This is a genomic window from Pseudoduganella guangdongensis (assembly GCF_009857475.1).
In the GTDB taxonomy this organism is placed as follows: Bacteria; Pseudomonadota; Gammaproteobacteria; order Burkholderiales; family Burkholderiaceae_D; genus Rugamonas; species Rugamonas guangdongensis.
The window spans coordinates 169,101-223,768 of the sequence record NZ_WWCJ01000001.1 but is presented as its reverse complement, the minus strand read 5'-3'; the positions used below and the strand labels follow the sequence as shown (position 1 = coordinate 223,768).

57 protein-coding genes, 1 tRNA gene, 1 pseudogene and 1 riboswitch (2 of these 60 cut by a window edge) are annotated in these 54,668 nt (G+C 63.7%); of the genes and pseudogenes, 31 read left to right on the top strand and 28 right to left on the bottom strand.

Annotated features, from left to right (window positions below; translation table 11 throughout):
- Positions 1-688: the 5' portion of a ferrochelatase gene (gene hemH / locus GTP41_RS01065; RefSeq protein ID WP_161023697.1), read on the bottom strand. The gene continues 365 nt to the left of window position 1, outside the view; the window shows 688 of its 1,053 coding nt (coding positions 1-688); its start codon is at positions 686-688; the stop codon falls past the left edge of the window.
- 40 nt (positions 689-728) lie between these two features.
- Positions 729-1,127 carry a VOC family protein gene (locus GTP41_RS01060; RefSeq protein WP_161023696.1) on the bottom strand — a complete coding sequence of 133 codons (399 nt, stop codon included), beginning with the start codon at positions 1,125-1,127 and terminating at the stop codon, positions 729-731.
- A 129-nt stretch (positions 1,128-1,256) separates the two neighbouring features.
- Here GTP41_RS01060 and GTP41_RS01055 point away from each other — a divergent pair, with 129 nt between their 5' ends.
- Positions 1,257-3,083, top strand: a complete 1,827-nt coding sequence (locus GTP41_RS01055; RefSeq protein WP_161023695.1) for an ABC transporter ATP-binding protein/permease — start codon at positions 1,257-1,259, stop codon at positions 3,081-3,083.
- Here GTP41_RS01055 and recN read toward each other — a convergent pair.
- Positions 3,037-4,683, bottom strand: a complete 1,647-nt coding sequence (gene recN, locus GTP41_RS01050) for a DNA repair protein RecN (RefSeq protein WP_161023694.1) — start codon at positions 4,681-4,683, stop codon at positions 3,037-3,039. The two genes, GTP41_RS01055 and recN, sit on opposite strands and share 47 nt — an antisense overlap.
- Positions 4,683-5,582 carry an NAD kinase gene (locus tag GTP41_RS01045; RefSeq protein WP_161023693.1) on the bottom strand — a complete coding sequence of 300 codons (900 nt, stop codon included), beginning with the start codon at positions 5,580-5,582 and terminating at the stop codon, positions 4,683-4,685. Before GTP41_RS01045 ends, recN begins: the two co-directional genes overlap by 1 nt.
- A gap of 150 nt (positions 5,583-5,732) precedes the next feature.
- Between GTP41_RS01045 and GTP41_RS01040 the strand changes: the two genes are divergently transcribed.
- The 5 genes from GTP41_RS01040 (at position 5,733) to GTP41_RS01020 (ending at position 8,063) form a co-directional block, all read left to right on the top strand.
- Positions 5,733-6,116 (top strand): VOC family protein, encoded by a 384-nt coding sequence (locus GTP41_RS01040; protein WP_161023692.1) that lies wholly within the window; start codon positions 5,733-5,735, stop codon positions 6,114-6,116.
- 255 nt (positions 6,117-6,371) lie between these two features.
- A complete protein-coding gene (locus GTP41_RS01035) occupies positions 6,372-6,812 on the top strand; it encodes a hypothetical protein (protein WP_161023691.1) in 441 nt (146 codons plus the stop codon).
- Positions 6,813-6,892: 80 nt separating this feature from the next.
- The gene (locus GTP41_RS01030; RefSeq protein WP_161023690.1) at positions 6,893-7,378 is read left to right on the top strand and encodes a hypothetical protein; all 486 of its coding nucleotides are present in this window, start codon (positions 6,893-6,895) and stop codon (positions 7,376-7,378) included.
- Positions 7,378-7,794 carry a hypothetical protein gene (locus GTP41_RS01025; protein ID WP_161023689.1) on the top strand — a complete coding sequence of 139 codons (417 nt, stop codon included), beginning with the start codon at positions 7,378-7,380 and terminating at the stop codon, positions 7,792-7,794. The genes GTP41_RS01030 and GTP41_RS01025 overlap by 1 nt, the downstream gene beginning before the upstream one ends.
- Positions 7,795-7,808: 14 nt before the next feature.
- Positions 7,809-8,063 carry a hypothetical protein gene (locus GTP41_RS01020; RefSeq protein WP_161023688.1) on the top strand — a complete coding sequence of 85 codons (255 nt, stop codon included), beginning with the start codon at positions 7,809-7,811 and terminating at the stop codon, positions 8,061-8,063.
- A gap of 157 nt (positions 8,064-8,220) precedes the next feature.
- Here GTP41_RS01020 and GTP41_RS01015 read toward each other — a convergent pair whose 3' ends face one another.
- On the bottom strand, positions 8,221-8,988 hold the full coding sequence (locus GTP41_RS01015; RefSeq protein ID WP_229502690.1) for a DUF3667 domain-containing protein: 768 nt from the start codon (positions 8,986-8,988) through the stop codon (positions 8,221-8,223).
- Positions 8,989-9,200: 212 nt separating this feature from the next.
- On the opposite strand from GTP41_RS01015, the gene GTP41_RS01010 reads away from it, so the two are divergent.
- The 3 genes from GTP41_RS01010 to gloA are packed head-to-tail and all read left to right on the top strand — an operon-like array spanning position 9,201 to position 11,227.
- On the top strand, positions 9,201-9,476 hold the full coding sequence (locus GTP41_RS01010) for a hypothetical protein (RefSeq protein ID WP_202419566.1): 276 nt from the start codon (positions 9,201-9,203) through the stop codon (positions 9,474-9,476).
- Between the two features lie 8 nt (positions 9,477-9,484).
- Positions 9,485-10,804 (top strand): PQQ-dependent sugar dehydrogenase, encoded by a 1,320-nt coding sequence (locus tag GTP41_RS01005; RefSeq protein ID WP_161023686.1) that lies wholly within the window; start codon positions 9,485-9,487, stop codon positions 10,802-10,804.
- A 12-nt stretch (positions 10,805-10,816) separates the two neighbouring features.
- The gene (gene gloA / locus GTP41_RS01000; protein WP_161023685.1) at positions 10,817-11,227 is read left to right on the top strand and encodes a lactoylglutathione lyase; all 411 of its coding nucleotides are present in this window, start codon (positions 10,817-10,819) and stop codon (positions 11,225-11,227) included.
- Positions 11,228-11,293: 66 nt separating this feature from the next.
- On the opposite strand, the gene GTP41_RS00995 is transcribed toward gloA, so the two are convergent.
- The 4 genes from GTP41_RS00995 to GTP41_RS00980 form a co-directional block, all read right to left on the bottom strand.
- Positions 11,294-12,604, bottom strand: coding sequence for a TolC family outer membrane protein (locus GTP41_RS00995; protein ID WP_161023684.1), 1,311 nt, complete (start codon positions 12,602-12,604; stop codon positions 11,294-11,296).
- 44 nt (positions 12,605-12,648) lie between these two features.
- On the bottom strand, positions 12,649-12,972 hold the full coding sequence (locus GTP41_RS00990) for a rhodanese-like domain-containing protein (protein WP_161023683.1): 324 nt from the start codon (positions 12,970-12,972) through the stop codon (positions 12,649-12,651).
- A gap of 10 nt (positions 12,973-12,982) precedes the next feature.
- Positions 12,983-13,636, bottom strand: coding sequence for a protein-L-isoaspartate O-methyltransferase family protein (locus GTP41_RS00985; protein ID WP_161023682.1), 654 nt, complete (start codon positions 13,634-13,636; stop codon positions 12,983-12,985).
- 142 nt (positions 13,637-13,778) lie between these two features.
- Complete coding sequence (locus tag GTP41_RS00980) at positions 13,779-14,429, bottom strand: TetR/AcrR family transcriptional regulator (RefSeq protein ID WP_161023681.1); 651 nt, start codon at positions 14,427-14,429, stop codon at positions 13,779-13,781.
- Between the two features lie 405 nt (positions 14,430-14,834).
- Here GTP41_RS00980 and GTP41_RS00975 point away from each other — a divergent pair.
- Positions 14,835-15,083 (top strand): annotated as a pseudogene (locus GTP41_RS00975) (SDR family oxidoreductase); the annotation flags it as partial.
- 9 nt (positions 15,084-15,092) lie between these two features.
- On the opposite strand, the gene GTP41_RS00970 reads toward GTP41_RS00975, so the two are convergent.
- Positions 15,093-15,989, bottom strand: coding sequence for a LysR family transcriptional regulator (locus GTP41_RS00970; protein ID WP_161023680.1), 897 nt, complete (start codon positions 15,987-15,989; stop codon positions 15,093-15,095).
- A 99-nt stretch (positions 15,990-16,088) separates the two neighbouring features.
- Here GTP41_RS00970 and GTP41_RS00965 point away from each other — a divergent pair, with 99 nt between their 5' ends.
- From GTP41_RS00965 to GTP41_RS00955, 3 genes are read left to right on the top strand one after another with little or no spacing between them, the layout of a single operon-like run.
- Positions 16,089-16,913 (top strand): pirin family protein, encoded by an 825-nt coding sequence (locus GTP41_RS00965; RefSeq protein ID WP_161023679.1) that lies wholly within the window; start codon positions 16,089-16,091, stop codon positions 16,911-16,913.
- Between the two features lie 27 nt (positions 16,914-16,940).
- On the top strand, positions 16,941-17,357 hold the full coding sequence (locus tag GTP41_RS00960) for a DoxX family protein (RefSeq protein ID WP_161023678.1): 417 nt from the start codon (positions 16,941-16,943) through the stop codon (positions 17,355-17,357).
- Positions 17,358-17,384: 27 nt separating this feature from the next.
- Complete coding sequence (locus GTP41_RS00955) at positions 17,385-17,990, top strand: NADPH-dependent F420 reductase (RefSeq protein WP_161023677.1); 606 nt, start codon at positions 17,385-17,387, stop codon at positions 17,988-17,990.
- Between the two features lie 126 nt (positions 17,991-18,116).
- Here GTP41_RS00955 and GTP41_RS00950 read toward each other — a convergent pair whose 3' ends face one another.
- From GTP41_RS00950 to GTP41_RS00920, 7 genes are all read right to left on the bottom strand, one after another.
- Positions 18,117-18,362 (bottom strand): hypothetical protein, encoded by a 246-nt coding sequence (locus GTP41_RS00950; protein WP_161023676.1) that lies wholly within the window; start codon positions 18,360-18,362, stop codon positions 18,117-18,119.
- 140 nt (positions 18,363-18,502) lie between these two features.
- A complete protein-coding gene (locus GTP41_RS00945) occupies positions 18,503-19,504 on the bottom strand; it encodes a 2-hydroxyacid dehydrogenase (RefSeq protein ID WP_161023675.1) in 1,002 nt (333 codons plus the stop codon).
- Between the two features lie 28 nt (positions 19,505-19,532).
- Positions 19,533-20,948, bottom strand: coding sequence for a PepSY domain-containing protein (locus GTP41_RS00940; RefSeq protein ID WP_161023674.1), 1,416 nt, complete (start codon positions 20,946-20,948; stop codon positions 19,533-19,535).
- A complete protein-coding gene (locus GTP41_RS00935; RefSeq protein ID WP_161023673.1) occupies positions 20,945-23,023 on the bottom strand; it encodes a TonB-dependent receptor in 2,079 nt (692 codons plus the stop codon). Before GTP41_RS00935 ends, GTP41_RS00940 begins: the two co-directional genes overlap by 4 nt.
- Positions 23,020-23,358: a hypothetical protein gene (locus tag GTP41_RS00930; RefSeq protein WP_161023672.1), complete on the bottom strand. Its 339-nt coding sequence runs from the start codon at positions 23,356-23,358 to the stop codon at positions 23,020-23,022. Before GTP41_RS00930 ends, GTP41_RS00935 begins: the two co-directional genes overlap by 4 nt.
- Positions 23,355-23,798: a MotA/TolQ/ExbB proton channel family protein gene (locus tag GTP41_RS00925; protein ID WP_161023671.1), complete on the bottom strand. Its 444-nt coding sequence runs from the start codon at positions 23,796-23,798 to the stop codon at positions 23,355-23,357. The genes GTP41_RS00930 and GTP41_RS00925 overlap by 4 nt, the downstream gene beginning before the upstream one ends.
- Complete coding sequence (locus tag GTP41_RS00920; RefSeq protein WP_161023670.1) at positions 23,795-28,204, bottom strand: cobaltochelatase subunit CobN; 4,410 nt, start codon at positions 28,202-28,204, stop codon at positions 23,795-23,797. Before GTP41_RS00920 ends, GTP41_RS00925 begins: the two co-directional genes overlap by 4 nt.
- Positions 28,205-28,242: 38 nt before the next feature.
- Positions 28,243-28,460, bottom strand: a riboswitch (cobalamin riboswitch).
- Between the two features lie 141 nt (positions 28,461-28,601).
- Between GTP41_RS00920 and GTP41_RS00915 the strand changes: the two genes are divergently transcribed.
- Complete coding sequence (locus GTP41_RS00915) at positions 28,602-28,910, top strand: hypothetical protein (protein WP_161023669.1); 309 nt, start codon at positions 28,602-28,604, stop codon at positions 28,908-28,910.
- On the opposite strand, the gene GTP41_RS00910 is transcribed toward GTP41_RS00915, so the two are convergent.
- A complete protein-coding gene (locus tag GTP41_RS00910) occupies positions 28,907-30,358 on the bottom strand; it encodes a S41 family peptidase (RefSeq protein ID WP_161023668.1) in 1,452 nt (483 codons plus the stop codon). The two genes, GTP41_RS00915 and GTP41_RS00910, sit on opposite strands and share 4 nt — an antisense overlap.
- A 72-nt stretch (positions 30,359-30,430) precedes the next feature.
- Here GTP41_RS00910 and GTP41_RS00905 point away from each other — a divergent pair, with 72 nt between their 5' ends.
- The 5 genes from GTP41_RS00905 to recQ all read left to right on the top strand — a co-directional run bounded on the left by GTP41_RS00905 (position 30,431) and on the right by recQ (position 34,942).
- Positions 30,431-30,688, top strand: a complete 258-nt coding sequence (locus tag GTP41_RS00905) for a YkgJ family cysteine cluster protein (RefSeq protein WP_202419565.1) — start codon at positions 30,431-30,433, stop codon at positions 30,686-30,688.
- Between the two features lie 22 nt (positions 30,689-30,710).
- Positions 30,711-30,974, top strand: a complete 264-nt coding sequence (locus GTP41_RS00900) for a YkgJ family cysteine cluster protein (RefSeq protein WP_161023667.1) — start codon at positions 30,711-30,713, stop codon at positions 30,972-30,974.
- 42 nt (positions 30,975-31,016) lie between these two features.
- Positions 31,017-32,159: an MFS transporter gene (locus tag GTP41_RS00895; protein ID WP_161023666.1), complete on the top strand. Its 1,143-nt coding sequence runs from the start codon at positions 31,017-31,019 to the stop codon at positions 32,157-32,159.
- Positions 32,160-32,281: 122 nt separating this feature from the next.
- Positions 32,282-33,115, top strand: coding sequence for an undecaprenyl-diphosphate phosphatase (locus tag GTP41_RS00890; protein WP_161023665.1), 834 nt, complete (start codon positions 32,282-32,284; stop codon positions 33,113-33,115).
- Positions 33,116-33,118: 3 nt separating this feature from the next.
- Positions 33,119-34,942 (top strand): DNA helicase RecQ, encoded by a 1,824-nt coding sequence (recQ, locus tag GTP41_RS00885; RefSeq protein ID WP_161023664.1) that lies wholly within the window; start codon positions 33,119-33,121, stop codon positions 34,940-34,942.
- On the opposite strand, the gene GTP41_RS00880 is transcribed toward recQ, so the two are convergent.
- Positions 34,923-35,948, bottom strand: a complete 1,026-nt coding sequence (locus GTP41_RS00880; RefSeq protein ID WP_161023663.1) for a hypothetical protein — start codon at positions 35,946-35,948, stop codon at positions 34,923-34,925. The genes recQ and GTP41_RS00880 overlap by 20 nt on opposite strands.
- Positions 35,949-36,044: 96 nt before the next feature.
- The gene (locus GTP41_RS00875) at positions 36,045-37,019 is read right to left on the bottom strand and encodes a helix-turn-helix domain-containing protein (RefSeq protein WP_371867234.1); all 975 of its coding nucleotides are present in this window, start codon (positions 37,017-37,019) and stop codon (positions 36,045-36,047) included.
- 227 nt (positions 37,020-37,246) lie between these two features.
- Between GTP41_RS00875 and GTP41_RS00870 the strand changes: the two genes are divergently transcribed.
- Genes GTP41_RS00870 through GTP41_RS00860 form a run of 3 tightly spaced genes read left to right on the top strand, consistent with a single transcriptional unit; the run spans position 37,247 to position 39,066 of the window.
- Positions 37,247-37,813, top strand: coding sequence for a PEP-CTERM sorting domain-containing protein (locus GTP41_RS00870; RefSeq protein WP_161023662.1), 567 nt, complete (start codon positions 37,247-37,249; stop codon positions 37,811-37,813).
- Between the two features lie 27 nt (positions 37,814-37,840).
- Entirely contained in the window at positions 37,841-38,104 is a 264-nt protein-coding gene (locus GTP41_RS00865) for a hypothetical protein (protein ID WP_161023661.1), read from the top strand.
- Positions 38,105-38,157: 53 nt separating this feature from the next.
- Positions 38,158-39,066, top strand: coding sequence for a DMT family transporter (locus GTP41_RS00860; protein ID WP_161023660.1), 909 nt, complete (start codon positions 38,158-38,160; stop codon positions 39,064-39,066).
- Here the strand turns inward: GTP41_RS00860 and trmB are convergent.
- The gene (gene trmB / locus GTP41_RS00855; RefSeq protein WP_161023969.1) at positions 39,056-39,736 is read right to left on the bottom strand and encodes a tRNA (guanosine(46)-N7)-methyltransferase TrmB; all 681 of its coding nucleotides are present in this window, start codon (positions 39,734-39,736) and stop codon (positions 39,056-39,058) included. The genes GTP41_RS00860 and trmB overlap by 11 nt on opposite strands.
- A gap of 136 nt (positions 39,737-39,872) precedes the next feature.
- Between trmB and GTP41_RS00850 the strand changes: the two genes are divergently transcribed.
- From GTP41_RS00850 to GTP41_RS00840, 3 genes are all read left to right on the top strand, one after another.
- Positions 39,873-40,376, top strand: a complete 504-nt coding sequence (locus GTP41_RS00850) for a hypothetical protein (protein ID WP_161023659.1) — start codon at positions 39,873-39,875, stop codon at positions 40,374-40,376.
- Between the two features lie 103 nt (positions 40,377-40,479).
- A complete protein-coding gene (locus GTP41_RS00845) occupies positions 40,480-41,217 on the top strand; it encodes a hypothetical protein (RefSeq protein WP_161023658.1) in 738 nt (245 codons plus the stop codon).
- A gap of 80 nt (positions 41,218-41,297) precedes the next feature.
- The gene (locus tag GTP41_RS00840) at positions 41,298-41,531 is read left to right on the top strand and encodes a hypothetical protein (protein WP_161023657.1); all 234 of its coding nucleotides are present in this window, start codon (positions 41,298-41,300) and stop codon (positions 41,529-41,531) included.
- Here the strand turns inward: GTP41_RS00840 and GTP41_RS00835 are convergent.
- From GTP41_RS00835 to GTP41_RS00820, 4 genes are all read right to left on the bottom strand, one after another.
- Entirely contained in the window at positions 41,524-42,213 is a 690-nt protein-coding gene (locus GTP41_RS00835) for a DUF4197 domain-containing protein (protein WP_161023656.1), read from the bottom strand. The two genes, GTP41_RS00840 and GTP41_RS00835, sit on opposite strands and share 8 nt — an antisense overlap.
- Before the next feature lie 14 nt (positions 42,214-42,227).
- A complete protein-coding gene (locus GTP41_RS00830) occupies positions 42,228-43,154 on the bottom strand; it encodes a DMT family transporter (protein WP_161023655.1) in 927 nt (308 codons plus the stop codon).
- 47 nt (positions 43,155-43,201) lie between these two features.
- Entirely contained in the window at positions 43,202-44,029 is an 828-nt protein-coding gene (locus tag GTP41_RS00825) for an AraC family transcriptional regulator (RefSeq protein ID WP_161023654.1), read from the bottom strand.
- A 20-nt stretch (positions 44,030-44,049) separates the two neighbouring features.
- A tRNA-Gly gene (locus tag GTP41_RS00820) sits at positions 44,050-44,123 on the bottom strand.
- Positions 44,124-44,168: 45 nt separating this feature from the next.
- Here GTP41_RS00820 and GTP41_RS00815 point away from each other — a divergent pair.
- From GTP41_RS00815 to GTP41_RS00790, 6 genes are all read left to right on the top strand, one after another.
- On the top strand, positions 44,169-45,212 hold the full coding sequence (locus GTP41_RS00815) for an AraC family transcriptional regulator (RefSeq protein WP_161023653.1): 1,044 nt from the start codon (positions 44,169-44,171) through the stop codon (positions 45,210-45,212).
- A gap of 102 nt (positions 45,213-45,314) precedes the next feature.
- The gene (locus GTP41_RS00810) at positions 45,315-46,430 is read left to right on the top strand and encodes a nuclear transport factor 2 family protein (protein ID WP_161023652.1); all 1,116 of its coding nucleotides are present in this window, start codon (positions 45,315-45,317) and stop codon (positions 46,428-46,430) included.
- Between the two features lie 9 nt (positions 46,431-46,439).
- Positions 46,440-48,134, top strand: a complete 1,695-nt coding sequence (locus GTP41_RS00805; RefSeq protein ID WP_161023651.1) for a serine hydrolase domain-containing protein — start codon at positions 46,440-46,442, stop codon at positions 48,132-48,134.
- Positions 48,135-48,260: 126 nt separating this feature from the next.
- Complete coding sequence (locus tag GTP41_RS00800; protein WP_161023650.1) at positions 48,261-48,986, top strand: hypothetical protein; 726 nt, start codon at positions 48,261-48,263, stop codon at positions 48,984-48,986.
- A 137-nt stretch (positions 48,987-49,123) separates the two neighbouring features.
- Complete coding sequence (locus GTP41_RS00795) at positions 49,124-50,401, top strand: M28 family peptidase (protein ID WP_161023649.1); 1,278 nt, start codon at positions 49,124-49,126, stop codon at positions 50,399-50,401.
- A gap of 141 nt (positions 50,402-50,542) precedes the next feature.
- Positions 50,543-52,198, top strand: a complete 1,656-nt coding sequence (locus tag GTP41_RS00790; RefSeq protein ID WP_161023648.1) for a methyl-accepting chemotaxis protein — start codon at positions 50,543-50,545, stop codon at positions 52,196-52,198.
- A gap of 39 nt (positions 52,199-52,237) precedes the next feature.
- Here GTP41_RS00790 and GTP41_RS00785 read toward each other — a convergent pair whose 3' ends face one another.
- The 3 genes in view from GTP41_RS00785 to GTP41_RS00775 are tightly spaced (at most 53 nt apart) and all read right to left on the bottom strand, a layout consistent with a single transcriptional unit that may run on beyond the window.
- A complete protein-coding gene (locus GTP41_RS00785; RefSeq protein ID WP_161023647.1) occupies positions 52,238-53,224 on the bottom strand; it encodes a TraB/GumN family protein in 987 nt (328 codons plus the stop codon).
- Positions 53,225-53,230: 6 nt separating this feature from the next.
- Positions 53,231-54,235: a TraB/GumN family protein gene (locus GTP41_RS00780; RefSeq protein ID WP_161023646.1), complete on the bottom strand. Its 1,005-nt coding sequence runs from the start codon at positions 54,233-54,235 to the stop codon at positions 53,231-53,233.
- Between the two features lie 53 nt (positions 54,236-54,288).
- A protein-coding gene (locus GTP41_RS00775; protein WP_161023645.1) for a purple acid phosphatase family protein crosses the window boundary here: on the bottom strand, positions 54,289-54,668 show its 3' end. It continues 796 nt past the right edge of the window; 380 of the gene's 1,176 nt are visible here — the last part of the coding sequence; the start codon falls outside the window, past its right edge; the stop codon is at positions 54,289-54,291.

The following is a 54,668-nucleotide window of genomic DNA, read 5'->3' as shown; positions in this document are numbered from 1 at the left end:
TTTCCAGGCATTCGGCCTGGTAGGTGTCGCCCAGGTCGATGGTGCGCTTGGGTACGCCGTGGAAGCTCATCAGCAGCTTGTCGCCCCGGCCATGGGTTTCCCAATAGGCCAGCACGGTCTTTTTCAGGGCATCCACATACGCGTCGTGGTCGTGGTAGTCGCGCACGAAACGCAGCTCGGGGATGTTGCGCACCTTTTTATAGTGGTCGAACACGGCGTCGCTGACCGAGGCGGTGGTGGTGCCGGAGTATTGCGGATAGGCCGGCAGGACCAGGATGCGGTCGTGGCCGTCGGCTTTCAGCTTGTCCAGCACTTCCGGCAGCGAGGGCGAACCGTAGCGCATGGCCATGGCCACGGTCACGTCGTTGTGGCCGCGCTCGCCAAGCAGGCCGCGCAGCAGTTTGGCTTGCGCCTGGGTGTGGAACTTCAGCGGCGAGCCTTCGCTGGTCCAGATCGAGGCGTATTTTTGCGCCGACTGGCCGGAGCGGAACGGCAGGATGATGCCGTTCAGGATGAACCACCAGACCGCTTTCGGGATTTCCACCACGCGCGGGTCGGACAGGAATTCTTTCAGGTAGCGGCGCACGGCCCCGCGCGTTGGCGCGTCCGGGGTGCCAAGGTTGACCAGGACGACGGCGGTCTGGGTGACGGCGCCCTGGGGGATCGGAGGTTCTTTGGCAAACGGCATTGGTGGCTCTTTTCTGATTTGTTAGCCAACCATTATAAATTCAATCCTGCGGCGCCACCCAGACCAGGTTCCAGAGATGGCCGTCGATATCCTCGAAGCCCTGGTGGTACATAAAACCCTCGTCCTCGGGCGGGTGCGGGGTGGTGGCGCCGGCGGCGAGCGCCCTGGCAATCAGGCTATCCACCTCGGCGCGGCTTTCGCAGCTCAGGCAGATGATGACCTCATTGCCCTCTTGCGCCCGCACCACGGGCTTGTTGGTCAGCGACCGGAAAAAGGGCTCCGTCATCAGCATGGCCTGGACCGTGTCGCCGGCGATGTTCATGAACGCCGCCTCCTCGCTGCAGAACTCCTGCCGGAAGGTGAAGCCCAGCGCGGAAAAGAAGGCGCGCGACTTCTCCATCTCCCTGACCGGCAGGTTGAAAATGACTGATTTGTTCATGTCGTCTCCTCAAAGGTTGGGGGTACTGCCTGTATACGACGAACGGGAAGACGGGAAATCGACAACACCTGGGCATCTTATGTCTGTTTCCGCACTGAACGCTTGCAAGCCGCGACATATCTTAGATGCATGAAAACGCCCGTCAAAGCCCGCCGGCCCTCTCCCTTGTCGCTCGCCGCCTGGAGGCAGTTCCTCAAGGTGGCGAAACCCTATTGGCTGGGCGGGGAGAAGAAGCGCGCCTGGTGCCTGCTGGCGCTCCTGATCGTACTGATGCTGGTTGAGACCAAGCTGGCGGTCATGCTGAACGAGCAAACGGGTGAAATGACCTCGGCGCTGGCGGCTCGCAACGGCGACCGGTTCTGGAACTCGGTGCGCGATTGCCTGCTGGTGCTGGCGTTCGCAGTGCCGGTGTATGCCTTCTATTACTTTATGCGCGACCTGTTCGCCAACCAGTGGCGGCGCTGGCTCACCGGCCGCTTCCTGGACGGCTACCTGGACGCGCGTAAATACTATGAGCTGGGCGCGAACAGCGAGATCGACAACCCCGACCAGCGGATCAGCGAGGATATCAACACCTTCACCGGCCGCTCCACCCACTTCCTGCTGATCTTCCTCGGGTCGATCATGCAGCTGGTGGCATTCAGCGCGGTGCTGTGGTCCATTTCGCACATGCTGGTGGGGGTACTGGTGGTGTACGCGCTGGTCGGCACGGTGGTCGCGCTCTGGGTGTTCGGCAAGCCGCTGATCCACCTGAATTTCTGGCAACTGCGGCGCGAGGCGGACTTCCGTTTCAGCCTGATGCGCCTGCGCGAAAACGCCGAGTCCATCGCCTTCTATCGCGGCGAGGCGCAAGAGCGCGCGCATATCGACACCCGGTTCGAAAAAGTGATCCACAACTTTTCCCGCCTGATCGTCAAACAGCGATCGCTCAACCTGTTCCAGCGCAGCTTCAGCCAACTGACCCTGGTCATCCCCGGCATCATCCTGGCGCAGGACGTCTTGTCCGGCCAACTGGAAGTGGGCCGCGCCACCCAGGTCGTCGGCGCCTTTGCCGCCGTCCTCGCCGCCGTCGGCGTCATCGTCGAGAACTTTGAAAGCCTGAGCCGCTTCGTCGCGGGCCTGGGGCGCCTGCAAACCTTGTCGGCCCTGGTGCTGCCCAATGCGGAGCCGGAGGCCGCCCCCGGCGCATCCGCGACGGGCGAAGCAGCCGCCAGCGCACCGTGCATCGAACGCAAGCCAGGCCGGCACCTGGCGCTGGAATCCCTCACCCTGTACCCGCCGCAATCGGAGCGGGTCCTGATCAAGGACCTGAACCTCGCCCTGCAACCGGGCGATGCCCTGCTGATCACCGGCGAGAGCGGCTGCGGCAAAAGCTCCCTGCTGCGTGCCATTGCGGGACTGTGGCGCAGCGGCAGCGGCGAAATCCAGCACCCGCCCATGGAAGACTTTTTCTTCCTGCCGCAACAGCCCTACCTGCAGCACGGCACGCTGCGCAGCCAGATCATCTACCCGAGCGAAGCCACGGACCTGAGCGACGAACAGCTGACGGACATCCTGCAGACAGTGCAGCTGCCGCACCTCATCGAACAAGTGGGCGGCCTGGACGCGGTGCAGGACTGGGAAAAGATACTCTCGGTCGGCGAGCAGCAGCGACTGGCGTTCGCACGCGTGCTGGTGCACGAGCCGGCAATCGTCATCCTGGACGAAGCCACCAGCGCGCTCGACAGCGCCAATGAAGCGTCGCTGTATATCCGCCTGCGCGAGAGCGGAACCACCGTGATCAGCATCGCCCACCGCCCTGCCGTGTTGCGCCACCACACCCACGTGCTGCATTTCACCGGCGGCGGCGCATGGAAGCTGCATGACGCCGCCGAATTCCGATTCGACGGCCTGCCGCAAGAGGCCCCGCTTAAGAAGCCAGCAGCTCGCGCGCGTGCTTGCGTGTTGTCGCCGTGATTTCCAGGCCGCCCAGCATGCGCGCCACCTCTTCGATGCGCGCCTTCTGGTCCAGCACTTCGATGCGCGAGGCGGTGCGGCCGTTGTCCGAGGTGCCCTTGGCCACCTGGAAGTGCTGGTTGCCCTGGCTCGCTACCTGCGGCAAGTGCGTCACGCACAGCACCTGGCGCTCCTGGCCCAGGCGCTTGAGCAGGCGGCCCACCACTTCCGCCACGCCGCCGCCGATGCCGCTGTCGACTTCGTCGAAGATCAAGGTCGGCACCGTGGTCGCATGCGAAGTAATCACGGAAATCGCCAGCGAGATGCGCGCCAGCTCGCCGCCGGATGCCACCTTGGCCAACGGGCGCGGCGCCACGCCGGCATGGCCGGCCACCAGGAACTCCACCTGCTCCACGCCATAAGCCGTCGGCTCGCACGGCCGCAGCGCGATTTCGAAACGCCCGCCGCCCATGCTCAACTCCTGCATGCCCTGGGTGACGGCAGCGCCCAGCACCGCCGCCCCAGCCGCGCGCGCGGCCGACAGCTCCGCCGCCACCGCCAGGTAGGACGCTTTCAGTTTTTCTTCCTGCTTGCGCAAGCCTTCCAGGTCGGCCGCATCGGCCAGTTGCGCCAGCTTTTCGCTCAGGCGCACATGCTCGTCCGGCAGCTCGTCCGCCGGCACGCGGAATTTGCGCGAGGCCGAATGCAGCGCCTCCATGCGCGCATCGACTTCGCGCAGGCGCGCCGGGTCCAGCTCCACCCGGTCCATATAGTTATTCAGTGCGTACACCGACTCCTGCAGCTGGATGCGGGCCGACTCCAGCAAGTCCACCACCGGCTGCAGCTCGGCATCGACCGACACCAGCTTGCCCAAGCGCGACCCGATGGCCGTCACCTGCGACAGCACCGGGTGCTCGTCCGATTCGGACAGCACGCCCAGCGCCTCCTGCGCGCCCTCCAGCAGGCTGGCCGCATGCGACAGGCGCGAATGCTCGTTGCCGATATCGGCCCACTCGCCTTTTTTCGGCGCCAGCTTGTCCAGCTCCGCCACCTGCCACTCCAGGCGTTCGCGCTCGAACTGCAGGTTGGCCGCATTGGCCTCGTATTCCTCCAGCTGCTTCGACAGCGCGCGCCAGGCGCGGTAAGCCGCCGTCACGTCGCGCACATTGGCGCTGCACTGGTTGTCCAGCAGCTCGCGCTGCGAATCGGTCTTGAGCAGGGACTGGTGCGCGTGCTGGCCGTGGATGTCCACCAGCATATCGCCCAGCTCGCGCAACTGCCCCGCCGTCGCCGCGATGCCGTTGATGAAAGCCTTGGAACGGCCGGCGTTGTCGATCACCCGGCGCAGCAAGGCGCCGCCCTCCTCCACCGCGAATTCATTCGCGGCCAGCCAGGCTTGTGCCTGCGGCGTCACCGCGAAATCGGCTGTGATATCGGCTTTGGACGCGCCCTCGCGCACCATGCTGCCATCGCCCCGGCCGCCCAGCGCCAGCGTCAGTGCATCAATCAGGATGGATTTACCGGCACCGGTTTCGCCGGTGAAGACTGTGAAGCCAGGGGAAAATTCCAGTTCAATCGAATCAACAATAACGAAATCGCGGATGGACAGGGTTCGAAGCATCAGATTTTGCCGTCGGTAGAAGGGTATTCGTTCCAGTGCAGTTTTTCGCGCAGGGTGTTGTAGTAGCTCCAGCCTTCCGGATGCAGGAAGGTGATGGTGTGCGGCGACAGGCGGATGTGGATCCGGTCGCCGATCGCCGCGCTGGCGAAGGTCTGCATATCAAAATTCACGGTGATGTCCTTGCCGCGCTTGATCTCGATCACGATCTCACTGGAGTCGGGCAGCACGATCGGGCGGTTGGACAGGGCGTGCGGGGCGATCGGCACCATGACGATGCCGCCCAGCGTGGGGTGCAGCAGCGGGCCGCCAGCCGACAGCGCGTAGGCGGTGGAACCGGTCGGGGTGGAGATGATCAAGCCGTCCGAACGCTGGTTGTACATGAACTGGTTGTCGACATCGACGCTCAGCTCCACCATGCCGGCGCCGGCGCCGCGCGACACCACCACGTCGTTCACGGCGGTGCCGAAGAAGATGGCTTTGCCGTCGCGCACCACGCGCCCTTCGAGCAGGGTACGGCGCTCGGCCTTGTGGGTGCCGCCCAGGATACGGCCCAGCACGGGCAGCATGTCTTCCTGGCGGATATCGGTCATGAAGCCGAGGCGGCCCTGGTTGATGCCGATCAGCGGCGTGTCGTAGGACGCCAGCTGGCGCGCGATGCCGAGCATGGTGCCGTCGCCGCCCATCACCACCACCGCATCGGCGCGCTCGCCAATTCCCTGCACGCTCATGGAGGGGATGTCGGAAATGGCCAGGTGGTCGGCCGTATCGGATTCGAGGACGACGCTGAAGCCACCCTGTTTCAGGAAGTCGAGGACATCGCGCACCGGTTCTTCGATGCCGGTGGTATTCGGACGGACGACCAGGGCAATCGTGTTGTACAGCGGTGGCGTAGCGGACATATCAATCTCAGTCAAAATATGGGGGTGGCAACACGCAGCAGAGTAACCCATAATGCTTGCTCATGCCATGCATTGCGACGCAAGCCGGTACGCGAAAAAATACTCAATAAACACTGTATATTTGCACAGTATATAACAAGGGGAACAAGAATGGCAAAAGCACTGGGCGTCGGGGGGATCTTCTTCAAATCCAAGGACCCGCAAGCATTGATGACCTGGTACCAGGCTTGCCTGGGTTTGCCGGATGAATCGAAGGACTACGCCTCCTTCGCGCCGGCGCTGATGCCGGCCAACGGCGCCACCGTGTTCAGCCCGTTCAAAAGCACCACCTCCTACTTCGCCCCCTCCAAGCGCGAGTTCATGATCAATTTCGTGGTGGACGACCTGGACGGCGCGCTCAGGCAAGTGGCCGACGGCGGCGGCACCCTGGTCGGCGATGTTCAGTCGTTCGACTACGGCCGCTTTGGCTGGTTCATTGACCCGGACGGGAACAAGGTCGAGCTTTGGGAGCCGACTGCGACTGCTGCGGGGTAAGGAACTGCCCGGGCGCCAGTTGCACCACCTTGCGCCAGCTCGGCGAATGTGCGCGCCAGCGCTTTGACGCGGTTGGCGGTCACGATGAATGAGTAGGGCATCGGTTCTCCGCGATCGATCGCAGTCCTATGGTGTGCGCAAGGCGCCCCTCAGATGCTGATCCACCTCAAACGCAGGCCAGAAGCGGCTTTCCACCGGGCAATATGATGTAAAATTGAGCTATTAAGATCTCCGCCCCGTCCGATCCGCCACATCATGGAAGCCATCTCCGAAATTCAGACCGAACTTGAGCTCATGCGCCAAGACGCCAAGCGTCAGCTGCTGGGCACGATCGTGCTGGGCATCATGGCGGGCTTCCTGGCTTTCGTCGGACAAAGCGCCCTGGCCCAGGCACGCCCCCTGCTCGAACCCTCATTCGGCACTTGGCAATCGATCTACACATTCGTGCTGTGGGCGCTGGCCCTGGCCTGGCTGGCCGCCCTGGCCCAGCAGGCGCTCCACTTCCAGAGCATGAACGAGCGCTACGCCGCCCAATGCCGCCTCGACGCCATCTATCACGAGCGTGCCGTGCGCGCCCAGGTCGCCGAGGAACTGCGCCAGCGCCAGCGCGCCGAAAGCGATGCCCGCCAACACGACGTCAATGAGCGCGCCAAGCGCAACAAAAAAGTCGAACGCAGCACCAAATTCGACTATTAAGCGCCGCGCGTGACATTTCACGCATCTTTCACGAATAGCAAACTGGTAACCTTACGCCCAATTCTGCTGGGGAGATCCGTTTGCTAATCTTGTTCTTTGTGCCCATGGGCCGTTACGCCATTGGCAAACTCATGCCAAGAGGCGAAAAGGCAGGTGGCATTTGCGTCCCCGCCAGCATCCAGGCCGGTACCGGCCTGTTCCTGACGGCGCTGGCCGCGCTGGCGCCGGCGAGCGCTGAAACTGCAAGGCCCGGCCAACTGGATCGCGCAAGCTTGGCCGCAGCTGCCATCGACCAGCAGCTACGCAATGAAACCGAGATTAAACTCAGCCCGCTGGAAGACCCGGCACTGAGGCGCGTCGGCGCAGGCATCGCGGCGGCAGCGGTTCCGCGCTGGACGGGTACGCCGCAGATCACGGAAATTCCAACGCCGGATTCGGGCGACCGGCTCTACAAGATATCCTACGGCACCAGCACCTACTGCGCACGCATTCCGTCCCCGCGTATCGGCATCGACCGTTACGAAAGACTGCGCGCCAACAACCCCAGCATCAAATGCCCCCGCTAATGGAAACGCCTGACAATCTCTATGCCCCGCCCGGCGCCAACCTCGCGCCCGCCGCCCGGCACAGCCGCACTGCTCCCGTCTACATCATCGCGGCGTGGTGCTGCATTCAAATCACCGCCGTCGGGTACTTTATGGTTACCAACTGGCAGGCTCTACTGACACCGTTGCAGATGGGAGCCGAGTCCGTGCCTGGCTTTATCGGCCGCCTGCTATTCCCAATCCTGCTGTTTGTCGGCGGCCTGCAACTGTTCTTCATGCGCAAGTCAGCATGCTATGCATTCGGCCTCTACTTCGCATGGAGCCTGCAGAAGCTCTTATGGCAACCCGGCTCGGGACTGGGTCCATTCGATATCATGATCACTACCGGCATCTGGGTTTATTGCGTTCGCCTGCACCGTGCAGGAAAACTTAACTGAATGGCGGGCCGCGCATGAAAGACTACGAACGTATTGGTCGATTCATTTACGCCTTCCAGCGGACGTGCGGCTCTGCCGAAAGTCTGACCGGAGCTGGGCTCCCCCCGGGCGCCTCGCCCGAACTTGTCGCACGGGCCGCGAACCTGGCGCAAAGATTCAACCTGATCGCGAACGACTTCGCAGCAGCGACCGATGAAGAGTTTGCGTCAACGCTTGAGGAAGCGGCTGAAGTCAAAACTTTGATTGACAACGCAGGTAGCAAGGTTTGACCAAGCACTTCAGACTATCTTTCGCAGCAACTCTTGCGATGTGTGCCTCAACGCGTTCGCACGCGCAGGACACCACCTCATCTCCACTGGAAGCGAGGCCCAAAGCTTCCATACGCAACTGGATCTGGAAGATCCGATAGCTCGGACTGGCCGAGCATCAATGGGCCGTCATGATCCCCGCCGCCATGACGACCAGGATGGCGATCGTCAGCGATGCGCTATGCAACACCATCAGCAACAGCCAACGCCACAGTGTTCCCCAGCGCCCTTTCTCGTAGACGCGCTGCATGGCCCACGGCAGGTAGCCGCCGACCCAGCACAGGGCCAGGAACTTGATGAAGCCGTCCGGCAGCAAGAAGAATACGCCGAGCATCAGGAAGGCAAACGCATTGGTGTGCAATGCGAACAGGAAGTGCTCGCCGTAACGCCTACCGGTGCCGAGATAAAGCAACTTGAGCCACAGCGCGAACACCGGCATCAACAGGAAAATCGCATACGGCGCGTATTTGTAAAAGCCGACGATCAACAAATCGCCGCGCTTCTCGTTATCCATCTTGTCCCAGTCGTCGAAGGCTTTGAACACGCTCGGCGCCTCACGTTCCAGGACTTGCTCCAGCTTTTCGTTGACGATTTCCGGATGGGCTTTGGGTTGCGCCTTTTTCTCCGCAATGCTGCGCTCAATCTGCGCCTTCCGCTCCGGCGGAATGGGACGCGCGTCCAGGGTAATGAGATTCGTCCCGGTTAATTTCAGCACGGCGAAGAAGATGATGCTGAGCGACAGGTAGAGCCGCAGCGGTTCGACATAGCGTTTGCGGCGCCCGGCGAGGTATTCGTTGGTCAGCAGGCCGGGACGGAACACCAGCCGTTTGATCGAACCCCACAGCCGCCCTTCCAGCGCCACATAGTGGCCAATGAATTCGTGCATGAATTCGCTGAAGCTGGGCGCGTGCAGGCGTGTTTCCTGCCCGCAGTTCGCGCAAAAGTTTCCGGTAGTCGTGGCGCCGCAGTTGCGGCAGGTGTGATCGGTTGCATGGTCCATCCCATAATGCTACCGGCTTCTTAGCAGAATTGCACGTAGTCAAGGTGGCGACCGTTGGGGCCGCGCTTCGCTACCATGGCGTCATGGAGGGCCTGACCATGGAACCGAATAGCAAGGACCGCAAGATCAACACCCAGACGCCCGTGGACGGCAACGCCGGCAAACGCCTGCCACACGAGCGCGACGAGTCGCCGCAAGGCGAGAGTCAGCAGCGCACCCGGAGCGTGATGCGCCAGGCGGCGGAGGATGTCGAGCAGGGCCTGGTGGACACCGACCTGCACGGCAAGCCGGGCCTGCAAAAGCCGCAACCCGGCAACCAGTCCGGCGGTGGCGACGCTCAGGCGAATCCCCTGCCCGGCACCAAGCGCGACTGAGCCCCGCCATGCGCGCCCCGCTCTTTTCCGCGCTGATTGGCCTGGCCTGCCTGGCTGCCGGCGCTGCACTGGCCCAGACCTACCCGACAGGCTGGGGTCCCAACCCGGTCCTGCCGGAACCGGACAAAAAGCTGATCCCCACCACCAAAGTGGCGCCGGTCGAGCGCTGGCAGGGCAACGACAAGCCGGTGCCTGCCGCCGGCTTCGGCGTGTCCGCCTTTGCGCGCGACCTCGATCACCCGCGCTGGCTATACGTGCTGCCGAACGGCGATGTGCTGGTGGCGGAGTCGGCCGCGCCACCCAAGCCGGAGGATGGCAAGGGCATCAAGGGCGCCATCATGAAGCATATGATGAAGAAGGCCGGCTCGGTCACGCCCTCGGCCAACCGCATCACGCTGCTGCGCGATGTCGATGAACATGGCGTGGCGCGAACGCGCAGCATCTTCATCAAAGACCTGAACTCGCCATTCGGCATGGTGCTGGTGGATAAAGACCTGTATGTCGCCACCACCGATGCGGTGCTGCGCTTCCCCTACACCGAGGGGGCGACCGCGATCGGCACGCCCGGCACCAAGGTGATGGACTTGCCGGCCGGGCCGCTGAACCACCATTGGACCAAGAACATCACCGCCAGCCCGGATGGACGCTTCCTGTACATGACGGTGGGCTCCAACAGCAACGTGGCCGAGAATGGTATGGAGAAGGAGGAAGGCCGCGCTGCGATCTGGGAGTACGAACGCGCCAGCGGCAAGTCGCGCCTGTTCGCGACCGGCTTGCGCAACCCGAACGGCATGGCCTGGGAACCGAAGACCAAGGTGCTGTGGACCGTGGTGAATGAGCGCGATGAGCTGGGCGACGACCTGGTGCCGGATTACCTGACGTCGGTGAAGGATGGCGGTTTCTATGGCTGGCCGTACAGCTACTTCGGCCAGCGGGTGGATGCGCGGGTCAAACCGCCGCGTCCGGATATGGTGCAGAAGGCGCTGATGCCGGATTACGGCCTGGGTTCGCACACGGCGTCGCTGGGGCTGGCGTTCTACGATGCGAAACTGTTCCCGGCCAGCTGGCAGGGCGGCGCGTTCATCGGACAGCATGGCTCGTGGAACCGCCGGGAATTCGCCGGCTATAAGGTGGTGTTTGTGCCGTTTGCGGATGGCCGCCCTTCGGGGCCGCCGGTGGATTTCTTGATCGGTTTTTTAACGCGCGATGGCAAGGCCAAGGGGCGTCCGGTGGGCGTGGCGCTGGATAAGTCGGGGGCGCTGCTGGTGGCGGATGATGTGGGCAATGTGGTGTGGCGGGTGGCGCCGGCAGCGGCGGCGGCGCGCTGATACAATTGGCCTATGCGAATCCTACACACGATGCTGCGGGTTGGTGACCTGCAGCGATCCATCGATTTTTACACCAAGGTGCTGGGCATGCAGCTTCTGCGTACCAGTGATAATCCTGAATACAAGTACACGCTGGCTTTCCTGGGCTACGGGCATAACCCGGAGCATGCGGAGCTGGAGCTGACCTATAACTACGGCGTGGACAAGTACGATATGGGCAATGCTTACGGCCATATCGCTATTTCAGCTGAGGATATTTATTCGGCCTGCGAGGCGGTGCGCGCGAACGGCGGAAATGTGACGCGGGAGCCTGGGCCGGTTAAAGGCGGGGCGACTGTGATCGCGTTTGTGACCGATCCGGATGGGTACAAGATTGAGCTGATTGAGCGCAGCTTTGAGGGGCAGGGAGCGGGGTTGCGTTGAAACCCCGAACCCGGGAAACCAGGGTCTGACCCAAGGGTCAGACCCCGTCAATGCAACGGCCGCGGGTTAGTGCTGCAGCAGTGCGTTGATCGGCGCCAGATCCTCTTCCTTCAGGGAACCGGCTGCAGACTTCAGGCGCAGGCCATTCATGATGGTGTCATAACGCGCCTTGGACAGGTCCTTCTGCGTGGTGTACAGCTGGCGCTGGGCATTCAGCACGTCGATATTGATACGCACGCCCACCTGGTAACCCAGCTTGTTCGACTCCAGCGCCGACTTGGACGACACTTCCGCCGCCTCCAGCGCCTTCACCTGCGCCAAGCCGCTGTTCACGCCCAGGAAAGCCTGGCGCGCAGTCTGCGCAGCCTGGCGGCGCGACGCCTCCAGATCATTGCGCGCCTTGTCTTCCAGCGCGATCGACTCACGCACCTTGCTGGTCACCGCAAAGCCGTTAAAGATCGGCACATTCCAGCTCACGCCAATCGCATTGTTCTTGTTGATGCCGCCGGAAATGCCGGTCGATGTCTGGCGCGTCGAGTTAGCCACCAGGTCCAGGGTCGGCATATGGCCCGCGCGCTGCTTGCTGATTTCGCGCTTGGCGATTTCCACATTCAGCTTGGCGCCGGTCACGCCGTAGTTCTGCTCTTCCGCAGCCGACACCCATGGCTCCAGCGTGGCAGGCTGCGGGCTGGCGATCGCCACGCCGGTGCGCAGCGGCGCCAGGGCGCCCGGCACCGTGCCGATCACCTGCTGCAGCGCGGTGCGCTTCACTTCCAGATCGTTAATGGCCGCGTACTCCTGCGCCACCACCAGGTCGTATGCCGCTTGCGCTTCATGCGTATCGGTGATGGTCTGGGTACCTACTTCGAAATTGCGCTTGGCCGATGCCAGCTGTTCGGTGGTGGCAGCCTTCTGCGCCTGGGTCGCGGTCAGGTTGTCCTGCGCGGTCAGCACGTCGAAGTAAGCCTGCGACACGCGCAGGATCAGGTTCTGCTGCTCTTGCGCGAAAGTCGCTTCCGCAGCGGCAGCGGACAGCTTGCTCTGCTGGTAGCCTTCCCAATTGGCCCAGCGGAACAGCGGCTGCGTCAGTTGCACCTGCATCAGGCCGCTGTAGTTTTCCGCATCAGCGAAACCCAATTTGTTCTTCGACACCTCGCCATCGTTCTTCATATTGTTACCGCTGGCGGCGATGGTAGGCAGCAGCAGAGCGCGTCCCTGGGTCGTGCGTTCCTGGCCGGCCGACAGCGCGGCACGCGCACTGGCGTAGGTGGCGTCGTTGGCGAGCGCCTGTTTATACACCTGGACCAGGTCAGCCGCCTGAGCATTCAGCGAGAACAGTGCGCTGGATACCAGCACGGCGAGAAGGGATTTCTGCATTTGCATCTCCGTTGGAGTCGTCAAAAAGGGTTAGTTTTCGTGCCTTAGTACTTCGGCATGGCGCTGTCCACCTGCACAGCCCAGGCGTGAATCCCGCCTGTCAGATTGCTTACCTTGCTGAAACCGTGATGCTCAAGGAAGGCTGCCACGTTGAGGCTGCGCGCCCCGTGGTGGCAGATGCAGACGATTTCTGCATCCTCGTCGAGATCGTCGATGCGGGCCGGTATGGTCTGCATCGGCATCAGGGTCGAGCCTGCGATATGGCAGGTCTCGTATTCCCAGTTCTCGCGCACGTCCAGCAGGAATGGCTTGGCGCGGCTGTCGTTATTCAGCCAGTCAGCCAGTTCCGGTGCGGTAATGTGCTGCATTGCCGTTCCCTTAGAAAGTGAACGACGAAGGTTTCACCGCCAGGTCCAGCGGTTTGACATCGGTTTCAAACAGTTTGACGGTGTCGTAGCCATGGTCGCCGGTGCGGGTGATGCGGTGCGCGGACATCACTGGCGATTCGCCAATGATGGCCACGATGCGGCCGCCTACCTTCACTTGCTGCAGCACTGCTTCCGGCAGTACCGGCAGCGAGCCGGAGAACACGATCACGTCGAACGGCGCGCCGTTGGACCAGCCCTGGGCGCCATTGCCCAGTTCCACGGTCACATTGGTAATGCCATTGTCCGCCAGGTTCTTTGCCGCCAGCGCCTTCAGTTCAGGCGCGATTTCCACGGCGGTCACGTGGCGTGCGCGGTGGGCCAGCAGGGCGGCCAGATAGCCGGTGCCGGCGCCGACCAGCAGCACGTTTTCATGTTTTTTGATCTGCGCATCTTGCACGATGCGCGCTTCCAGCTTCGGGGTCAGCATTTGCTCGCCACCCGGCAGCGGGATGAAAGTGTCGACAAAAGCCAGGTTCTTGTAGGCTTCTGGCACGAAATTCTCGCGTTTTACGACCAGCAACAGATCGAGTATGTCCGTATCCAGCACATCCCAAGGGCGGATTTGCTGTTCGATCATGTTGAAACGGGCTTGTTCGATATTCATCTTGTTGACTCGGTGAGGGATAAATAATCCGTCATTTTATCGTTTGTCTGGTCAGGTGGGCATATTAACGATTAAGACAACGGCTTGCGGGAAATTGCGACAGTCTGCAGATTTTGGGGGGTGAACGACCAAAATCCGCAATCTATGGGTTTTTTTGCGGGGCCAGGCCTTGCTGTACCAGGCCGAGGAAGGTGTCCATGAAGGCGTCGGCGTCGATGGTGTCGTGCGTCTCGCAGGGGAAGAAGCTGTGTTTCCACATCATCAGGGTCATCACTGGGGCGATCAGCACATTGGTCATCATGACCGGATCGACCGGGCGGAACTCGCCGCGCGCCACGCCGCGTTCCAGGATGCCGGTCAGCAGCGCGCTGCCGCGCTCGATGACTTCCTCATTATAGAACTGGGCCAGCTCGGGGAAATTGCCGGATTCGGCCATCATCAGCTTGGTCAGGCCGGCGGCCTTGGTGGCGCCGACCTGGGTCCACCAGCGGCGCAGCATCTGGCGCAGCAATTCGCAGCTGGACATGCCTTCGGCAGCGGCGGCGTCGCTTTCGGCCTGGCCGATGGTTTGCACGATGGTTTCGCGCACCACGGCTTTAAATAGTTCCTGCTTGTTTTCGAAATACAGGTAAAGCGTGCCCTTGGAGACGCCGGCGGCGCGCGCCACGTCCTCCAGGCGGGTGGCGGCAAATCCGCGATCGACGAACAGCTCCAGCGCGGACGCCAGCAATTCCTGCGGTCGCGCGTCCTTGCGCCGCTCCCAGCGTGGCTTGGTATCAGTCGGGGCTTGCATGATTAAAGTTGCGATCAGGTAACTTACTTATGAGTCATTAATGGTAGATGCCACCCTTCACCGCGTCAAGTCACAGATTTTTGGCCCTCCGCCATCCCCCTGCCCAGCCAGTTAAAAATTGTAGGAATAGGCAATCATTCCTGAGGTTTGCGCGTTTCGTCATTCCGAGCCCGGCCATAACATGGTCTCTCGAAAGGAGCTCGAAACTATGAAAACTTGGCTTATTACTGGAGCAAGTCGTGGACTGGGCAGCGCAATCGCACAAGCTGCGCTCGCCAGCGGCGACCGCGTCGTGGCGACGGGGCGCGAACCTGGTTAGGTGGAAGCGGCGCTCGGCAATGAGCATGACCGCCTGCTGATCGAACGGCTGGACGTCACGGACAGCGCCTCCGTTGCGGTGGGGGGGCGACCACCGAAAGCCTGCGCCAGGAAGTCTGCGGCGATATCCGCGTCACCCTGGTTTCCCCGGGCGTGGTCGAATCAGAGCTGGCTGAATCGATTTCCGATCCGGTCGGGCGCGAAGAAATGCGCGGCTTCCGCAAGATCTCGATCAAGCCGGAGGCCATCGCCCGCACAATCGAATTCGCGATTCAACAGCCGGCCGATGTGGATGTCAGCGAGATTATCGTGCGCCCGACTGCCAGCCCGTATTAAGACACCTGCTTAAGGCACCTGCTTCTTAAGCCGATCGACAAACCATCGTCCGGCGGGGCCCGGGGGATGCTCCATCAAATGCACCGCATGCATGGAGAACCCCGGCCCGACATTGGGCTGGATTTCCAGCTCCAGCCGAACCAGTTTTCCGGTACGCAGGTCGTCTTCGACCATATGCAAGGGCATGTACCCCCACCCCAAGCCAGCGCGCAGGAAAGCATGTTTGGCGCCCATGTCGGCCAGCCGCCAGGTCTTGGCCGACATGACCCCAAAATTGCGCCCCGTCGTCAGCGATGACCGGTCCGACAACACCAGCTGCACGTGTTCACCCGCCACAGAACGCAGCACTGGTGCCGGCACTGCCGCCAGCGCATGCGAAGGCGCCACGACCGCCACTGCGGCCACGCTGACGAGAAATTCGGATGCACAGCCGGCGGGGATTTCGGGAAGAGAGCCAATGATTGCTACCCTGCAGTCGCCAGCCAGCAATGGCTGCAATACCGCCCCCAACGCTTCGACGTACAAGCGTAATGGCGTCGACGGGAACGCCTGGTGGAATGCCTGCACCGCGGAAGTCAGCTCCTCGATGGGAAACATGACGTCCACCGCCACCGCCAGTTCCGGTTCCAGCCCTTCCGACAGTGTGCGCGCCTTCGCCTTGAACGCGTCCATGCTTGCTGCGGCAAGCCTGGCCTGTTCCAGCAAGGCGTGTCCCCCTTCCGTCAGGCGCGGAAAACGTCCGGTGCGCTCAAACAGCGGGAACCCGACCTGCAGTTCAAGGTTCGCCAGCGTCGCGCTGACCACGGATTGCGCCCGCCGCAATTTGCGGCCGGCAGCGGAAAAACTGCCCTCATCAGCCGCCGCGATAAAGGTGCGCAGCTGGTCCATTGACATGCCATCGAGCATCCATCGCCTCCTTGGATATATAGCATCTAATTATATAGGCTATTCGGATAGGCTTCTGAACAATATGATTTCTCCATGCACTCACACATTGGAGCAAACATGAAGCACACCGAACCTCAACGCCAGATCGCCCACCGCAGCCAGGGCAATACCCGCGGCGGCATCGTCCGCCTGGTCAGCCCGGGCGATATCGGGCAGCTGATCAAGCCTTTCGTTTTCCTGGACCTGTTTCACCTGGAAACGGCCGGCAGCAAGATGGGCATGCACCCCCACTCCGGGATTGCCACTGTCACCGTGGTGATGGATGGCGCACTCGAATATCGCGAAACTACCGGCAACCAGGGCGAACTGCCTACCGGCGGCGTCGAATGGATGAGCGCAGGCGGCGGCGTCTGGCACGAAGGCGGCGCGGCGCCGGGCAAGCACGTCAGCGGCTTCCAACTGTGGCTCGCCTTGCCGGCAGAAGACGAGAACGGCCCGGCCAACAGCCAGTACGTGGCGCCGCAACAAGTACCAAGCGTTGGTCCCGCCCGCATCATTATCGGCAGCTACGGCGATGTGCGCAGCCCTATCCGCCCCCGCGCACCGATCAACTACCTGCACGTGAAACTCAGCGACGGCGAACGCTGGACTTACCAGACGCCCACAGGCCATGACGTGGCCTGGGTAGCGGTGGCCACCGGTGCGCTGCAAACCGCAGATAGCCTGGTGCAGAACGAAGTAGCGATCTTCGAGGATGGCGCCGGCACCATCGATTTCGTCGCCCAAGGCCCGACCGAGTTCGTTCTGGGTTCGGCAGCAAAGCATCCGTATGAATTGGTGACCGGCTATTACTCCGTGCATACGAACGCCGCCGCACTCGAACAAGGCGAACGTGAAATCCGTCGTATCGGAGCCCAGCTCCGCGCAGCAAACCTGATCTAACACCCCCACTACCTGAAAGGAAACACCATGAACTCCGCAAACACCAACATTGCTCCTGCCATTGGCCGCGTCCTGCTGGCAACGATCTTTATCTTCAGCGGCATCGGCAAGCTGCTCGCGCCGGCCGCAACCATCGGCTATATCGCTGCGGTTGGCCTGCCCGTTGCACCGCTGGCGCTTGCGGCGGCAATTGCCCTGGAGCTGGGCGGCGGCTTGATGCTCGCCATCGGCATCCAGACCCGGCTGGTGGCGGCACTACTGGCAGCGTTCTCCATCGTCACCGGCCTGGCGTTCCATAACGCGATCGGCGACCAGAACCAGCTGATCCACCTGCTGAAAAACATCGCGATGGCAGGCGGCCTGCTGCAAGTAGTGGCCTTCGGCGCAGGCGCCTTCAGTTTCGACAACCGCGCCCGTCCTGCCGTAGCCGGCAAGCTGGCGTAATCAACCCATACCCATAAGGAGCACAGCATGAAGATCAATACCGTAGGCATTATCGGCGCCGGCGCAATCGGCCAGGCATTCGCGAAGCAACTGGTCAAAGCAGGCATCAATGTCATCCTGAGCAACAGCCGTGGCCCTGAAACGCTTGCGCCGCTGGTCGATAGCCTGGGCAGCAAAGCCAGCGCCGGTAGCGTGCAACAGGCGGCGCAAGCGGACCTGGTATTCGTCAGCACCAACTGGTCGCGCACCCAGGATGCGCTCAAGGACATCCATTGGGATAACCGCATCCTGATCGACGCCACCAACCCGGTGCTTCTGCCGGGCTATAAACTGGCCGAGCTGGGCGGCAAAAACTCCAGCCAGGTCGTGAGCGGTTGGGCGCCGGGGGCACGGGTGGTCAAGGCTTTCAACACCCTGCTCGCCGCAGTCCTGGCGCAGGATCCAGCCCAGGCGGGCGGGCGCCGCGTGATCTTCGTCTCGGGCGACCACGCCGATGCGAAGGCGGACGTGGTTGCGTTGACAAACCAGCTGGGCTTTGCCAGCATTGACCTGGGCAGCCTTGAAGTCGGCGGCTATCTGCAGCAGTTCCCTGGCGGCCCGCTGCCTGCGGTGAATCTCGTCAAACTAGGATGACCTGGGGGTGCCTTGATCTCGTCCGTCGTTGCCGTACTTCCGATAGCGCGATATTGCTATTGCCGGTGATTGATCAAAGAAAACACGCGTCCATGCGAAGTGGACGCGCGCTTGGGGCCCGGCTGCTCACTTGGCTGTGCGGTAGGATTCGGCTGCGATCGGGCGGGCAGCGAAGTCGTAGTACTTGCCTAAGTCCTGTTTGAAGTTGAATGCAGGATCGCCAGCATCGCGTTCCCAGCCAATCATCAGCCAATCGCGGTGCAGTTCAGCGACGCTGCCCTGGCCGGATGATGGGCAGGTGGTGGAAAGCTCCTGCGAAAACGAAGGAGCGCTGAGGAAGGCGGCGATGAGCGCCAAAGTGACTTTAAACATTATTTGCCTCGCTTAGGTAAGGTTGAAAAGTATGTCGTCGAATTCCGCTACGCCATGGACAGAACTATAGGGATGCCATAGCCAGTATGGTGTTCGAATCGTTGATACTTATTGCCTAATCCTATTCGCGTTGCAAATCCCTACCCAGCTCTTGACAAGACCTGGTTGGCCAGTGGCTGGCCGCGCTCGAAAGCGGTGATGCTGGCGATGGTGGTCTGCATGATCTGGCCGATGGCTTCCGAGGTGAAGAAGGCCTGGTGGCCGGTGACGATCACGTTGGGGAAGGACACCAGGCGCTGGATGATGTCGTCGCAGATGATGGAAGACGAGAGGTCCTGGAAGAACAGGCTTGCCTCTTGTTCATAGACGTCAATTGCCAGGCCGCCCAGCTGGCCGGTTTTCAGTGCGGCGATGGCGGCTTCGGTATCGACCAGGCCGCCCCGGCTGGTGTTGACCAGGATGCTGCCGCGCTTGGCCTGGGCCAGGGAGGCGGCGTTGACGATGTGGCGCGTGGCGTCAGTCAGGGGGCAGTGCAGCGAGACCACGTCGCTGGCGGCGATCAGCTCGGCGACGGGCACGTAGCGGCCGCCGAGGGCTTCGAAGGCGGGGTTGGGGTGCAGGTCGTTACCCAGCACGGTGCAGCCGAAGCCGGCCATGATGCGGGCGAAGATGGTGCCGATTTTGCCGGTGCCGATGATGCCGACTGTCTTGCCGTGCAGGTCGAAGCCCATCAGGCCGTCGAGCTCGAAATTGCCTTCGCGCGTGCGCATGCTGGCGCGGGCGATCTTGCGGTTGACGGCCAGCAACAGGCCGACGGCGAATTCCGCCACGGAATACGGCGAGTAGTCGGCGACGCGCACTACGGCGATGCCGTGCTTTTCCGCGGCGGCCAGGTCGATCTGGTTGTAGCCGGTGGAACGGGTGGCGACCAGGCGCGTGCCCTGCCCTGCCAGCAGCGCCAGCACATCGGCGTCCACGGTGTCGTTTACGAACACGCAAACGGCGGTGCAGCCTTGCGCCAGCGCGGCGCTTTGCCGCGTGAGACGCTCTTCGAAGAACAGCAGCTCGTGGCCGGCCTCCTGGTTGGCTTGCGCCAGCATCAACTTATCGTAGCGGCGCGCGCTGAAAACGGCGGTCTTCATTGGGTCTCCTTTGGCGGATGCTCCAATTCTAATGGAAGATCCGCCGCCACCCGAGATAAATGCCGGTACCGGACAGCATGGCGCCCAGTACGCAGAGGGCGATCACCAGAATGTCCCACGCGGGGCGTGGACGGATGAAGTCCAGCTGGTGCAGGCCATTGAACAGCCAGCGGTTCCATCTCCTGTTGCTGTCGACGTAGCTGGCCAACTGGCCGCGCTGCGGGTCGATGTAAAAAGTGGCTTCGTCCGGCGTGTCGAAGCGCACGCGCAGCACGGGGAAGGCGCGCTCGCCGTGGTGGCTGTAGTAGTAGCTGTCTTCGCTGGCCATCATGACGGCGGATTGCACAGGCATGCCGGGCCGCATGGCCTGCGCGGCGGGCAGCAGGGTGGCGCTGGTCAAGAAGGCGGGCATGCCGCTGCCGGCATCGAGCAGGCTGCGGCCGGTGCGTGTGAGCGCGGTGAAGTAGCTGGCGCCGGCGATGCGGCGCCATTCCAGTTCCAGCGCGCCCGCGCTGCTTTGCAGGGCTGCCGCCACCGGCTGCGCCAAATCGGCCTGGGTCAATGGTCCGCCGGAGAACGCGAGCCGGTCCTGGGCCGTGATGCCAGGCGAATCAAGCCATCCGAACGGGGTGACGGAAAGCCAGCCGCTGAACAGCCAGGTGAGCGTGAGTGTGCCGGCGCCCAGGCCCAGCCAGTGGTGCCAGGCTTGCCAGCCCTTGTATGGCGAGCTGCGTCCACCTTTGTAGCGCCGGCGCAGCCGCAGGCGCTGGATGCCGAGCACCATGCCGGTCAGGGCGAGCACGAAGGTGATTGCGGAGGACCACATGACGGCTAGTCGCCAGGGCTCCGTCTTGTCGCGCAGCGGGGTGAAATACAGCCAGTGGATGACGGAGCCGGCCCAGTTCCACGCGCGCTCGCTGCGGGTGGTGTCGCGCACCAACTCGCCGGTACGGCCGGAGACGTACAGCACGCTGCCCGCGTCGTCGTCCAGCGTCACGCGGTGCAGGGGGCGGTGGGCGGAGACGCGGCCAAAGGTCCACTGGTCCAGCTCAATGCGTTCGATACTCCGCACCGCTGCGGGCGAGGGCGCGGCGGCGGCGGCCAGGTCGGCGCTGGCTTGCAGCACGCTGCCGGTGTCGGCCCAGACGGATATTTGCGGCGTCTTGCCGGCCGCAGGCTGGAAGTGGAAGGCCGGGCGGCCGGCAACGGTGTTCAGCCGCACGGCGCTGGGCAGCCTCGGCACGCCGGTCGCCTGCCAGGCCTGCAAGGCGCTGACCCGCACCGCGCTGGCATCGATCGGGGCCAGCCAGGCTTGCCGCTCCGCCTCGGTGAGCGCGGGATACGGCACGTACATCATCACCACGCCCGAACCGAACCACAGCAGCACCAGCAGGCCAAGCACAATCCCCAGCCAGCGGTGCCACAGGTGCAATTGGCGCTTCAATAGTGCCACTGCACGGTCAGTTCGGCGTGGCGGCGCTCGCCCAGCAGGTACTGGCTGTCGCCGTAGGAAGTCAGCGCATACAGCTTGTCACCCAGGTTGCGCAGGTTGAGCTGCACCTGCATGCGGCGGTTGACGTTCCAGCCCAGGGACGCGTCGAAGGTCGTGTAGGCCGGCAGCGCCTGCACATTGCTGTTGTCGATGAAGCGCTTGCCGACATGACGCAGGCCCGCCGCTGCGCGCCACGCTTCGGCGCGGTAGCCCAGCCAGGCATTAGCGGAAACCTTGGGCACATTGGCCGGACGCTTGCCGGCGCGCGAGACGTTGCCGCTTTCGATCAACTGGTCGAAGGCGGCGTCGGTGTAGGCCGCGTTGGCGTCCAGGCGCCAGCCGGGTGCCAGCGCGGCGCTGGCGGTGAACTCGGCGCCTTGCGAGGTCTGCGAACCGCCCTGGATCGACTGCGCCGGATTGGCGGGATCGCGGGTGATGATGTCGTCCTTGCGGATGCGGTACAGGGCGGCAGTCCATTCGGCCTTACCCTGCGCCAGCGATTGCTTGACGCCTGCTTCAAGCTGGCGCGCGCGGGTCAGCTTGTAGCGGCTGTTGGCCAGGTTCAGCGACAGCAGGCTGGTGACCGGATCGCTGCCGGTGCTCGCCTGCGCATACAGCGAAGTGCCCGGCGCCAGCTTCCAGGTCGCGCCCAGGCGCACCGCATTGGCGTTCAACGTAGAGGTGAAGCCGGCGGCGCCCAGCAGGCTGGTACGCTCGATGCGGTAACGATCGTGGCGCAGGCCCGCCAGCAACAGCCATTGCTCGTTCAGCGCGTAAGCATCTTCCACGTACAGCGCGTTGCTCACCGTATCGGTGTTGAAGTTGGGGCGGAACGGGTCTGGGCTGTTGAATACGCCGGGGTTGAAATTGGTCGGCGCCACGGTGGACGCACCGCCGTATGGCGAGTTGTTGGTGTGGGTGAAGTTGATGGTCGCCACTTCCCAGCCGCCCACCACGCGGTGCGCGCCTTGGTTCCAGCGCGCTTCCAGGCGATTTCCGGTGTGCTCCTGGTCGTGCCGGATGGCGATGTAATCGCTGCGTTCAACCAGTTTTGCGAGCGGGTCGTAAGCATAGCTTTCGACATTGCGCCAGTTGCGGCGCGCCTTGATGTAAGCCAGCTCGTTGCTGATGCTGAGCGCCGGCGTGGCTTGCCATGCCAGGCGCACCACGCCCTTGTCGTCCACATACTTGATCAGCGCGTCGCCCACGTTGTAGTTCTGGTCGCGCAGCTCGCCGGCAATGCGGCCATTCACCAGCGGCGTGCCAAAGTAGCGCTGCGGCTTCTGCTCGGAGTGATCCAGTTGCAGGTTCAGGTCAAGCCCGGGCGCCAGGTCGAAGGCGGCGCTGGTCAGCAGCTTGGCACGGCGTGCTTCGCCGCGATCGATAAAGCCGTCGCTGCGGTCGGCGTAGGCATCGACGCGGAAAGCGCCCTGGCCGCCCACGGCGCCGCTAGCGCCAAGGCCGCCGCGCAGTGCACGTCCGCCGCCGAAGCCGGCCAGGGCTTCAAAGCTGCTGGCGCGCTGCGGCGCCTTGCGCACGGCGTTGATGGTGGCGCCGGTGGTGCCGCTGCCGTACACGATGGAGCCCGGGCCGCGCAGCACTTCAATGTAGTCATAGCCCCAGGGGTCGGACGGGCCGGTGGCGGTGCCGGAGCCGACCAGCAGGCGCTGGCCGTCTTCCAGCATGGCGACGGAGCTGTTGCCGTTAAAGCCGCGCGCGGAGTAGCTGATGCCATTGCCGGGGGAACTGCTGTCGGTCAGGCCGGTGGTGCGGGTGATGGCTTCTTTCACCAGCAGGTCGCCGCGCGCGCGGATGGTGTCGGTGTCCAGCGCTTCAACGCTGGCGGGCGTTTCCGCGATGCTCAGGCCAAGGCGGCTGCCGGTGGCGTTCTGGCGCGCCAGTCCCAGGCTACTGTCGGCTGTGCCGTTGACGGTGACGCTTGGCAGGGTGATGTCGTCGCTGGCTGCGGCAGGTGCGGCGCAAAGGATGGCGGCGGCGGCCGCGATGCTGCTTAAGTGTGTGTTCATTTCTTTGTTTCGGTTTTTGCAGGTTCGACCAGCACCAGCTGGCCGGTTTTCGGGTCGCGGAATACTTCGCCGACGCGGTCGTAGCCGCTGCCGGCCTGGCTGATGCCGGCGGCGGGGCGCTCAATCAGCTTGCCCTTCTCCACCGGCTTCTGCTTGGCGAGCGCGCCCTGGCTGCCGGCAATGGCGGCGATCAGGCCGCAGGCAAAGACCAGCATGACGTCCACCAGGTTGACAAGGCTGGCGCGCGGGTCTTCGTCGCTGTCGTCAAAACGCGAATCGAGGTGCTGGTACAGGCGCAGGCGTTTGCGGCCCGCTGGTGGGGCGTTGTCCCTCATGCCGCGTGCTCCATGGCTTCCAGCGTTTCTTCGTACCAGCGGCGGCGCAGTTTGCCGATCACCAGGCCGGCAATGCCGGCCACCAGGCCAAGCACGGTGGCGTCGAAGGCGACCGTGACGGCGCTGGCGAGTTGGGCGGGGTTGCCTTGGCCGAGAGCGGCCAGGCCGGGGCCAAGGGGGATGATGGTGGCCATCAGGCCGAGCATCGGCGGGATGCGGGCCAGCAGGTCGGCGCGCTCCAGTCGGTGGCGGGCCAGCGCCTGCACGTGGGCGGCGTTGCCGCTGGCGCGCAGCTTGGCGAGGCCATTGAAGCGTTCACCGACGGCGATGCCTGCTTCCAGCGCGGCGATGGCGCAGGCGGCGAGCAGCGCCAGCAGGGCCGGGGCGAGGAGGAGGCTGACACCGTCATGCAGCCAGGCGTAAGAGATGTTTTCGATCATTTGTATGCTCCTTGGGGGATGAGTGTCTGGGTGCCGCGCAGCAGGCCTAGCGCGAACAGGGCGACGGCGCCGGCCAGCAGGGCAAGCAGCTTGATTGCGCGCTCGGCGGCTGTCTGCCCGGGTTCGGCAAGGTCGCGCAGCTCGTAGGCTTGCACGGGGTTTTCGGTGGCATTGCTTGGCGCCACGGCGCCCGGTTGGGCGGTCTTTGCGGTGGGCTCGCTCGTCGTGTCCGGGCTTGACTGGCGGGGCGCGCTTGGGGGCGCGGCAGCGGCGGCAAGCGCGCTCACGGCGTCGGCCGGCAGCAGGTCGCCGCGTGCCTTGGCGAGCGTCGCGCTGAGCGCCTGCGCATCGGCGCCATCCAGCTGCGGTGACAGCCACTGCCACATCGGGTGATCCGGCGCGGTATGGCCGCTGCCCGGCAGGCCGTTGCTGGCCACCAGGCGCGCCAGCTCGCCGCCCATCTGCTTGATGGTGGCGTCGTCGGTTTTCCAATAGCCTTTCTCCGCCGCCACCATGAAGATGGCCAGCATGTGCGCCTTGGCATGCGCATTGTGGCGCTGGCCCAGGAACTGCGGCAGGCCGATCTTGTGCGCGTCGTCGAAGTAGACCGACTTCACCTCGTCCCAGGCCCAGTTTTTCACCAGGTCGGGACGCGTGACCTGCCAGCCCCACAGGTTCTCCAGGAACTCCTGTCCCATGGTGCGGGCGCCGGCATAGCCGTGCCCCATCAAGGGCTTGAGCCAGGCCGGGTTCAGGAAGCGGCCGCGCAGCTCGCCCATCAGCGCGGAGGCCAGCGGTTCGACATCGGCACGGCCAGGCTGGGCGTGCTGCAGGATCAGCGCATCGGGCACGCGGCCGGTGCGGCTCTCCACAGCCAGCGACAGGCCGCCGAGGTAGTCGAAGGCGTCGTTGTTGTCCAGCAGTCCATACAGGTTGCTGGCGCGGCCATGGTAAGTGCGGGTGATGCCGTCCAGCGCGGTGTCGAAGGCGGCGTGGTGCGATTCACCGCTGGCATCCAGTCCGTAGGCGTGGCCCATGCGCAGGCGGTAAGCCTTGCCGATTTCCTCGCGCTCGCGCCAGGCGCCGGAACGCTCGGTCAGGCGGTTGACGCCCGCACCGTAGGCGCCGGGAGCGTCGCCGAAGATGCGTTGCGCGGCAGCGCGGCCAGCCTCCGCCAGCGGCATGCCGCCAGCCTGCAAGGCGCGCACACGCACCAGCCATTCGCGCGCCACACGGTTGCTGCCGGTCGGCTCGCTGCCCCACGCGGCATGCGGGCCGGCGCCAACGCCGGTGGCGCTGACGCTGCCCAGCGGCGCCAACGCCGCCTCCAGCGCCTCCCGCAAGGCCGGCTCCTGCCCCGCAATGCCGGCGGCGGAAGCGGCCAAGGCCATGCGGCCGGCGCGGTCGATCAGGCGGATCAGGTTGGGATACAGGTCGCGGAACAGGCCGGACGTGGTCACCAGCGCATCGCGCCGCACCGCGCCCGGCAGCAGACGCACGTCGTTCACGATGCCGCGCGCATTCCACACCGGCTCCGCGCCCATCATGGCCAGCGCAAAGGCTACCATCACGCCCTCATCGCGCACCGCGTCGGAAGCCCACAGCAGGATGCCTTCGCTGCCCGCAGTGGAGCGCTCACGGGCCGCGGCTTTGGCCGCCAGGCCGGAGCCCATCTGGTAGCCGATTTTGGTCGGCAGGATGTCGCCATCCACCGCGTGGAAATTGCGTCCGGTCGGCAGCGACTCCGGCGAACGCAGGGGATCATTGCCCTTGCCCGGCTCGATATAGCGGCCATCCAGCCCCGCCAGCAGCGAGCGCATTTCGTTGGCCGGCGATTCGCCCAGCTTGCGCGCCACCTCCGGATCATCGATGCCGCCCTTCTTCATCGACTCCAGCATCAGGTCGATCGACTCGGGACGCCACTGGCGGCCGAAGATATGCAAGCCGTGCGGCATGAACTTTTCCTGCAGCTTGGTCAGGTAGTGGCCAACCTCGTGCGCCAGCAAATCGTCGTCGGCAGCGTCGAAGCCGATGCCGCGCACCGCCAGCACGTCCGCCATCGACGCCTCCAGCTCCGCCTTCAGGTTCAACGCCACCACGCGCTCGCGCATCAGCTGCGCCGCCTTGGCCTTGAGCGATTCCGAGCTGGCCGCTTCATAGCTCTCCACGATCTGGCGCAGCGACAGCAGCTCGTCGTACAGCGGGGTCGATGCCAGCGGCGGCGTCAAATGGTCCACCATGACCGCCAGGCCGCGCCGCTTGGCCTGCGTGCCCTCGCCCACACCGTCCACGATATACGGATAGACGCCCGGCAGGTCGCCCGCGATCAAGCTGGAGAAATCATCGCCCGCCAGGCCGACCGCTTTACCGGGCAGGAACTCATACGTCGAGTGGCGCCCCACGTGCACCAGCGCATCGGCCTTGAAGCGGTCGCGCAGCCAATGGTAGAAAGCCAGGTACTGGTGCGGCGGCGGCACGCTGGTATTCGCATGCAGCAGCTCTTCGTCCACCTCCCAGCCGCGCGGCGGCTGCGGGCCGATGAACACATTGCCGAATACCAGCCCCGGCACCAGCAGCTTGCCGCTGTCCACCATGATCTTTCCCGGCGCCGGCCCCCAACCCTTCAGACCCTCGATGCGGTAGGTCGCCAGGCGGCGCTGCAGCGGCGCCAGCGCGGCGCAACGGCGCGCCGCGCGTTCGCTCAGGCAGGCCGCATAGCCTTGCGCCAGCGCCTCCAGGTCGCGCATGGCCGCTTCGCGCTGCGGATGGTCGGCGCCCTCCACCAGATGCTGCAGTTCCTTGATAACGACTTCCGCCTGTTTGCGGCCCAGCGCCCACTCGCGCGCGCCCTCCGCCTGCAGGACGTCGGCATGCAGGCGCCCCAGCAGGCCGCTGGTCATCTCGCCCTGCACGCGCGGCGACAAGGTGCCAAACCACTTCGCATAATCGGCCGCGCTCACACTGTTGACCGCGGCCGCCAGCTCGCGCAGCCCGGCGCGGTCTTCCGGCAGGTTGACGCCATGCGCCATGATTCGGTCCAGCAGCGCCTCCTGCGTCGCAGGCAGTTCGCCCACGTTGTAGCCGGCGCCTTTCAGCGCATGCAGCATGTCGAACAGGGTGGCCGGCACGTCCAGGTTGTCGGCGCCGATATTCTGGCGGCCCGGCGGGTGGTTGTAATAGACCAGGGCCACGCGCTTGTCCTTATTGGCCTTGCTGCGCAGCGCCAGCCAGCGTTCCACGCGCGCCGCCAGACGCTCGGCCTCCGCCGCCAGCACTACCGGCGGACGGTTTTCGATACCGGTCAGCTTATCGCGCTGCGGCTCGCCCAGGGCTGCCACCACGATAGGCTGGCCGATGCCCTGCAGCTCCGGCAGCGCCACGCGGTATTGCACCGAGTCCGGCGGCAGGCCGTCCGGCGACAGGCGCCATTGCATGGCCGTGCGGTCCGACAGGCGGATCGCCTTGAACAAAGGGAGGTCGAGGCGCTTGAACGCCTCGCTCACCGCCTCGCGGTTCTCTGCGGCGCCCACCACAAAGTCCTGCAGCACCACCAGGGCCGCCGGCACGGCCGGGGCGATCAGTTCCGGCAAGCGCTCCAGCGCCTCGCGCGAAGCGCCGCCCCAGCGCGGCAGCACCTGCACGCACTGCTGGCCGGTGCGCTCGACCTGGCGGCACAGTGCGGCCGGCACCACGCCGTCCATATTCGACAGGTCCAGCACCACCACGGTGGGGCGCGCCTGCACGCCCAACTGCGACGCGCGGCCCCAGGCCGCCGCATCCTGCAGCTCGCGCTCGCCCATGCGCACGCGCAAGGTCGGCTCCGGCAACGGCGCGGCCAGCGCGCGCGCCGGGTCGAGCAGGTGGGCCAGCAGCGCGCTCGTGTTGTCGCGGCCCCCGGCCTGCCACACCTGGCGCGCCGCCAGCCACTGGCCGGCCGCCGGCAAGGCACGCGCCGCCTGCAGCGCCGCCGGCGGCGGCTGTTCGCCGGACAGCTGGCGCAAAGTCTCGGGCGAAAAGCCCTGCAGGCTGCCCTGGCGCCCGCGCGACATCAGGCTTAGCGAGGCTTCGCCATTGAAGGCCAGCACCGTGGCGGCAGCGCGCGCGTGGCGCGGCAAGGCCTCCTTCAGGCGCCGCGCCGGGTCGCCGAACAGCGACACCGCCAGGATGCTGTCGGCCTGCGCCAGCCACTGGGCGGCCTGCTTGTCGTCCGCCGCCATCCACTGCGCCGGCGTGCGCAGGATGATGCGGTCTTGGGGATGGCTGGCCAAATGGCGATGGGCCGCTTCGATCGCCGTCGGGGCGGCGCGTTCGGTCACGATGGCGAACAAGGTGGCGGCGTCGGCACGCGCACACGCGAACGCACATAGCAGGACCGCAATGATCCGAGCAAAGGTAAAGGTAGGCACAGGAAATCCGAGCACGCAAAACCTCACCCCGGGTTTTGCACAATCAAACTTGACTGGCCGGTCTTCTGGCTCGCCTTCATCCTCCCCTGGCCTGGCCTTCCCGCGCGCGTGCGCAGTGGCGTTGGTCAGCTTCGTCTGGCTTACAGCAGCGGGGGCTGCGCCGGAATGGCGGGGGATGGTAATCCCGCGCGTCACCGGCTTCCCGTTTCACCTCCCTGCAGGCTTGCAGAAAGGCACCAATCAAGTAACGGGCGCCATTTTAGCATGACAGGAAAACATGGCCAGACAGGCAACAAGTGTTGTTATGAGGATGTAATTCGTGAGAATTATTGGTAAATCAAAGAGAAAAGGTATTTACTGGTAATTGCGCGTCAACGAACGCGTCTGGGAGAGAAAAATGCATAACAAGACAACTTTGCAAGTCCTGGCCGCGGCCTCGGGACTTGGGGACGAGCGCATACAAGAGCTCTGGGAAGGTGCCGACATGTATGCCCGTGCGCAGGCCGGCAACCCCGAATCGCCCCTTTACCAGCGGGTGCTGCATGAACGCATGGCCGTAATGGTCGAACGCGAGGTGGCCAAACGCCAGCCGGCGAGCGGCCAGGCGGCCTGGGTCATGGCGGACGCCCACCTCGGCCAGATCGAGGTCACGCTATCCGATGCGCTGAAAGCCTTTGGCGGCCGCTCCCAGCACGTCATGCATTAACGCGGCAACGCCGCCAGCACGGCCTTGCGCACCGCCGCGTCATTTCGCATGTCCACCCGCAGCGGCACGTCCGGCGCCAGCACGCGGTTGTGCCCGTGCTCGGGCGGGCGTTCGCGCATGACCTTCATAGGCAACTGCAGGCGATTGCCGCTGGGCAGGCTCACATAAGCCGCTTCGGTATAGCTGCTGCTGGCACTGGTGGCCTGGCCCATATGTACCAGTGCCGGCACGCGCCGCACCCCCTCGGCAAAATCCCGGCAGGTGGTCGCGCAATTCTCGTCGGTTACCAGCGCCAGCTTGCCGCTGAAGCGTCTCAGCCGTGCCTGCATGAAGACAAAGTCGGCACGCGACAACTTCAGCCCGCCATCCTGCTCAATCCAGTGCCGGCCGTCTTTCTGCGCCATAAGGAACTGGTTGCGGAAGGTATCGAGCCAGTCGGCCTGCCTGCTGTCCGGCCCTTCGGCAGCTTTGGCCAGGGCGATGCGGCGTTCCATTTCCTTCACAGCGATGTCCGAGGCGCGCCACTCACCGTATTCGCGCGGCGCACCGGAAGCATCGTAGGACAGGCCGCCCGTGACCGCTGTGTAAACGGAATAGGCAAACTGCAGGTCCTCACCGGCGCTGCCGCGGGTATCGAAAACAATGGCGCGCACATCCTTCAGTTCGCGCATTTCTTCCAGCAAGGCCTCCTTTTTCTCCGCCGTTTGGGAACCCTCCCGGAAATCGCTGACGCGTATCCACAGCAGGCCATCGCGCAGCGTGTAGCCAAAGGGAGCTGGAACCGGGGCCGTTGGCGGCATGGCCCAGCCTTCCTGCGCAGTCACCGCGCTGTAATGCTGCGCCAACGCCAGCACCTCTCCTTTAGCGGTGCGGAAAGTGCACTGTTTCAGCGCGTCGCCCCGCATGTCCAGCCGGGTAAAGGCTGCAGCCAGGCCATGACGCACGCCCGGCAGGTCGCGTCCATCAAAGTAGCGCGCCCGCTGGCGCAGGCGCTGGTCCGGGGCCTGGCCGTCGCAGGACAGCAGCCTGGCCCCGACCGGCGGCAACGGCTTGGCCCAGCCGGACAGGACAGCGCCAACGCGGTAGGTGCCGTTCGCATAGTCGAGGCGCCAGCCAGCCACGCTGACCTGATCCCCGGCCTTGCGCACATCATCCAGGTACGTCAGGCTGCCGTCCTGGAATCCTGCCAGGTAGTAGCGCACCACCGCCAGCATGCTGTCGTAACTATCGACCATTGGCAGCATGGCGCGCGCCTGTTCATAGCCCTTCGCATCCCACTGGCCAAAGGCCGGATTGTCCTTATCGATAGCTCCAGGATGGCCAGCACGGACGGCGTCGCGCGCAGCGTCCAGCTCACTGGCTGCCTGGTCGCGCCAGTGGGTTTCAGGGGCCGCGTGGGCGGTCACGGCAGCCAACAGGGCGGCCAGCAGGAGAGGAAAAAGTTTCATGGCGCGCATTATGCAAGCAGCAACCGGTGAAAAATCTAACTGAATCCCACATTGCACTAGAATAAGATCACCATGAATCGCGACCCGATCCCGTGCCGCCCGCATTGCGGCGCCTGCTGCACCGCGCCCGCGATCGACAGCCCGATCCCCGGCATGCCGCAGGGGAAGCCGGCTGGCGTGCCCTGCATTCATCTGGATGCGCAGCGGCGCTGCCGGCTGTATGGCTTACCGGAGCGGCCACGGGTCTGCCTCGACTTTACCGCCGACGAATTGATTTGCGGCGAGTCGCGCGAGCAGGCCATGCGCTGGCTGGGCTGGGCCAAGGCGTGAACAGGTAAAATACCGCCCCATCATGAGTTTCCAATGCCGCCCCGCCTGCGGCGCCTGCTGCACGGCGCCCTCCATTACCTCGCCGATCCCCGGTATGCCGAACGGCAAGCCGGCGGGCGTGCGCTGCGTGCAACTGGGCGACAACGACCTGTGCATGATCTTTGGCCGCCCCGAGCGGCCCGCTTTCTGCGGCGGCCTGCAGCCGTCGGCGGAAATGTGCGGTGCGACGCGCGCGCAGGCCATGCTCTGGCTGACCACGCTGGAACGCGCCACCGCACCGGACTGAGCGCTGCGCAGCCCATGCGCGGCTCGGTTAAAATGTTCATCTATGAATCAAACCATCGACCACCGCCACCGCCTTTCCACCCGCCTTGCCTTCTTGACCGCCGGTCTGGCCATGTCCGCCTGGGCGCCGCTGGTGCCGTATGCCAAGGAGCGGCTGGGGCTGGCCGAGGGGCCGCTCGGGCTGCTTCTGCTGTGCCTGGGCGCCGGTTCGCTGCTGGCCATGCCGCTGACTGGCGCGCTGGCGGCGCGTTTCGGCTGCCGCGCGGTGGTCTTGTGGTCGGCCCTGGTGGTCTGCCTGGCCCTGCCCGGCCTGGCGCTGGCGCCCACGCCCGTCCTGCTCGGCCTGGTGCTGTTCGTCTTCGGCGCCGCGCTCGGCACCATGGATGTGGCCATGAACGTGCAGGCCGTGATGGTGGAGAAGGCCAGCGGCGGCGCCCTGATGTCCGGCTTCCACGGCATGTTCAGCCTGGGCGGCTTTGCCGGTGCCGGCAGCATGGCCCTCCTCCTGTGGCTGGGCAGCGGGCCGCTGGGCGCCTGCCTGGCCATCGTGCTGCTGGTGGCGCTGCTGCTGTGGCGCGCCAGCCCCGACCTGCTGCACGAGCCGGAGGCGCGCGACGGCGCCGGCCCGGCCTTTGCCATGCCGCATGGCGCGGTGATCTTTATCGGCGTGCTGTGCTTCATCGTCTTCCTGGCGGAGGGCGCCATGCTGGACTGGAGCGCCGTCTTCCTGAGCGCCGAACGCGGGCTGGAGGAAGGGCGCGCCGGCCTGGGCTACGCCGCCTTCGCCGTCGCCATGACGGTCGGCCGCCTGAGCGGCGACTGCGTGGTGGGCCGCTTCGGCGCCCGCCCGGTGCTGCTGGCCGGCGGCCTGTGCGCGGCGGCGGGCTTTTTCACCGCCGTGGCGGCATCCAGCGCGGCCCTGGCCCTGCTAGGTTTTGTGCTGGTCGGCCTGGGCGCCTCGAACATCGTGCCTATCTTGTTTACCGCCGCCGGCAACCAGAAAGCCATGCCGGCCAGCCTGGCCATTGCCGCCATCACCACCATCGGCTACGCCGGTATCCTGGCCGGCCCGGCCCTGATCGGCTTCGTGGCCCACTTTTCCAGCCTGAAGCTGGCCTTTGCCGCGCTGGGCGGCGCCTTGCTGCTGGTTGCCGCCAGCGCACGCCTGGTGCGCGTCCATCCCTGATCCAGCGCAAACCGTGCCCGGCCAATAACGTTAATCTTGGATTAAGTCGTTCGGCCCGGGCGCTCATGGTAAGCTTCGTGCCCGCGTAGCATCCCGCCACCGTCACAATTAACAAATTCACAATGGATATCGTTCTCGCGCTGAAGGCCCTGATCATGGGTCTGGTCGAAGGGTTTACAGAATTCCTGCCAATCTCCTCCACCGGCCACCTGATCCTGGCCGGCAGCCTGCTCGATTTCACGGGCCCCAAGGTGAAAGTGTTCGAGATCGTGATCCAGGGCGGCGCCATGCTGGCGGTGATCTGGGAATACCGGCGCAAGATCGGCGAGGTGCTGGCCGGCCTGCCGCATGACCGCAAGGCGCAACGCTTCGCGCTGAATATCCTGATCGGCTTCGTGCCGGCCGGCCTGCTGGCCTTCCTGTTCAACAAGAGCATCACCGCCCTGCTGTTCCATCCGGTGCCGGTGGCGCTGGCCTTCATCATCGGCGGCTTCATCATCCTGTGGGTGGAGCGCCGCGCGCGCCTCAATCCGGTTACCGTGCGCGTGCATTCGGTAGACGATATGAGCGTGGCCGATGCGCTGAAAGTCGGCTGCGCCCAGGCCTTCGCCCTGATCCCCGGTACCAGCCGTTCCGGCGCCACCATCATCGGCGGCCTGCTGGTCGGCCTTTCGCGCAAGGCGGCCACCGAGTTCTCCTTCTTCCTCGCGATCCCGACCCTGTTGTCGGCCACCTTCTATTCGCTGTGGAAGGAACGCGCCCTGCTGTCCGTGGCCGACCTGCCGATGTTCACCATTGGCACGGTGTCCGCATTCATCTCCGCCTTCTTGTGCGTGCGCTGGCTGCTGCGCTACGTCAGCACCCACGGTTTCACCTTCTTCGCCTGGTACCGCATCGTATTCGGCCTGGTGGTGCTGCTCACCGCCTACACCGGCATCGTTACCTGGCACGACTAAGCAATGGAACAGCAAGACACCAGCCAGCGCGCCCTGCACCTGCTGCAGACCGTCTTCGGCTACCCAGCCTTCCGCGGCCACCAGGGGCAGGTGGTGGAACATGTCGGCAACGGCGGCGATGCCCTGGTGCTGATGCCGACCGGCGGCGGCAAGTCGCTGTGCTACCAGATCCCGGCCATGCTGCGCGACGGCGTGGGCGTGGTGGTATCGCCCCTGATCGCGCTGATGCAGGACCAGGTCGATGCGTTGGCCGAAGTCGGCGTGCGCGCGGCCTTCCTCAATTCCACCCAGACCTATGAGGAAGCGGCGCGCATCGAGCGCCTGGTGCGCACCAATCAAATTGACCTGCTGTACGTGGCGCCCGAGCGCCTGCTGACGCCGCGCTGCTTCGACCTGCTGCAGGATTCGCAGATCGCCCTGTTCGCCATCGACGAGGCGCACTGCGTCTCGCAATGGGGCCACGACTTCCGTCCTGAATACATCAAGCTGTCGGTGCTGCACGAGCAGTTCCCGAATGTGCCGCGCATAGCGCTCACCGCGACTGCTGACCAGCAGACGCGCGACGAAATCATCCACCGCCTGGCGTTGAATGATGCGGCGCAATTCGTCTCCTCCTTCGACCGCCCGAACATCCGCTACCAGATCGTGGAAAAAACCAATGGCCGCAAGCAGCTGTTGGACTTCATCGCCGCCGAACATGCGGGTGATTGCGGCATCGTTTACTGCCTGTCGCGCAAGAAGGTGGAAGAAACGGCGGAGTTCCTGAACGAGCACGGCGTGCGCGCCATGGCTTACCACGCCGGCATGGACCACGCCAAGCGCGCGGAAAACCAGGCGCGCTTCCTGCGCGAAGAAAATATCGTGATGGTGGCCACCATCGCCTTCGGCATGGGTATCGACAAGCCGGACGTGCGCTTTGTCTGCCACCTGGATTTGCCCAAGTCGATCGAAGGCTACTACCAGGAGACCGGCCGCGCCGGCCGCGACGGCATGCCGGCCAGCGCCTGGATGTCCTACGGCCTGCAGGACGTGGTGCTGCAGCGGCGCATGATCGACGAGTCGGAGGCGGACGAGAACTTCAAGCGCGTGCTGTCGACCAAGCTGGACTCCATGCTGGGCCTGTGCGAGACCCTGAGCTGCCGCCGCATGCGCCTGCTGGAATACTTCGGCGAACCGGCCACGCCTTGCGGCAATTGCGACACCTGCCTGATCCCGCCGGTGTCCTTCGACGGCACGGTGCCGGTGCAGAAACTGTTGTCGGCCATCTACCGCTGCGACCAGCGCTTTGCTGCCGGCCATGTGATCGAAGTGCTGCGCGGCGTGGAAACGGAGCGCATCCAGACCTGGCACCATGACAAGCTGTCGGTGTTCGGCATCGGCGCCGACCGCAGCGAGCAGGAGTGGCGCGCCATTTTGCGCCAGGTGATCGCGCTGGGCCTGGTCACCGTCGACCACGAACAATTCAGCTCGCTCAAGCTGACCGACGCCGCGCGCCCGGTGCTGAAAGGCGGCCAGAAAGTGCAGCTGCGCCAGTACCAGAAGCCGGTCAAGCAGAAACGCAGCAGCGCGGCGCCGAAGGGCTTTGTCGAAACCAACCTGGATGGCGACGAGCAGCGCATCTTCGACCGCCTGCGCTCCTGGCGCATGGGGGCGGCACGCGAACACAATGTGCCGGCCTACGTCATCTTCAATGACGCCACCTTGCGCGAGATCGCCAAGGTGCGCCCATCCTCGCTGGGCGAACTGCGCGTGGTGTCCGGCGTGGGCGAGAAGAAGCTGGTGTCCTACGGCGACGAAATCGTGCGCCTCATCGCCGAGCTTTCCTGAGGCGCAGGGCGCCCAGCAGCGCCAGCCCGGCCAGCAACTGCGCCGCGCCGGCCGGCTCGAGCACCGGCGACAGCAAGACCATGCGCTGCCCGAAGCCATCGTCCCAGAGCAGGGCTCCCATCTCGCCTTTTTCATTGATGGTGGAAACGTGCGCCAGCGACCAGCCCTCCCATCCGGCTTTGTCCCATAAGTCGCCCAGCTCGTAGACCTGGTCCTCGAACCACAGCACGGTGCGTCCGATGTGGTACTCGCCGATCACCACCCCGGCATCGTTCATGTCCGTGATGCTGCCGTTCCATAGCTGCGTCAGCGCGCCGTCGCGCCACAGCCAGGGCAAGTAGTCATCGGTGGTGCCGGCAATCCACCCGCGCTGGTTGATGAACATCGGGCGCTCGCCCGGCACGCCATCCAGCGGCGACAATTGGCCATCGCGCCAGACTTTTATGCCTGCAATGTCCGCGCCATCGTTCTCCAGCCCGACCCCGACCATGACGTCGGCATCGTTGATGGCTTGCGGGATGAAGTCTTCAAACACGGTGACCTGCCCGTCACGCTGCATGAAACCGCGCCGGGACCAGTTGTCCTCGAAGCTGCCCTGCACGCCGCCGACGATCGTACCCCGGTTGTTGATGGCTGCTGCCGCGCCGCCCCTGCCCAGGGTGTTCAGGCGCGTGAACGGCCCGCCCTGGACCCACACCACCGGCTGGTAATACGTCATTTCTTCATTCTGCGGCTGCCACATCGCCGCGCCGACCGCCGTGCCGGCGTTGTTGAATCCCCAAACCTGGACATCAACGGCGCTGCTAGCCACCGGCACCAGGCCCTTGTCGCGGCTCCATATATAGGGCACGCCGTAGCGCGTCACTGCGATCTGGCCGAGGTCGTTGATGTGCATCCCGCCCCAGAAATCAACGATCAAGGTGGCACGGTAGGCCGGCGCCACCTGGGCCTGGGCGCCGGCGCTCCATAACAGGACGGCAAGCAACATGACAGTGAATTTGAGCATGGCGTTCTCCACTGCGTGGGCGTAGAGATCCATGCTGCACTTAGCCCGGCAAGCATGCACGCCGCATCCGCTATCGTGCGCGGCGGCGCGATAGGGTCAGGACTTGAGGCCGCCAAGCACCTGGCGGTAGCGGCCCGGCGGCACGCCGAGCGCGGCGCTGAAGCGGTGGCTGAAGTGGCTCAGGTCGGCGTAGCCGCAGGCCTCGGCCACCTGCTGCAGGGGCAGGCGCCCAGCGCGCAGCAGGCTGCGCGCGCGCTCGATACGGCGCGCGGCAATCCAGGCCGAAGGTGGCATGCCAAAGCTGATGCGGAACATGCGCGCCAGATGGAATTCCGACATGCACGCCAGTTGTGCCAGCATGCCCAGCGTAATTTGCTGCGCGAGGTGGGCCTCGATGTATTCGTGCAGCTGGCGCCGCACCTGCGGCGCCAGGCCGCCGCGCAGGCGCAGGCCCGGCTTGGTGGCGGACTGCGAACGCAGCAGCTCGCTCAGGGCTGCATGCGTGATCTCGTTGGCGCGCAAGAGCTGATCATGGTCCTGCCATGGCTGCTCAAGCAAGGCGCCGCACAACCGCACCAGGCGCTCGTTCTCGAAGTAGGTACGGTCCTGCAACGTCAGCTCGCGCGGCTCGCGGTCCAATTCCACCACTGCCCGCCGCGTGAAATGCTCGGGCATGAAATACACGTGCAGCATGCGCAGCTGGCCGCGCACCACCCACTCCGACTCGTGCCAATCGGGCAGCGAACAAAGCCGTTGCGGCGCGCCATATTGTCCCGGCAAGCCTTCGCGCTCCACGCTGTAGCCGCCACCAAGGTAGCAGGACAGGGTGTGATGGCCCGGCTGGCGGTATTCGGTTACTGCCTCCTGCGTCCTGCGGTGCCAGACCGCCGCCGCCAGGCCATCGCCCAGCCAGGCAAAGCGTTCCAGCGTGGCGTCGGTACCGGACATGGTGCGGAACACCGCATGCGACATCGCATCGCCCGGTTGCGCCGCCAGCGCAGCACGCGCGGCCGCCGCCCCGCGCTGGCGCGGTGCTTGGGCTGGCTCGGAGCGTGCAGTCGATGGCTTCACATCAAAAAGTCTAGCACGCGCCCACTGTGGCCTGCCGGCGCCGGGCCAGAAATGCGCAAACGCAGACAATGCCCGCCTCGCTTTGTCGGGGAAATTTACAAGCCGAGCGAGCCTTAAGCCAAATGTCCCGCTGAATCAGTGGCTTGTTGGCCTGGGGCATGGAACTTGCATCTTGCCGCCACGGCAACGCTGCCGATATGACTATTAATCTGAAAGGGGAAGGTCGAATGAAAAAGCTTGTTAGCCTTGCTGCCCTCGTGTTTTGCTTCTCCACCGCCCAGGCGGCGCCGATCACGCTGGACCTGACCAGTGGCGTGCATGCCAACCTGAATGGTTCGGTGGTCTTCGATACCTACACCGAGGACGGCTTCCGCCTGCGCATGGTGCGCGCGGGCGACCACTACGATCCAAGCTTTCTCGGCGACATCGGCGTGCATAACGGTTTCTCAAACGCCGACAACGTCAGCTGGGTGCTGGACTTCTTCGGCGCCAGCTTCAGCCTGGCCAACATCAATATCGCGGGCTACGCGGACGGCGCCGCCTCGCTCACCCTGACCGGGTCCAACGGCGCCACACAAGTGCTGTCCGGCCTTGGCACGCTGGCCGTGGCAGGTATGGCCAACGTGACCTCGGTGGTCTTTAATATCGACCAGGATGGCGGCACGCAAGGCGTCGGCATTTCTGAGATCATTGTCGACAACGCGCCAACGGCGCAAGTACCGCTGCCTGGCAGCCTGGCGCTGCTTGGCCTTGGCCTGTCGGTATTCGGACTCGCACGCCGCCGCAGGGCGTAGAATAGCGCCTTTAAAAAGGACCATTGCGTGAAAAAAACTGACCTGGCCAAGAATGACGCCAAAAAACTCATGAACAAGATGGTGCAGGGAGGCCCGAGTTTCGGCAATGCGGCCAGTGCCGGCGTGGATAAGCGTGAGCAGCGCAAGCGCGACCAAGCCCTGGGCTTGGTACCGTTTGCCGTCAAGCTGAATGGCGACCTGGTGAAGCGCCTGCAAACGCTGGCAACCGAGCGCGGCGTCGATATGAACACCCTGGTCGCCGACGTCCTGGCCAAGGGCCTGGACAACTAAAGCGCAATCCTGGACAACACGTACTGCGCCCGGGCTGGCATGCTGGGCGCACTATGAATATTGCCCTCTACCTCAGCACGGTGCTCATTTGGGGCACCACCTGGATCGCCATCAAATTCCAGCTCGGCGTGGTCGCCGCACCGGTCTCGATTGCCTACCGTTTCTGGATTGCCGCGCTGGTGCTGGTGCTGATCCTGCTCGTGCGCCGCCAGCCGCTGCTGCCACCGCGTTCTGCATGGCGCTACTTGCTGGCGCAAGGCCTGGCCCTGTTCTGCTGTAATTTCCTGTGCTTCTATTACGCCACCATGTGGGTGCCGAGCGGCCTGGTGGCGGTGGTCTTCTCCACCGCGCCGATCTGGAATGCGATCAATGGCCGCCTGTTCATGCAGCGCCCGATCCGTCCGCAAGTGCTGGGCGGCGCGGCGCTCGGACTGGCGGGCATCGTGATGTTGTTCCTGCCTTCCATGCAGGGGCACTGGAATGACAGCGGCATGCTGGCCGGACTGGGCCTGGCGCTGCTTGGCACGCTGTGCTTCTCGACCGGTAACCTGCTTTCCAGCCGCATGCAGGCGCTGGGCATGCAGCCCTGGCTGACCAATGCCTGGGCCATGCTGTGCGGCGCCACCATCCTCACGCTGGGCGCGCTGGCGTTCGGCATGCCGTTCAACTTCGATCCAAGCCCGCGCTACGTCGGCGCACTGCTCTACCTGGCGGTGCCGGGATCGGTGGTGGCTTTTACCGCGTACTTGCTGCTGGTGGGAAGGATCGGGCCGGACCGCGCGGCCTACTGCACGGTGCTGTTCCCGGTGGTGGCGCTGACGGTGTCCACCTTCTTCGAAGGCTACCAGTGGAGCAGCCTGGCGCTGGCCGGACTGCTGCTGGTCATCGGGGGGAATCTGCTGGCCTTCATGCCAGCGCGCAAATCGGCGGACGCACCCGCCGGGGCGAAGATCACTTCCTAGTGAACACCAGGTCCCACACGCCGTGGCCCAGTTTCAGGCCGCGGTTTTCGAACTTGGTCAGCGGGCGGTAGGCCGGCTGGGGAGCGTAGCCTTCGGCGGTGTTCTGCAGCGCTGGTTCGGCGGACAGCACTTCCAGCATCTGCACGGCGTAGTCTTCCCAGTCGGTGGCCAGGTGGATGTAACCGCCCGGCGCCAAATGGTCGCACAGGGTCTTTACGAACGGCGACTGGATCAGGCGGCGCTTGTTGTGGCGCGCCTTGTGCCACGGGTCCGGGAAGTAGATATGCACGCCGGCCAGCGAACCCGCCGGGATCATGTCGCGCAGTACTTCCACCGCGTCATGCTGGATCACGCGCAGGTTGGTGATGCCTTCCTCGCCGATCATCTTGAGCAGGCTGCCCACGCCAGGGGTGTGCACTTCCACGCCGATAAAATCCTTCTCCGGCATGACTTTGGCGATGTGCGCGGTGGTGCCGCCCATACCAAAGCCGATCTCCAGGATCACCGGCGCCTTGCGGCCGAAAGCCTGCTCGTAATCGAGCGCTTCTTTCTTATGTTCGATCAGGAACTGCGGGCCGAACTCCTTCAGTCCACGTTCCTGGCCCGTGGACAGGCGGCCAGCACGCGTAACGAAGCTGCGGATGCGGTGTTCGGTCGGGTCATAGAGCATTTTGCCCTTTGGCGTGGATTCGGAAGACATGGCTAAACTTGCGAGGAAAAGGGGCGATTATACCATTCCGGCCTATTCGCCCTTTGCCCGGCGGCCTGCGATAATAGCGGGTCACGCAACCCTGGAAGCCCCTCTTATGGCCCTCGCACTGAATATCGTCATCATCATCCTGGCACTGGTAACGCTGTACTTCCTGCTCAAGGGCGGCCGCGAGGCAGTGCCGGCGCCGGCCGGCAAGCCGGCGGGCGGCTCCTACACCCCGCTGCCGCAGGGCGAGCCGGTGCACCACTGGAGCGACGAGGGCCGCTTCCAGCTGGAAGTGCTGGGCGAGTCGCGCTACTCCGACACCATCCACGCGCTGGCCGGCCAGCATGGCGACGCGCCGGCGGACGCGCATCACAAGGCGCTGCTGCTGCCGGACGATAACAATCCTTACGAAGACAAGGCCGTCGCCGTCTTCCTCAACAAACAGATGGTGGGCTACCTGGCGCCGAAGGATGCGCTGGCCTTCCGTGCCATGCTGGCGCGCCAGGAAATCGCCGGCCAGCTCACCTCCACCGACGCCGTGATCCGCGGCGGCCACCTGTACGAGGGCAAACGCCTGTCCTACGCGGTCCTGCTCGACATCAATGTTGCGTAAATAGCAGCGGATTACTTGCATACCCGCGCGCACGATTGAACGCGGGGCGGCTTTATGCCATCATCGGCGACTTGTTGTTTTGATAATCAAGGGAGCCGTAAATATGAGCAAGTACGCCCTGCTGTTGCCTGTCCTGCTGCTGGCAGCCTGCGCCAAGAAAGAACCGGCGCCAGCGCCCACCACCGACGCCGCGCCCGCGGCAACCACCGCACCTGCACCGGCCGCAGCGCCGGCACCGGCACCGGCACCCGCTGCCCCGCCAGCCACTGCCGCCGCGCCTGCCGCCACCACCGGCGGCGGCCCGCTGCCAACACCGCAAGTTGACACCGAGAACCTGAGCGACGAGCAAAAGGAAATCGCCAAGCGCCAGGCCAAGCTCGATTACTCGAATATGGAAGACGGCTATATCAACGACGCCAGCGCCCAGTGGGCGAGCAGCGCCACGGCCACTTCCACCTACGGCAGCAGCTACGAGCCGGTGCGCGCCACCGGCAAAGTGGACGGCAAATACTGGTCCACCAATAACTCCGACGTCGGCTTCGATTCGCTCGAAGTGACGTTCGAAAAGCCCGTCAACGCCACCCAGTTGCGCGTGGCGATCAGCGACGGCTACGGCCTGGAAGGCATCACCAAGCTGGAACTGCAGGATACCGACGGCAAATGGAATACCGTCTGGAGCGGCGTGCATTCGGTAAAAGCGGACAAGCGCGGCGCCCGCACCTGGCTCGTGCAACCGATCGAGAAAACCAGCTATAAAGCCAAGGCCGCGCGTATCACGAAATCCAATAACCTGACCACGAACCGCCTGGAAGTGGACGCCGTTCAATTGATCGGCAGCTAAACCGCAGCGTGTTTTTCGCGCGCGCGCCCTGCCCGCGCCAAGCGGCGTATCATGGCCTTAGCTGCTTGCAGGAGGCAACCATGGAACGCGAACGGGCAAAGGCGGGCGACGCGGTGCGGCCGCTGGGCTGGCACAATAAGATGCTGGTGATCCGCACCACACCGGGGCGCTCGGGCCTCGGCGATGATGATGACGTGCTGTGCCGCTGGCACGACCGTGCAGGCGAACACGAGCAAACCTTCAAGTCCGGGCAGCTGGAGGTGTTGAACTCAGCCGCCCAGGCGCGCAACCCGCGCCGGCGCACGCTTATTTGAGCAGGCCGAACACCTTGGCAATGGCCTTGCTGCCGTAGGACACGGGGTTCTCGCGGATTTTCTTCTCTTCTTCCGCAATCATCAGGTACAGGCCATCCAGCGCGCGCTGCGTGACATAGCTTTCCACCGTGGCCTGCTCTTCAGTCGCCAGGCCGAATTTGGTGGCCTGCGACATGGCGCTATTGAACTTGGCCGACAGCTTGGACTTGTCCGTCACACCCTTCACGATCGGCTTGAACTTGGCAGCCAGGGGCACCGAGGTTTTCTCCTTGAAGAAATCGGTCACCGAGGTATCGCCCCCGGTCAGGATCTGCTTCGCATCCTGCACCGTCATCGACTTCACCGCATTCACCAGCAAGGGCTTGGCCAGCGGCACCGCCTGCTCGGCAGCGCGGTTCATGGCGGTTTCCAGCTCATCCAGCTGCTCGGCGCGGCCGGTCATGGCGAGGATGGGGCGCGCCTTCTCCAGCACGCGCGGCAGCTTGATGCGTACCGCGTCATTGTTCAGGAAGCCGCCCTCCACGCCCAGCTTGCCCACGGCCGCCACCGAACCCGCCTCCAGCGCCGCCTTCAGCCCGCCGCCCGCCTCCTTCTCGGTCAACGCCGCCAGCGGGTCCGCGTGAACGCTGGCAGCCAGCACCATCCCGGCCAACAGGGCCGACAAATTCTTGATGACGCTCATGGCGCACCTCCTAGTCAAAACTCCACCCTACCATAAGCCCGGTGTCGCCAGGCAAGGCTGGCTACAGCCGCCAGCACGCAGGCCAGGCCGGTAAGCTGGTGAAGCATGATCGGTTCGCGCAAAATGGTGCTCGCAAGTATCGTCGCCGACACCGGCGCCAACGCGGTAAACAACGCGGCCTCCATGCCGCTGACGCGCGAAGTGCCCACATACCAGAGCAGGAAACCCAACACTGTCGGCACCAGCGCATAGAATGCCATCGCCTTCCACGCAGCGGCATCGATCTCCAACTGCCACGGCTGCTCGGCGAACAGCGCCACCGCGCCGGCAAAGAGGAATCCCATGGCGCACATCAGCGACGACAGCGGCAAGGCATCGATCGGCGCACGCAAGCGCTTGTGCAGCAAGATGAAAAAAGCCTCGCAGGCCACTGCCGCCAGCATCAGCGCAGACCCCAGAAGCTGCTGAACGTTAAGTGCGTAACCCGGTGCGTTCGCCGCCGGAACCGCTACCGATGCCGGCCATGCGATCCCGCTGGCGACAATCACACCAATGGCGGCCAGCACAATCGCAGCCAGCAAGCGTAATGTAGGGCGTTCGCCCAACACCAGCACCGCAAAGGCTCCCGATACGATCGGCAGCGTGCCAAGCAATACAGCTGCGGTTGCCGCGGACGACAGCGTGGTGCCGGAAATCAGCAGCACCGTATAGCCAACGCTTCCCGCACAAGCCTGCATCACCAGCAGTGCCGCATCGCGCAAATCAACGCGCGGCATCCGCGCCCGCAGCAGCCAGCACAGCGCCAGGAATACTGGCAAGGCCATGGCGAACCGCAACGCGGTCGCGGTAAATGGTGGCAGCGTAGCCCCGATAATTTTGCTGACCACCACCGTGCTGCCGACAGTCACCATCGCCAGTGCGCAGTACAGATATCCCGCCATTTGTCGTTCTCCGCAATAGAAAACCACAGGCTAGGCGGGGCAGGAATTCAGGTCTTGAACGAAATTGCAAAGGCGCCCGGTGAGATACCGTACTTGCGAACAAAAACGCGGGTCATATGGCTCTGGTCTGCGAAACCGCTGGCGGCGGCGGCTTCGGCCAACGGCGTCCCGCCAGCGATCAGCTGGCGCGCCAGCAAGATGCGGCGATGCACAAGGTAGGCATGGGGCGTGAAGCCAGTGTTGCGAGCGAAGGCACGCACCAGCTGGAAGCGGCTCATGCCGCAAGCCTGGGCCAGTTCGGCAAGCGACCAGTCAGAGAGAGGGTCGTCCAGCATCATGGACTGCGCCGCACTGGTTGGTGCTACGGAGCGTGCCTTGGCATATCGGTGGCGCAGGAGCGCTTTCGCCAACAGATCCAGCAAATGCTGCTCTGCCGCCAGGCGCGCGCCTGGCAACGTCGAGATGGCGCTGTCATAGGCGCGCACAAAAGCCGCGGCCAATGCAGCGTCGCGCAGCACGGGCGCATGGAACTCCAGGGCGCCCGGCGCCGTGACACCGGCGCCGGCATTATCGCCGCAGCCATCCCGCAGCAACTCCGCTGCCAGGCCTGGCTCGAGGTACAGCATCTTCCAGCTACGTCCGGCATCGCCCAGCGGAGCACCGTCATGCACTTCGTTGGGATTGACGGTGATCAGGTCGCCGGCACCGGCCTCGACCATGCCTCGGCAGCTAAAAGACTTCTGCGCGCCACGCGTGACAAGGCCGATGCCGAACTGTTCATGTGTATGCCGGGAAAACGTTTGGACGCTGTGCGCATCCACTGCCTTGATGCGCGCATCGCCACACAGCAACACCTGGAAGCTAGTCTTGGCCATGGCGAGTGCAAGAGGGGGATTGGAGCGGGTGAAGGGAATCGAACCCTCGTATGAAGCTTGGGAAGCTGCCGTTCTACCATTGAACTACACCCGCGTGCCCCGCATTCTATGCGCCTTTCATGGTGGTTGACAAGATCGCATGCCGATGTTGCAATGCCAGCAATTTCCGCCAGGCTGCGTCGACATGCTTTCCAAACAACTTCTCTTCCTTTTTAGTGCACTCGGCGCGATCAATGGCCTGCTCTTGGCGTGCTACCTGTTCAGCCGTCGCACGCAGCGCCTGGCCAACTGCATGCTGGGCGCCTTGCTGGTCGCGATTGGCGTGCGCACCGGCAAATCGACCTTTTACTACTTCAATCCCGACCTTGCGGTCGAGTTCCTCCAGGTCGGGATGTCGGCCTGCCTGTTGATCGGTCCGCTGACCTACCTGTACGTTCACTGCTATCTGGCCGACCTGAAACAGAGCGCCATCGGCAAACACTGGCGCTGGCACGTCATGCTGGCAGTCTTTCTCGTGGGCTTGGGGATCGTCTTCCCCTACTCTTCGTATCCATACATCTGGCACCACGTCATGGGTGGCATCCATATTTACTGGTTCACCTATTTGCTGCTGGCGGGCCGGGAATTATGGCTGGCGCGTGTTTTTTCGCGCCAGACCATCTTGCTGCACAGTGTTTATTTCAGCAGCGTCCTGATTCTCGCTGCTTATGTCAGCACGCCGATTACTTCATATATCGTCGGCGCGCTGTCATTTACCTTTTCCATCCATGTCACCATCCTGACCTTTTTCCTGCAAGCCGAGGCGAAAAAAGATAAATACCAGAATCGGAAGCTGGACGATATGGAGGCCCACGCATTAATCAGCTCTTTGGACGAAGTAATGCGGGGGCAGCAGTTGTATTTGAATCCGAATTTAAACCTGGCGCTGCTGGCTAAGAAGGTTGGTAATTTGCAGACCACGGTTTCGCAGGTCATTAACGATAACCTGGGCAAAAGTTTTAACCAGTACATTAACGAATTCCGCATCCAGCACGCGAAAGACCTGCTGCAGCGCGAATCCCACCTCAACATGGAACTGGTCGCCGAACGCAGCGGGTTTAACTCCAACTCCACTTTCTTCGCTGCCTTCAAGAAGGTCACTGGGCAAACCCCGGCCAGCTTCCGGGCCGGGGCAGCCCCCTAAGCACTGCGAAATTATGTATCCGGAGTCCGAAATCATGCTTCGCGACTCCAGCTAGCCGGCTGACCGCTAAGTTGTAGCTCCCGTCTACAACGTGAGGTCACAATGAGTCTGCATCCTTTCCTGAGCGCCGTTCTCGGCGTTTGCCTGTTCCTCGGCCTGCCCGATCCGGCACGCGCCCAATCCGATACCGAGCAGATAACCCAAACCCTGAACGATTATATGGAGGGCACGGCCAATAGCGAGCCGGCCCGGCTTCGAAATGCCTTCCACCCGGATTTCAAGCTTTACACCGTGAATGAAGCCAATGAACTGCTGATCCGCTCCGGCGAGCAATACATTGCCAATTTCGTCCCCGGCAGTAAAAACCATCGCCGTGGGCGCATCCTGTCGATCGATATTGAAAACAATATAGCGACGGCCAAGGTCGAGGTATTAATCCCTGGTTCCCGCTTATACACCGATTATTTCCTGCTTCTGAAATATAAGGGCGCATGGAAAATCGTGCAAAAGAGCTATACCTGGAAAGAGGCGCCCAAGGCCAAGAAAATCCTGTTCGTTACCTCCAACCAGCATACCTATGGCAGTACCAAGCTGAATACGGCCAATCATTTCGAAGAGATTGCCGTCGCCTATGACATCTTCATCAAGAGCGGCTACGTGGTGGACTTCGTCAGCCCGAATGGCGGCGCCATCCCGCTCGGCTACATCCAAACCTCCAACAGCATCCAGAAAGAGCACCTGTACAACCCGGCCTTCATGACCCTGCTCAAGAACACGCTCAAGCCGGAGCAAGTTAACGCGGGCGACTACAAGGCGGTCTATTACAGCGGCGGCGGTGCGGCCATGTTCGGCGTGGCCGAGAACAAGGGGCTGCAGGACATCGCGGGCCGGATCTACGAAAGCGGCGGTGTCGTTTCCGCCGTCTGCCATGGCACGGCGGGCATTGCCCACCTCAAAGGCAAGGACGGCAAACCACTCTTCGCCGGCAAAAAGGTAACCGGCTTCCCCGACATCTTCGAGGATACGAAGGCCGAGTACTACAAGACCTTCCCCTTCTCGATCGACAAGGAAATCAGCAAGAACGGCGGCAACTTCGTCTTCTCCACGAAATTCGGCGACAACTTCCACGTTGCGGATGGAAACATCATCACGGGACAAGATCCTTCCGCCACCGCATCTGTCGCACGCAAAGTCGTTGAAACCATCCAGGCTAACTAAGGAGGCACCATGAACAACAACCTGGCAAAGTACCTGGCGCTCTGGTACGTCGCATCGCTCCCATTCACTGCCAACGCGGCGGGCGTCATCGATCCGGCGTCGCAACAGGCGATCGAGAAGATCCTCAGCGACGTAAACTCCCCCGACAAGCCGGCGCTGGCAATTGTCGCGCTGAAGGACGGCAAAGTCGTCTATGAAAAGGCTTTCGGCAGCGCCAATCTCGAACACAAGATCCCGGCTAACGTCGACACCAAATTCCAGGTCGATAAGATGGCGTGGGAGTTCATTGCCGTCGCCACCCTGATGCTGGAGGAGCAGGGCAAAATCCAGCTGGACGAGGACGTGCGCAAGTACCTGCCCGAACTGCCCGATTTCGGCGCGAAGATCACGGTACGGCATTTGCTCAGTTCGACGGATGGCCTGCCCGGCTACAGGGTGCTGAAATCGCTGGCCGGCTGGGAGTCCAAGGAGCCAGAACAGCACAAGACCATCCTGCAACTCATCCGCAACCAGAAGGCCCTGAACTTCCAGCCCGGCAAAGCATTCTCTCCCGGCGGCGATACACGCCTGGTGCTGCTGGCAAAGATCGTGGAAGCCGTGTCGGGGCAAGCCTTCGATGAATTCTGCAAAAACCAGATCTTCAAACCGCTCGGCATGTCGAACACGGTCTTCGTCTACGACAGTAACCTGCCACTGGCCAATACGGCGGTGCCGTACCGGGCCGGCGAGAATGGCGCCTACAAAAAGGATTACGGCAGCGGCATCGCGGGCCCGATGAACTTGTATTCATCCGTGAGCGATTTGTCACGCTGGCGCGCCCACCTCGCATCGCAAGCGCCGGGCATCAAGGCTATTGCCAGCAAGCTCAATACGCCCATTCGGCTCGATGGCGGCCCAACCGTGAAGGACATTTCCAGCATCTCCAACTTCAGCCAGCACCACGTGGGGCAGGAACGGGGTATCCCCAAGGTCTATATGATCGGCGGCTACGGCGGCTACGCCAGCTCGATCTTCAGCTTCCCCGCGCAGAAGTTTACCGTCATCACCTTGAGCTCTGGCCTGGCCTATAGCGGCAGCTATGGCATGCGCCTGGCGACCGTGCTGCTGGAAGACCAGTTCCCTGAACCGTCGAACATCGAGTACGACAAGATCAAGGCTGTGAAGCTGAGTCCCCAGCAGTTGCAGCAGTACGAGGGCAATTACTGGAACCCGGTGCGGGCATTGGCCGGCAAGGTCTACCTCAAGGACGGCATCCTTTACTTCAGCCGCGCCGATGGTGCGGAAGGCCGCGAGATGATTCCGCTGGGCGATGGGGCCTTCCAGGTGAAAATCGAAGGCGACGACAAGTTCATGATCCGGTTTGTCGATAAGAAGATCCACTACAGCATGAGCGGCAGCGACCCGCAAGTGTACGAACCGTACCAACCGGCGCCTTATACGCAAGAGGAACTGGCGCAGTTCAGCGGCACTTTCTATAACGAGGAGCTGGACGCATCGTACGTGTTCACCGCCGGGCAAGGCGTGCTCACCGCCAGCAACCTGCGCGCTGGCAGCGTGAACTTCAAACCCACGCAGCGTGACCGGTTCGCGGGCGACAAGCGCTTCATGGCCGGCATCAAGTTTATTCGCGGCAAGAAGCAGGAGGTGACCGGATTCCAGGTGGTCGTGGACGAAGTGCGCAACCTGCATTTCAAGAAGATGTAATTGGCGTTCCCTCCGTGCCGTTCGAGGTTCTACCAATAGGAACAATTCATTATCCTTTCGCTTGCGGGCTGCCTATACTGATCAGTCCGCAAGGCCGATCTTTACAACAAAAACGAGAGGCTAAAAATGAAAAAGACAATCTTGCTTGTCCTGTTGCTTCCCTTGTTCGGCATGGCACAAACCCCGCCCGCGGTGGTCCTGACCAGCGACCGCGTGTGGGTCAAGGATGGCCATATGGCCGCCTTCAGGAAAGCGCTGGCAGCCCACGTCAAGGAATACCACAGCGGCCAATGGAAATGGCGCGTATACGAAGTGCTCAGTGGCCCCGACTCGGGCGCCTTCCAGATTAACGAAGGCCCCAACGGCTGGACCGCGCTGGAAGGACGCGGAGACCTGTCGGCCCAGCACACCAAACACTACGAAACCATGATCCTGCCGCACATTTCCAAATCGGCGCCGACCATGTTCGTCACCTTCGATGAAAAGCTCAGCACCTCGCCAGCCGGCAACTGGTCGAACAAGGCAGTGCTGACGCGCTTCTACATCAAGCCGGGGCGCAGCGTTGCCAATACGGCGGCACTGAAAACCAACAAGGCCGTATGGGAAAAACTCGGGCGCAATGTCGCGGTATGGCGTAGCTGGGCTTCGGGCCAGGCGCAAGTTATCGTGGCCGGGCGGCTGAAGGAAGGCTTCAAGGACTTCGACAACGACACCAGGATGTATAGCCAGGCGTACGATGAAGTCAACGGAGCCGGCTCCTACGACAAGTACCTGGACGATGTGGCGCGCAATGCGGACAGTATTGTGGGCGAGATCATCGAGTACAAACCGGAACTCAGCACCCAAAAGTAGTATATGGCGGAGGCCGGGCGTTGTCCTTGCGGAACACCGGCCTCCGCCGCATGTAACAGCCGCGCAACAATTCTCTGCTTTCGCCAGCCCGCAAATCTGCCATCATCTTCGGCATTGTGACATTCCGAGGATTTCCGATGACGCCGACCGCACGCCGCAGCGCCGCCAGCATGGCGCTGGCCCTGACCTTCTCCCTGGCAGTACCGCACGCCTTTGCACAACAACAGCAGCCGGCCGCAGTGCCGACGGACCCGATCACCGTGCTGGTCGGACAACTGGAGCTGGAAAAGTACAAGGCAACCATCAAGAGCCTGACCAAGTTCGGCGACCGTCGCCAGGGCACCCTGCGCAACCGCCAGGCGCTGGACTGGATCGAGGCACAGCTGAAGGCCTATGGTTGCTCCAATGTGGAGCGCCTGCAGTACCAGTTCACCGAACCTGCGCCGCGCGGCAAGCCTGCCGTGGCTGCGGGCGGCGGCGCCGGCGGCGCACCGGGCCAGGGCGGCAGCACCCTGTTCGGCAACCGCGCGCCGACTGGCGTCAATAACGACCCGATGAAACAGCCGGACGAGCGCCTGCGCGCGCTGAACGCCGAACCGACGCCACTTGGCACCTCGCTGCGCGAAAACGTCTACTGCACCAAGATCGGCAAAACCCGTCCGGACGAAATGTATATCGTGAGCGCCCACATGGACGGCATCGGCTTTGGCGAAGCCGCCAACGACGACGGCTCCGGCACCGCGCTGGTCATGGAACTGGCGCGCATCTTCAGCCAGCCCGGCGTGGAGACGGAACGCTCGATCCGCTTCGCCCTGTGGAACAACGAGGAAACCGGCTTGAATGGCGCGGCAGCCTATGTCGAACAGCGCAAGGATTTGCAGGGCATTGAATCGCCCAAAGGCTCGGGCAAATACCCCGAGCCGAAATGGCTCGGCATGATCCAGCACGACATGATGCTGTTCGACCACGGCATGCCGGTACCGAAGCTGGACGCCGCCGGCAAGCCGGTGCTGGATGCCAAGGGCCAGCCGGTATACGAACTGCCGAAAGAGCAGCGCCTGGAAGCGGACGTGAACATCGAGTTCCAGTCGCAGTCGAAACAGTCGGAAGGTTCGGCCAAACTGGCCTGGGCCTTGCGCGCCGCGAACGACCGCTATGCCACCAACTACCCGGCCGCCGTGGGCTTCCACATGACCAATACCGACTCTACGCCGTTCATGGACCTGGTGCCGTCGATCTCGCTGCGCGAGAACGAGCGCGGGCAACAGATCGGCGCCGGCTGGAATCCGCACTGGCACCAGCCGACCGACCTGTACGCCAACTATTCGGACAAGGACTTCCTGCTTGGCCTGAACGCGGCGCAAACCACGCTGGCCGGGGTGGCCAAGCTGGTCGGCGCGAAGGTCGCCAAATAGTCATAATTTAATTAACCGCGAAACAACGGTTTTGCGAAAATACCACGGAAAGGCCATGCTTAGAGCATGGCCTCGTCCCGGCCAAAAGCCTATCTGCTAGTATGCTCGGCGATCCTTCCACCCTGAAGCAAAGTCTCCCACATGCGCAGCACAGCCGAACACGAAACCCTCCTTGAAGACGGCAAGCCGATCGTCCTCACCATGGATTTGCAGGGCCGCCTGACTTACGCCAATTCGACGTTTGTTGCCACCAGCGGCTACTCCGAAGAAGACCTGCACGGCCGCCCGCAAGCCGCCCTGCACCACCCGGACATGCCGGGCGAAGTGGATCAAGACATGCTGCGCACGACCATGTCCGGCGAGCCATGGCGCGGCCTGGTCAAATACCGCTGCAAAGAAGGCGGCTTCTTCTGGTGCATCGCCAACGTCACCCCGGTGATCGAAAAAGGCCGCACCACCGGTTTCATGTCGGTCTGCACCAAGCCGAAACGCGAACAGGTGCAAGATGCCGAGCGCCTGTACCGCACCGTGAAAGGCCCCAATCCGGACGGCGTGCGCATCCAGCGCGGCGCCGCCGCCGCGCGCGGCCGCCGCAAGCTGGCCAAGGCGCTGCGCGATATTTCGCTGTCGCAGCGCATGGCCTTCACCTTCGGCAGCATGGCCCTGCTGGCGCTGTCGATGGCCTTGCATGCGGTGCTGCCTTACCCCGACAGCGCGCTGCACGTGCAGGCCGTTCTGCTGGCGGCGCTGGCCCTGTACGGCTGGTATAACCTGCACCGCGCCATCGTGGCGCCGGTCCAGGCCTGCATCAACGCCACCCGCATCCTGGCCGGCGGCGACCTGACCACCCGCATGGCGGTGGACCGCCACGATGAACTGGGCCAGTTGCAAGCCTTTGTGCGCCAGCTGAACCTGAACCTGGCCTCGATCCTGGGCGACATTCGCGGCAACTTCGCGCTGACGCGCAGCACCACCACCCAAGTGCGCACCGCCAACTTCGACCTGGCCGCGCGTACCGAGGCGCAGGCGGCCAACCTGGAGCAGACCTCCGCCCACATGGGCCAGATCACCGGCACCGTGAGCCAGACTGCGGACAACGTGAACACCGCCAACAGCGTCGCCAGCGAAGCGACGGCGCTGGCCGGCCGCACCGGCGTGGCCGTGGCACAGGTGGTGACGGCGATGGACGATATCCGCCAGTCCTCGCGCAAGATCGTGGACATCATCGGCCTGATCGACGGCATCGCATTCCAGACCAATATCCTGGCGCTGAATGCGGCGGTGGAAGCGGCGCGCGCGGGTGAAAGCGGCCGTGGTTTCGCGGTGGTGGCGAGCGAAGTGCGCAACCTGGCGCAACGCAGCGCGGCCGCAGCCAAGGACATCAAGGCCCTGATCGATGCCTCGGCCGATAAGATCGAAGCCGGCGCCAGCGTCGCCACGTCGGCGGGCACTGACATGGATGCGGTGATTGCCGCCATCGGTCAGGTGGCCGACATCATGGGCGAAATCAGCGGCGCGACGCGCGAGCAAAGCAACGGCGTCAACCAGGTGAAGGACGCCATCGTGCAGCTGGATGAAGTAACGCGCCAGAACAGCCAGATGGTGGAAGAAGCCTCGAGCGCCACCGGCGTGCTGGACCTGCAGGCGCAGGCAGTGGCGAAAGCGCTGGAAGTATTCAAGCTGCCGGCGCAAGCCGGCACCAAGGGCAAGGCGGGCGCGGGGCTGAAGCCGGTGCCATCGAGCCACCAGCAGGTGCGCCTGGGCGGCGCGCCCGCGCCGCTGGCCAAACGCGCCTAAGCCGGCGCAGCGCCCCGCCGGGGGCGCTCGCCGCGCACCTTACTCGGGTGCTTCCACCTTGTAGCCCCTGGCCTTCAGCTCGGCCAGCGGACCCTTCGGGTCCAGAATGCGCGCCAGTGACAGCACGGCAAACGTGGTGTTATTGGCCTCCAGCGCGCGTTCCGCATTGGCCAGCCACTTGCCGGCAATGGTCTTCTCCGCCTGCACCAGCTTCTCGTTCGACCTGAACGCGTCGTTCTTCATGACGGCATCCTTGCAGGCCTCATCGCGTTCGGCGAAGTTGAGCGAAGTGATCTTCGACATATCCCCGATGGCCCATGCATTGGCGCGCACCCGCATGGCCTCGAGGTCGCTCTCCAGATTGTCGACGGTCTTGATGAAACAGCTGGTATCGGCGCCCGGCGACTTCTTGAACGCCTTGAGCGCCTGGGCCGGGTCGTCCAGCGCCATATGCACGCTGCTGGAAGTGGTTTTCACCTTGTACTGCTGGGCGATCTTGTGGATCTTCTCGCTGACGCCGGTGCGCATGGTCAGGCCATTTTTCTCCAGGCCGTTCTTGTACAGCGTGGTCGCGGCGAACATCGGGCGCTCGCGTTCGATGCCGGAATCATTGCCGATATACCTGGCCTTGAGCACCTGCCAGCGGTCATAGGTTTCCGCCGGCAGCACATCGACCAGCTTGGCGCCGTCCGGATTGTCCTTGAAGCCGATGGCGAAGGGCAGCATTTTCAGCCCGCCCCACAAGCCAACGGAAATGCCGAAGTCCGGCTTGGGCAGGTACTCCTGGGATTTGGACAGGATCGCTTCCACCTCGTGCGAGCGCCAATCCATCTTGGTCGGCAGCGGCGCATAGTCGCCAAAGACGTACAGTACGTGCTCGCCCTTGCTGACCTTCCACAGGCCCGGCCCGGGGCGCTGGCCCGTGATCACAACCTGCTCGCCTTCCGGCGCGGCCAGCTCCTCCTGCGCGCAGGCGGCGCCGGCCAGCATGGCGGCGACGGCAAACGGAATCAGTTTCTTCATCATTGCAGTTTATTCCGGGCTCTCGAGTTTGTAGCCCTTCGCCTGCAGGGCGGCGATCAGGCCATGCGGGGACATGATCTCGTTCATGCGCAATACGGCGAAGGTTGTGGCATTGCTGGCCAGCGCCTTCTCGGCGTTCTCCAGCCATAGCGCGCGCGCCTTGGCGCGCATTGCCACCAGCTCGGGACGCGCCTGGAACGCCGTGCTGCCTACCACCGCAGCGTAGCAGGCGCCTTCGCGGTCGGCGAAGCTCAGTTTGCGGATGGTGTCGATATCGCCGACGGCCCAGGCATTGGCGCGTACGCGCATCTGGTCGATGTCGGCTTCCAACTGCGCCAGCGTGGCCGAGAAGCATTCGGCATCATCGAGCTTGCCGCTCTTGAAATCCTTGAGCAACTGACCGGCGTCCGGCAGCGCGGTTTCGACGAGCGCTGGCGTGACCTTGACGTTCGACCGCTTCGCCAGCTTCTGCAGCGTGCCGTCGATCTGGTCCTTGGAGGTCAGGCCCGCGCGCTCCAACACGGCCTTGAACAGCGTCGCAGAGGCGAAGATAGGACGGAATTTCTCCACCTTCTGGTTGTCGCCCAGGTACTTTTCCTTGAGTACGAGCCAGCGCGCATACACTTCAGGCGGCACCACGTCCTGCAGCATGGCGCCGTCCGGATTTTCCTGAAAGGAGAGCATTTGCGGTATGGAGGCCGCCAGTTTCACGCCGCCCCAGAAACCGAGCTTGGCGTCGAGTGCGGGCTCCGACAGGTATTCCTGCGATTTGGCGAGGATCGCTTCCACCTCATGCGATCGCCATTCCATCTTCTTCGGCAACGGACCGTATTTGCCGAAGACGTACATCACGTGGTCATCCTTGGATACTTTCCACAGGCCCGGACCGGGGCGCTGCCCCACCACCAGCACCGATTCGAGCCCAGGGGCGGTCTCCTGCTCCTGCTCCTGCGCATAGGCACCCGGCGCCAGCAGGCCCAACGCCAGTGCGGCTGCCGCAAACTTCAACTTCATTGTCGTCCTCTTATTCTTCGATATTGGTTAAGAGAACGGCAATACTACATCAACTAGTCGCGGGCGGGGATGATCAAGGCATGGACCAGGGCGCCTTGGTCCGAGAGAATGCGCACGGTCAGCTCACGCGCCGTGGCGTCGATCCGCGCCAGCTGGTCCTGGCCCAGGATCAGGCGATGATAGGCGTGCGTCTGGTCGGGCGGATGGTAGGAGAACGCGTGGTCGTGGCCGGCGATCACCAGGTCCACCCTCGCCTGGTTGGCCAGGGCGGTCCACGCCACACCGTTGTCGGGCAGCCAGCCCCAGTCGCCCTGGTGCATGGCCACCACGCGGAACGGTGCGCTGGCCAGGTGTGTGCTGCTGGCCGCATGCGCGCGCAGCCAGGCCAGTTCGGCTTCGCGGTATGGCACGGTGCGGTTCAGGCGCGCGTAGA

Bases quoted from the DNA above. Each gene is read 5' to 3' on its own strand.
- GTP41_RS01060 (WP_161023696.1), bottom strand. From the start codon at position 1,127: ATGAACAAATCAGTCATTTTCAACCTGCCGGTCAGGGAGATGGAGAAG.
- GTP41_RS01055 (WP_161023695.1), top strand. From the start codon at position 1,257: ATGAAAACGCCCGTCAAAGCCCGCCGGCCCTCTCCCTTGTCGCTCGCC.
- recN (WP_161023694.1), bottom strand. From the start codon at position 4,683: ATGCTTCGAACCCTGTCCATCCGCGATTTCGTTATTGTTGATTCGATT.
- GTP41_RS01045 (WP_161023693.1), bottom strand. From the start codon at position 5,582: ATGTCCGCTACGCCACCGCTGTACAACACGATTGCCCTGGTCGTCCGT.
- GTP41_RS01040 (WP_161023692.1), top strand. From the start codon at position 5,733: ATGGCAAAAGCACTGGGCGTCGGGGGGATCTTCTTCAAATCCAAGGAC.
- GTP41_RS01035 (WP_161023691.1), top strand. From the start codon at position 6,372: ATGGAAGCCATCTCCGAAATTCAGACCGAACTTGAGCTCATGCGCCAA.
- GTP41_RS01025 (WP_161023689.1), top strand. From the start codon at position 7,378: ATGGAAACGCCTGACAATCTCTATGCCCCGCCCGGCGCCAACCTCGCG.
- GTP41_RS01020 (WP_161023688.1), top strand. From the start codon at position 7,809: ATGAAAGACTACGAACGTATTGGTCGATTCATTTACGCCTTCCAGCGG.
- GTP41_RS01015 (WP_229502690.1), bottom strand. From the start codon at position 8,988: ATGCACGAATTCATTGGCCACTATGTGGCGCTGGAAGGGCGGCTGTGG.
- GTP41_RS01010 (WP_202419566.1), top strand. From the start codon at position 9,201: ATGGAACCGAATAGCAAGGACCGCAAGATCAACACCCAGACGCCCGTG.
- GTP41_RS01005 (WP_161023686.1), top strand. From the start codon at position 9,485: ATGCGCGCCCCGCTCTTTTCCGCGCTGATTGGCCTGGCCTGCCTGGCT.
- gloA (WP_161023685.1), top strand. From the start codon at position 10,817: ATGCGAATCCTACACACGATGCTGCGGGTTGGTGACCTGCAGCGATCC.
- GTP41_RS00995 (WP_161023684.1), bottom strand. From the start codon at position 12,604: ATGCAGAAATCCCTTCTCGCCGTGCTGGTATCCAGCGCACTGTTCTCG.
- GTP41_RS00990 (WP_161023683.1), bottom strand. From the start codon at position 12,972: ATGCAGCACATTACCGCACCGGAACTGGCTGACTGGCTGAATAACGAC.
- GTP41_RS00985 (WP_161023682.1), bottom strand. From the start codon at position 13,636: ATGAATATCGAACAAGCCCGTTTCAACATGATCGAACAGCAAATCCGC.
- GTP41_RS00980 (WP_161023681.1), bottom strand. From the start codon at position 14,429: ATGCAAGCCCCGACTGATACCAAGCCACGCTGGGAGCGGCGCAAGGAC.
- GTP41_RS00970 (WP_161023680.1), bottom strand. From the start codon at position 15,989: ATGCTCGATGGCATGTCAATGGACCAGCTGCGCACCTTTATCGCGGCG.
- GTP41_RS00965 (WP_161023679.1), top strand. From the start codon at position 16,089: ATGAAGCACACCGAACCTCAACGCCAGATCGCCCACCGCAGCCAGGGC.
- GTP41_RS00960 (WP_161023678.1), top strand. From the start codon at position 16,941: ATGAACTCCGCAAACACCAACATTGCTCCTGCCATTGGCCGCGTCCTG.
- GTP41_RS00955 (WP_161023677.1), top strand. From the start codon at position 17,385: ATGAAGATCAATACCGTAGGCATTATCGGCGCCGGCGCAATCGGCCAG.
- GTP41_RS00950 (WP_161023676.1), bottom strand. From the start codon at position 18,362: ATGTTTAAAGTCACTTTGGCGCTCATCGCCGCCTTCCTCAGCGCTCCT.
- GTP41_RS00945 (WP_161023675.1), bottom strand. From the start codon at position 19,504: ATGAAGACCGCCGTTTTCAGCGCGCGCCGCTACGATAAGTTGATGCTG.
- GTP41_RS00935 (WP_161023673.1), bottom strand. From the start codon at position 23,023: ATGAACACACACTTAAGCAGCATCGCGGCCGCCGCCGCCATCCTTTGC.
- GTP41_RS00930 (WP_161023672.1), bottom strand. From the start codon at position 23,358: ATGAGGGACAACGCCCCACCAGCGGGCCGCAAACGCCTGCGCCTGTAC.
- GTP41_RS00925 (WP_161023671.1), bottom strand. From the start codon at position 23,798: ATGATCGAAAACATCTCTTACGCCTGGCTGCATGACGGTGTCAGCCTC.
- GTP41_RS00915 (WP_161023669.1), top strand. From the start codon at position 28,602: ATGCATAACAAGACAACTTTGCAAGTCCTGGCCGCGGCCTCGGGACTT.
- GTP41_RS00910 (WP_161023668.1), bottom strand. From the start codon at position 30,358: ATGAAACTTTTTCCTCTCCTGCTGGCCGCCCTGTTGGCTGCCGTGACC.
- GTP41_RS00905 (WP_202419565.1), top strand. From the start codon at position 30,431: ATGAATCGCGACCCGATCCCGTGCCGCCCGCATTGCGGCGCCTGCTGC.
- GTP41_RS00900 (WP_161023667.1), top strand. From the start codon at position 30,711: ATGAGTTTCCAATGCCGCCCCGCCTGCGGCGCCTGCTGCACGGCGCCC.
- GTP41_RS00895 (WP_161023666.1), top strand. From the start codon at position 31,017: ATGAATCAAACCATCGACCACCGCCACCGCCTTTCCACCCGCCTTGCC.
- GTP41_RS00890 (WP_161023665.1), top strand. From the start codon at position 32,282: ATGGATATCGTTCTCGCGCTGAAGGCCCTGATCATGGGTCTGGTCGAA.
- recQ (WP_161023664.1), top strand. From the start codon at position 33,119: ATGGAACAGCAAGACACCAGCCAGCGCGCCCTGCACCTGCTGCAGACC.
- GTP41_RS00880 (WP_161023663.1), bottom strand. From the start codon at position 35,948: ATGCTCAAATTCACTGTCATGTTGCTTGCCGTCCTGTTATGGAGCGCC.
- GTP41_RS00870 (WP_161023662.1), top strand. From the start codon at position 37,247: ATGAAAAAGCTTGTTAGCCTTGCTGCCCTCGTGTTTTGCTTCTCCACC.
- GTP41_RS00860 (WP_161023660.1), top strand. From the start codon at position 38,158: ATGAATATTGCCCTCTACCTCAGCACGGTGCTCATTTGGGGCACCACC.
- trmB (WP_161023969.1), bottom strand. From the start codon at position 39,736: ATGCTCTATGACCCGACCGAACACCGCATCCGCAGCTTCGTTACGCGT.
- GTP41_RS00850 (WP_161023659.1), top strand. From the start codon at position 39,873: ATGGCCCTCGCACTGAATATCGTCATCATCATCCTGGCACTGGTAACG.
- GTP41_RS00845 (WP_161023658.1), top strand. From the start codon at position 40,480: ATGAGCAAGTACGCCCTGCTGTTGCCTGTCCTGCTGCTGGCAGCCTGC.
- GTP41_RS00840 (WP_161023657.1), top strand. From the start codon at position 41,298: ATGGAACGCGAACGGGCAAAGGCGGGCGACGCGGTGCGGCCGCTGGGC.
- GTP41_RS00835 (WP_161023656.1), bottom strand. From the start codon at position 42,213: ATGAGCGTCATCAAGAATTTGTCGGCCCTGTTGGCCGGGATGGTGCTG.
- GTP41_RS00830 (WP_161023655.1), bottom strand. From the start codon at position 43,154: ATGGCGGGATATCTGTACTGCGCACTGGCGATGGTGACTGTCGGCAGC.
- GTP41_RS00825 (WP_161023654.1), bottom strand. From the start codon at position 44,029: ATGGCCAAGACTAGCTTCCAGGTGTTGCTGTGTGGCGATGCGCGCATC.
- GTP41_RS00815 (WP_161023653.1), top strand. From the start codon at position 44,169: ATGCCGATGTTGCAATGCCAGCAATTTCCGCCAGGCTGCGTCGACATG.
- GTP41_RS00810 (WP_161023652.1), top strand. From the start codon at position 45,315: ATGAGTCTGCATCCTTTCCTGAGCGCCGTTCTCGGCGTTTGCCTGTTC.
- GTP41_RS00805 (WP_161023651.1), top strand. From the start codon at position 46,440: ATGAACAACAACCTGGCAAAGTACCTGGCGCTCTGGTACGTCGCATCG.
- GTP41_RS00800 (WP_161023650.1), top strand. From the start codon at position 48,261: ATGAAAAAGACAATCTTGCTTGTCCTGTTGCTTCCCTTGTTCGGCATG.
- GTP41_RS00795 (WP_161023649.1), top strand. From the start codon at position 49,124: ATGACGCCGACCGCACGCCGCAGCGCCGCCAGCATGGCGCTGGCCCTG.
- GTP41_RS00790 (WP_161023648.1), top strand. From the start codon at position 50,543: ATGCGCAGCACAGCCGAACACGAAACCCTCCTTGAAGACGGCAAGCCG.
- GTP41_RS00785 (WP_161023647.1), bottom strand. From the start codon at position 53,224: ATGATGAAGAAACTGATTCCGTTTGCCGTCGCCGCCATGCTGGCCGGC.
- GTP41_RS00780 (WP_161023646.1), bottom strand. From the start codon at position 54,235: ATGAAGTTGAAGTTTGCGGCAGCCGCACTGGCGTTGGGCCTGCTGGCG.